Source organism: Mycobacterium gordonae (assembly GCF_002101675.1).
GTDB lineage: Bacteria > Actinomycetota > Actinomycetes > Mycobacteriales > Mycobacteriaceae > Mycobacterium > Mycobacterium gordonae.
Map to the genome: position 1 here is coordinate 1 of NZ_LQOY01000005.1, position 57,671 is coordinate 57,671.

Annotated in this window: 48 protein-coding genes and 1 tRNA gene (1 of these 49 running past the window's edge); 24 read left to right on the forward strand and 25 right to left on the reverse strand. The window is 67.0% G+C overall.

Features of this window, described 5'->3' with window-relative positions; translation table 11 throughout:
* Positions 1-181: 181 nt before the first annotated feature.
* The 3 genes from pyk to AWC08_RS00275 are packed head-to-tail and all read left to right on the forward strand — an operon-like array spanning position 182 to position 5,270.
* Positions 182-1,600: a pyruvate kinase gene (gene pyk / locus AWC08_RS00265; protein ID WP_065133468.1), complete on the forward strand. Its 1,419-nt coding sequence runs from the start codon at positions 182-184 to the stop codon at positions 1,598-1,600.
* Between the two features lie 4 nt (positions 1,601-1,604).
* Positions 1,605-2,471, forward strand: coding sequence for an acyl-CoA thioesterase II (locus AWC08_RS00270; RefSeq protein WP_083271385.1), 867 nt, complete (start codon positions 1,605-1,607; stop codon positions 2,469-2,471).
* Positions 2,472-2,474: 3 nt separating this feature from the next.
* The gene (locus tag AWC08_RS00275; RefSeq protein WP_082986269.1) at positions 2,475-5,270 is read left to right on the forward strand and encodes a TIR domain-containing protein; all 2,796 of its coding nucleotides are present in this window, start codon (positions 2,475-2,477) and stop codon (positions 5,268-5,270) included.
* Here the strand turns inward: AWC08_RS00275 and AWC08_RS00280 are convergent.
* The 10 genes from AWC08_RS00280 to AWC08_RS00325 form a co-directional block, all read right to left on the reverse strand.
* Positions 5,267-5,761: an MTB12 family secreted protein gene (locus tag AWC08_RS00280; RefSeq protein ID WP_065133465.1), complete on the reverse strand. Its 495-nt coding sequence runs from the start codon at positions 5,759-5,761 to the stop codon at positions 5,267-5,269. The genes AWC08_RS00275 and AWC08_RS00280 overlap by 4 nt on opposite strands.
* A gap of 45 nt (positions 5,762-5,806) precedes the next feature.
* Complete coding sequence (cydC, locus tag AWC08_RS00285) at positions 5,807-7,450, reverse strand: thiol reductant ABC exporter subunit CydC (RefSeq protein WP_065133464.1); 1,644 nt, start codon at positions 7,448-7,450, stop codon at positions 5,807-5,809.
* Positions 7,437-9,050 (reverse strand): thiol reductant ABC exporter subunit CydD, encoded by a 1,614-nt coding sequence (gene cydD / locus AWC08_RS00290; RefSeq protein ID WP_069435179.1) that lies wholly within the window; start codon positions 9,048-9,050, stop codon positions 7,437-7,439. Before cydD ends, cydC begins: the two co-directional genes overlap by 14 nt.
* A gap of 56 nt (positions 9,051-9,106) precedes the next feature.
* Complete coding sequence (gene cydB / locus AWC08_RS00295) at positions 9,107-10,147, reverse strand: cytochrome d ubiquinol oxidase subunit II (RefSeq protein WP_065133463.1); 1,041 nt, start codon at positions 10,145-10,147, stop codon at positions 9,107-9,109.
* A gap of 20 nt (positions 10,148-10,167) precedes the next feature.
* On the reverse strand, positions 10,168-11,637 hold the full coding sequence (locus AWC08_RS00300; protein WP_065133462.1) for a cytochrome ubiquinol oxidase subunit I: 1,470 nt from the start codon (positions 11,635-11,637) through the stop codon (positions 10,168-10,170).
* A gap of 97 nt (positions 11,638-11,734) precedes the next feature.
* A complete protein-coding gene (locus tag AWC08_RS00305) occupies positions 11,735-12,304 on the reverse strand; it encodes an HdeD family acid-resistance protein (protein WP_085087269.1) in 570 nt (189 codons plus the stop codon).
* A 49-nt stretch (positions 12,305-12,353) separates the two neighbouring features.
* Complete coding sequence (locus AWC08_RS00310) at positions 12,354-13,685, reverse strand: adenylate/guanylate cyclase domain-containing protein (RefSeq protein WP_069434403.1); 1,332 nt, start codon at positions 13,683-13,685, stop codon at positions 12,354-12,356.
* 233 nt (positions 13,686-13,918) lie between these two features.
* Positions 13,919-14,125 (reverse strand): hypothetical protein, encoded by a 207-nt coding sequence (locus tag AWC08_RS00315; protein ID WP_069434404.1) that lies wholly within the window; start codon positions 14,123-14,125, stop codon positions 13,919-13,921.
* Positions 14,126-14,359: 234 nt separating this feature from the next.
* The gene (locus AWC08_RS00320) at positions 14,360-14,968 is read right to left on the reverse strand and encodes a TetR/AcrR family transcriptional regulator (protein ID WP_069434405.1); all 609 of its coding nucleotides are present in this window, start codon (positions 14,966-14,968) and stop codon (positions 14,360-14,362) included.
* Between the two features lie 646 nt (positions 14,969-15,614).
* Positions 15,615-15,691: transfer RNA gene (locus AWC08_RS00325), tRNA-Leu, on the reverse strand.
* Positions 15,692-15,763: 72 nt separating this feature from the next.
* On the opposite strand from AWC08_RS00325, the gene AWC08_RS00330 reads away from it, so the two are divergent.
* Positions 15,764-16,381: an ANTAR domain-containing response regulator gene (locus AWC08_RS00330; RefSeq protein WP_065133470.1), complete on the forward strand. Its 618-nt coding sequence runs from the start codon at positions 15,764-15,766 to the stop codon at positions 16,379-16,381.
* Positions 16,382-17,005: 624 nt separating this feature from the next.
* On the opposite strand, the gene AWC08_RS00335 is transcribed toward AWC08_RS00330, so the two are convergent.
* Positions 17,006-18,214, reverse strand: a complete 1,209-nt coding sequence (locus tag AWC08_RS00335) for a lipid-transfer protein (protein ID WP_172835118.1) — start codon at positions 18,212-18,214, stop codon at positions 17,006-17,008.
* On the reverse strand, positions 18,205-18,648 hold the full coding sequence (locus tag AWC08_RS00340; RefSeq protein WP_065133458.1) for a Zn-ribbon domain-containing OB-fold protein: 444 nt from the start codon (positions 18,646-18,648) through the stop codon (positions 18,205-18,207). Before AWC08_RS00340 ends, AWC08_RS00335 begins: the two co-directional genes overlap by 10 nt.
* A gap of 139 nt (positions 18,649-18,787) precedes the next feature.
* Here AWC08_RS00340 and AWC08_RS00345 point away from each other — a divergent pair, with 139 nt between their 5' ends.
* From AWC08_RS00345 to AWC08_RS00355, 3 genes are all read left to right on the forward strand, one after another.
* Positions 18,788-19,075, forward strand: a complete 288-nt coding sequence (locus AWC08_RS00345) for a putative quinol monooxygenase (RefSeq protein WP_069434411.1) — start codon at positions 18,788-18,790, stop codon at positions 19,073-19,075.
* A 97-nt stretch (positions 19,076-19,172) separates the two neighbouring features.
* Entirely contained in the window at positions 19,173-21,839 is a 2,667-nt protein-coding gene (polA, locus tag AWC08_RS00350) for a DNA polymerase I (protein WP_069434412.1), read from the forward strand.
* Positions 21,840-21,867: 28 nt separating this feature from the next.
* Entirely contained in the window at positions 21,868-22,821 is a 954-nt protein-coding gene (locus tag AWC08_RS00355) for a lysophospholipid acyltransferase family protein (RefSeq protein ID WP_069434406.1), read from the forward strand.
* A 15-nt stretch (positions 22,822-22,836) separates the two neighbouring features.
* Here AWC08_RS00355 and AWC08_RS00360 read toward each other — a convergent pair whose 3' ends face one another.
* On the reverse strand, positions 22,837-23,544 hold the full coding sequence (locus tag AWC08_RS00360; RefSeq protein WP_069434407.1) for a hemerythrin domain-containing protein: 708 nt from the start codon (positions 23,542-23,544) through the stop codon (positions 22,837-22,839).
* A gap of 240 nt (positions 23,545-23,784) precedes the next feature.
* On the opposite strand from AWC08_RS00360, the gene rpsA reads away from it, so the two are divergent.
* From rpsA to AWC08_RS00375, 3 genes are read left to right on the forward strand one after another with little or no spacing between them, the layout of a single operon-like run.
* Positions 23,785-25,230, forward strand: coding sequence for a 30S ribosomal protein S1 (gene rpsA, locus AWC08_RS00365; protein ID WP_065137016.1), 1,446 nt, complete (start codon positions 23,785-23,787; stop codon positions 25,228-25,230).
* 9 nt (positions 25,231-25,239) lie between these two features.
* Positions 25,240-26,454 (forward strand): dephospho-CoA kinase, encoded by a 1,215-nt coding sequence (coaE, locus tag AWC08_RS00370; protein WP_069434408.1) that lies wholly within the window; start codon positions 25,240-25,242, stop codon positions 26,452-26,454.
* A gap of 5 nt (positions 26,455-26,459) precedes the next feature.
* The gene (locus tag AWC08_RS00375; RefSeq protein ID WP_069434413.1) at positions 26,460-27,416 is read left to right on the forward strand and encodes a DUF2889 domain-containing protein; all 957 of its coding nucleotides are present in this window, start codon (positions 26,460-26,462) and stop codon (positions 27,414-27,416) included.
* Here the strand turns inward: AWC08_RS00375 and AWC08_RS39350 are convergent.
* Positions 27,402-28,070, reverse strand: coding sequence for a TetR/AcrR family transcriptional regulator (locus AWC08_RS39350; RefSeq protein WP_065137018.1), 669 nt, complete (start codon positions 28,068-28,070; stop codon positions 27,402-27,404). The genes AWC08_RS00375 and AWC08_RS39350 overlap by 15 nt on opposite strands.
* A gap of 57 nt (positions 28,071-28,127) precedes the next feature.
* On the opposite strand from AWC08_RS39350, the gene AWC08_RS39355 reads away from it, so the two are divergent.
* Positions 28,128-28,574: a hypothetical protein gene (locus AWC08_RS39355; RefSeq protein WP_065137048.1), complete on the forward strand. Its 447-nt coding sequence runs from the start codon at positions 28,128-28,130 to the stop codon at positions 28,572-28,574.
* Here AWC08_RS39355 and AWC08_RS00390 read toward each other — a convergent pair.
* From AWC08_RS00390 to AWC08_RS00400, 3 genes are all read right to left on the reverse strand, one after another.
* Positions 28,569-29,045, reverse strand: a complete 477-nt coding sequence (locus AWC08_RS00390) for a DNA polymerase ligase N-terminal domain-containing protein (RefSeq protein ID WP_065137019.1) — start codon at positions 29,043-29,045, stop codon at positions 28,569-28,571. The genes AWC08_RS39355 and AWC08_RS00390 overlap by 6 nt on opposite strands.
* A 59-nt stretch (positions 29,046-29,104) precedes the next feature.
* Complete coding sequence (locus tag AWC08_RS00395) at positions 29,105-29,545, reverse strand: ribonuclease FAU-1 family protein (RefSeq protein ID WP_065137020.1); 441 nt, start codon at positions 29,543-29,545, stop codon at positions 29,105-29,107.
* Positions 29,546-29,620: 75 nt separating this feature from the next.
* Positions 29,621-32,149, reverse strand: a complete 2,529-nt coding sequence (locus AWC08_RS00400; RefSeq protein WP_178132165.1) for an FHA domain-containing protein — start codon at positions 32,147-32,149, stop codon at positions 29,621-29,623.
* Positions 32,150-32,307: 158 nt separating this feature from the next.
* On the opposite strand from AWC08_RS00400, the gene AWC08_RS00405 reads away from it, so the two are divergent.
* The 4 genes from AWC08_RS00405 to AWC08_RS00420 are packed head-to-tail and all read left to right on the forward strand — an operon-like array spanning position 32,308 to position 39,366.
* Positions 32,308-34,287: a serine/threonine-protein kinase gene (locus tag AWC08_RS00405; RefSeq protein WP_069434410.1), complete on the forward strand. Its 1,980-nt coding sequence runs from the start codon at positions 32,308-32,310 to the stop codon at positions 34,285-34,287.
* A 57-nt stretch (positions 34,288-34,344) separates the two neighbouring features.
* Positions 34,345-36,501 carry an excinuclease ABC subunit UvrB gene (gene uvrB / locus AWC08_RS00410; protein ID WP_065137049.1) on the forward strand — a complete coding sequence of 719 codons (2,157 nt, stop codon included), beginning with the start codon at positions 34,345-34,347 and terminating at the stop codon, positions 36,499-36,501.
* On the forward strand, positions 36,498-37,931 hold the full coding sequence (locus tag AWC08_RS00415) for an MFS transporter (RefSeq protein WP_065137023.1): 1,434 nt from the start codon (positions 36,498-36,500) through the stop codon (positions 37,929-37,931). The genes uvrB and AWC08_RS00415 overlap by 4 nt, the downstream gene beginning before the upstream one ends.
* A 28-nt stretch (positions 37,932-37,959) precedes the next feature.
* The gene (locus tag AWC08_RS00420) at positions 37,960-39,366 is read left to right on the forward strand and encodes an MFS transporter (protein ID WP_065137024.1); all 1,407 of its coding nucleotides are present in this window, start codon (positions 37,960-37,962) and stop codon (positions 39,364-39,366) included.
* Here AWC08_RS00420 and AWC08_RS00425 read toward each other — a convergent pair.
* Positions 39,355-40,926 (reverse strand): mannosyltransferase, encoded by a 1,572-nt coding sequence (locus tag AWC08_RS00425; protein ID WP_069434159.1) that lies wholly within the window; start codon positions 40,924-40,926, stop codon positions 39,355-39,357. The two genes, AWC08_RS00420 and AWC08_RS00425, sit on opposite strands and share 12 nt — an antisense overlap.
* Before the next feature lie 123 nt (positions 40,927-41,049).
* On the opposite strand from AWC08_RS00425, the gene AWC08_RS00430 reads away from it, so the two are divergent.
* Entirely contained in the window at positions 41,050-41,490 is a 441-nt protein-coding gene (locus AWC08_RS00430; RefSeq protein ID WP_065137026.1) for a universal stress protein, read from the forward strand.
* A 10-nt stretch (positions 41,491-41,500) separates the two neighbouring features.
* Here AWC08_RS00430 and AWC08_RS00435 read toward each other — a convergent pair whose 3' ends face one another.
* The gene (locus AWC08_RS00435) at positions 41,501-42,184 is read right to left on the reverse strand and encodes an MBL fold metallo-hydrolase (protein WP_065137027.1); all 684 of its coding nucleotides are present in this window, start codon (positions 42,182-42,184) and stop codon (positions 41,501-41,503) included.
* 127 nt (positions 42,185-42,311) lie between these two features.
* On the opposite strand from AWC08_RS00435, the gene uvrA reads away from it, so the two are divergent.
* From uvrA to AWC08_RS00460, 5 genes are all read left to right on the forward strand, one after another.
* The gene (gene uvrA / locus AWC08_RS00440) at positions 42,312-45,221 is read left to right on the forward strand and encodes an excinuclease ABC subunit UvrA (protein WP_065137028.1); all 2,910 of its coding nucleotides are present in this window, start codon (positions 42,312-42,314) and stop codon (positions 45,219-45,221) included.
* A 32-nt stretch (positions 45,222-45,253) separates the two neighbouring features.
* On the forward strand, positions 45,254-45,544 hold the full coding sequence (locus AWC08_RS00445; protein ID WP_065137029.1) for a hypothetical protein: 291 nt from the start codon (positions 45,254-45,256) through the stop codon (positions 45,542-45,544).
* A gap of 5 nt (positions 45,545-45,549) precedes the next feature.
* Positions 45,550-47,436 (forward strand): alpha/beta hydrolase, encoded by a 1,887-nt coding sequence (locus AWC08_RS00450; RefSeq protein WP_232007935.1) that lies wholly within the window; start codon positions 45,550-45,552, stop codon positions 47,434-47,436.
* Between the two features lie 97 nt (positions 47,437-47,533).
* Positions 47,534-48,013, forward strand: a complete 480-nt coding sequence (locus AWC08_RS00455; RefSeq protein WP_069434160.1) for an LppA family lipoprotein — start codon at positions 47,534-47,536, stop codon at positions 48,011-48,013.
* Positions 48,010-48,396 (forward strand): YbaB/EbfC family nucleoid-associated protein, encoded by a 387-nt coding sequence (locus AWC08_RS00460; RefSeq protein WP_082986740.1) that lies wholly within the window; start codon positions 48,010-48,012, stop codon positions 48,394-48,396. Before AWC08_RS00455 ends, AWC08_RS00460 begins: the two co-directional genes overlap by 4 nt.
* 1 nt (position 48,397) lies before the next feature.
* On the opposite strand, the gene AWC08_RS00465 is transcribed toward AWC08_RS00460, so the two are convergent.
* From AWC08_RS00465 to lysX, 6 genes are read right to left on the reverse strand one after another with little or no spacing between them, the layout of a single operon-like run.
* Positions 48,398-49,270: a DMT family transporter gene (locus tag AWC08_RS00465; protein WP_069434161.1), complete on the reverse strand. Its 873-nt coding sequence runs from the start codon at positions 49,268-49,270 to the stop codon at positions 48,398-48,400.
* A 34-nt stretch (positions 49,271-49,304) separates the two neighbouring features.
* Complete coding sequence (locus AWC08_RS00470) at positions 49,305-50,486, reverse strand: winged helix DNA-binding domain-containing protein (RefSeq protein ID WP_069434162.1); 1,182 nt, start codon at positions 50,484-50,486, stop codon at positions 49,305-49,307.
* Between the two features lie 34 nt (positions 50,487-50,520).
* Positions 50,521-50,751, reverse strand: coding sequence for a hypothetical protein (locus AWC08_RS00475; protein ID WP_065137051.1), 231 nt, complete (start codon positions 50,749-50,751; stop codon positions 50,521-50,523).
* Positions 50,752-50,761: 10 nt separating this feature from the next.
* Positions 50,762-51,199, reverse strand: a complete 438-nt coding sequence (locus tag AWC08_RS00480) for a DUF6653 family protein (RefSeq protein WP_172835268.1) — start codon at positions 51,197-51,199, stop codon at positions 50,762-50,764.
* A 3-nt stretch (positions 51,200-51,202) separates the two neighbouring features.
* Complete coding sequence (locus AWC08_RS00485) at positions 51,203-52,711, reverse strand: alpha/beta hydrolase (RefSeq protein ID WP_083271218.1); 1,509 nt, start codon at positions 52,709-52,711, stop codon at positions 51,203-51,205.
* Between the two features lie 58 nt (positions 52,712-52,769).
* The gene (lysX, locus tag AWC08_RS00490; RefSeq protein ID WP_178132166.1) at positions 52,770-56,153 is read right to left on the reverse strand and encodes a bifunctional lysylphosphatidylglycerol synthetase/lysine--tRNA ligase LysX; all 3,384 of its coding nucleotides are present in this window, start codon (positions 56,151-56,153) and stop codon (positions 52,770-52,772) included.
* Between the two features lie 383 nt (positions 56,154-56,536).
* On the opposite strand from lysX, the gene infC reads away from it, so the two are divergent.
* From infC to rplT, 3 genes are all read left to right on the forward strand, one after another.
* Positions 56,537-57,127: a translation initiation factor IF-3 gene (infC, locus tag AWC08_RS00495; RefSeq protein WP_082986745.1), complete on the forward strand. Its 591-nt coding sequence runs from the start codon at positions 56,537-56,539 to the stop codon at positions 57,125-57,127.
* 53 nt (positions 57,128-57,180) lie between these two features.
* Positions 57,181-57,375 (forward strand): 50S ribosomal protein L35, encoded by a 195-nt coding sequence (gene rpmI / locus AWC08_RS00500; RefSeq protein WP_055579168.1) that lies wholly within the window; start codon positions 57,181-57,183, stop codon positions 57,373-57,375.
* 80 nt (positions 57,376-57,455) lie between these two features.
* Positions 57,456-57,671: the 5' portion of a 50S ribosomal protein L20 gene (gene rplT / locus AWC08_RS00505; RefSeq protein WP_065137036.1), read on the forward strand. 174 nt of this gene lie beyond the right edge of the window; only the first 216 of its 390 coding nucleotides appear in the window; its start codon is at positions 57,456-57,458; its stop codon lies off the right edge, out of view.

Consider the following 57,671-nt stretch of genomic DNA (forward strand, 5'->3'; position numbering starts at 1 on the left):
GACACCCCCGCCCAACGCTTAGCAGCCCTGCTCGATCAAGCCGCCTAACCGCGTTGCACTAACCACTTGACATTGAGGCGCCGAACATGAAGCTGGCTGCACGCTCGAGGCGCCGGGCCGCCACGCGCGTCAAACCTTCCAGTCACGCTGATGCCATTGAGCGCGACTATGCTTTGTCGTCGTGACTAGACGCGGAAAGATCGTCTGCACCCTAGGGCCGGCCACCCCCACCGACGAGTTGGTCCGTGAACTCGTTGAAGCCGGAATGGACGTCGCCCGAATGAACTTCAGCCACGGCGACTATGCGGATCACGAAGCCGCGTACAACCGTGTCCGCCGCGCGTCCAACGACACTGGCCGCGCCGTCGGCATCCTGTGCGATCTGCAAGGCCCCAAACTCAGGCTGGGGCGTTTCGCCGACGGGCCCACCTACTGGGCCGACGGCGAAACCGTCCGGATCACCGTCGCTGACTGCGCCGGCAACCACGACCGGGTCTCGACCACCTACAAGCGCTTGGCCGAAGACGCCACGCCCGGTGACCGGGTGCTCGTCGACGACGGCAAGGTCGGACTCATCGTCGACCGCGTCGAAGGCGACGACGTGGTGTGCAAGGTCGTCGAAGGCGGCCCCGTCAGCAACAACAAAGGGATCTCGCTGCCGGGGATGAACGTGTCCGCCCCGGCGCTGTCCGAAAAGGACATTCAGGACCTGACGTTCGCACTCGAGTTGGGCGTCGACATGGTGGCGCTTTCCTTCGTGCGCTCGCCCTCCGACGTCGAGCTGGTGCACGAAGTGATGGACCGGGTCGGCCGGCGGGTACCGGTGATCGCCAAGCTGGAGAAGCCCGAAGCGATCGACAACCTTGAGGCCATCGTGCTGGCGTTCGACGCGGTGATGGTGGCCCGCGGTGACCTCGGTGTCGAGCTGCCGCTCGAAGAAGTGCCGCTGGTGCAGAAGCGCGCCATCCAGATGGCACGCGAGAACGCCAAGCCGGTCATCGTGGCAACCCAGATGCTCGACTCGATGATCGAGAATTCCCGGCCCACCCGGGCCGAGGCCTCCGACGTCGCCAACGCCGTGCTCGACGGCGCCGACGCGCTGATGTTGTCCGGCGAAACCTCTGTCGGCAAGTACCCGCTGCAGGCGGTTAAGACCATGTCGCGCATCGTCTGCGCGGTCGAGGAGAATTCGACCGCCGCGCCGCCGCTGACGCACGTGCCGCGCACCAAGCGAGGCGTGATCTCCTACGCCGCGCGGGACATCGGCGAGCGCCTGGACGCCAAGGCGCTGGTGGCGTTCACCCAGTCCGGCGACACGGTCCGGCGGCTGGCCCGCCTGCACACGCCGCTGCCGTTGCTGGCGTTCACCGACCTGCCGGAGGTGCGCAGCCAGCTGGCTATGACGTGGGGCACCGAGACCTTCATCGTTCCGCACATGAAGTCCACCGACGGCATGATCCGTGAGGTGGACAAGTCGCTGCTCGAGCTAGGGCGCTACAAGCGTGGCGACCTGGTGGTCATCGTCGCCGGGGCGCCTCCCGGCACGGTGGGCTCGACCAACCTGATTCACGTGCACCGCATTGGCGAGGACGACGTCTAACCGCGTGTCTGACTTCGACGAGTTGTTGGCGGTGCTGGACCTTGACGGTGTCGGCGACGACCGATTCGTCGGATCTCACCCCAGTAAGAACCCCATGCGTACGTTTGGCGGTCAGCTGGTGGCGCAGTCGTTCATCGCAAGCACCCGCACGCTGATCCGCGCCAACCTGCCGCCGAGCGCCCTGTCGGTGCACTTCATCAACGGCGGCGACACGCACAAGGACATCGAATTCCACGTCGTGCGGCTGCGCGACGAGCGGCGCTTCGCCAACCGGCGCGTCGATGCGGTACAGGACGGCACGTTGCTGTGCACGGTGATGGTCTCCTACATGTCCGGTGGGCGGGGTCTTGAGCACGGCGTCAAGCCGCCGGCGGTCGCCGAACCGGAATCGGTACCCCCCCTCGGCGAGCTCTTGCGCGGATATGAGAAAAGGCTCCCGCACTTCGTGAACGCGCTGCAGCCCGTCGACTGGCGCTACACCAACGACCCGTCCTGGGTCATGCGCGACAAGGGCGAAACCCTTGCCTACAACCGGGTTTGGCTCAAAGCATCGGGCGCAATGCCCGATGATCCGGTGCTGCACACCGCGGCGATGTTGTACTCCTCGGACACCACCGTGTTGGACTCGGTGATTACCACCCACGGCCTGTCGTGGGGGTACGACCGCATCTTCGCCGCCTCGGCCAATCACACGGTCTGGTTTCACCGCCAGGTCAATTTCGACGACTGGGTGCTGTACTCCACCTCGTCGCCGGTCGCCGCCGACTCGCGCGGACTGGGCACCGGGCATTTTTTTGATCGCTCCGGACAGGCCATTGCAACCGTCGCACAGGAGGGCGTGTTGAAGTACTTCCCTGCACCGAGCAGATAACCTGTGCCGCCGCCTCCGGCCCCCGCGTCACGTGCGCGTGACTATGACGCCTTTCTGTCGTACACGCGCCATGACCGTCGGGCGGCAGCGGGGATTCAGCAGGGTATGCACCGTATCGGACGGCGACTGGGGCAGCTGCGGGCGCTGCGGGTGTTCCGCGACGACACGGATCTGACGGTCAGCCCGGACCTGTGGGGCAAGATCACCGACGCCCTGGACCGGTCCCGATTTCTGGTCGCGGTGCTGTCGGACAAGGCGGCCGAATCGTATTGGGTCAACCGGGAAGTCAGCTACTGGCTCGAGCGCGGCGGCCGCGACCGGCTGCTGCTGGTACTCGCCGGTGGCCGGCTGCACTGGGATGCCGAACACCAGCGGTTCGATCCCGCAACGTCGAGCGCCGCGGTGCCGGTGCTGACCGAACCGGGCGTGTTGCCGGCAGAGCCGTTCTTCATCGACGTCAGCGATAACGCCCCGTGGAATCCGCATGCGGCGACGCTGCGGGAGAAGATCACCGCTTTGGCCGCGCCGATTCACGGCGTGCCCAAAGATCAACTGGCCAGTGACGATCTGCGTGAACGGCAACGGTTTCGCCGGTTACGGGCCGCCGCGATCGCTGGCATGGCGGTGTTGACGGTGGTTGCCGTGGTCGCTGCGGTGTTCGCGGTCGTCCAGCAACGGGAGGCGGTGCACCAGCGCCAGCAGGCCGTCCATCAGCGCGATCAGGCGGTGGCGCTGAAGTTGACTTCCCAGGCGCAGACGATGCTGGCCGGGATCGCGCCCGGCGGTGACGTGCGGGCCATCCAGCAGATCCTCGCCGCCCCGGTGATCGCGCCGGCCACCGAACTGGGCGCCCTGCTCGACACTCTGGTCGCACGGCGCAGCACGCTGAAGATCTTCCCGCTGGCTCCGTCCTCCGGGGTGATGGCGCTCAGCCCGGACGGACGTCGCATCGTCTCCGCCAGCGACAACACATTGCGGTTGTGGGACGCCGCGAACGGAGCACCCGTCGGCGCGCCCCTGGTCGGCCACACCGAAGCGGTGTCGAGCGTGGCGTTCACGCCCGACGGCAGCCGGATCGTCTCCGGCGGTCGCGACGACACGGTGCGGATCTGGGATGCCGTGACCGGCGCGCCGGTCGGGGTGCCGCTGACCGGGCACACCGACGCCGTGTCCGGCGTCGCCGTGAGTCCCGACGGGCGCCGCATCGTGTCCGGCAGCTGGGACAAGACGGTGCGGCTGTGGGACGCGGGCACCGGCGCACCGATCGGCGCGGCACTGCTCGGCCACACCGACCAGGTCACGTCGGTGGCGTTCAGCCCGGATGGGCGCCACGTCGCTTCCGGCAGCGCCGACAACACGGCACGGTTGTGGAGCGTCGCGACCGGGCCCGCAGCTGCCCCGCCGCTGACCGGCCACACCGACGACGTGGTCGACGTGGCCTTCGGCGCCGACGGCCGCCGCATTGCGACGGCGAGCTGGGACGGCACCGTTCGGTTGTGGGACGCCGGCACCGGCGCACCGGTCGGCGCGCCACTGACCGGGCACACCGACCAGGTGCTCAGTGTGTCGTTCAGTCCGGACGGACAACGCATCGTCTCCGGCAGCGCCGACGACACCCTGCGCTTGTGGGACGCCGCCACCGGCGCCGCGATCGGCGCGCCGCTGAGTGGGCACAGCGGTCCGGTTTTCGACGCCGAGTACAGCCCCGACGGGCGTCGTATCGTCTCCGGCAGCACCGACGACACCGGGCGCTGGTGGGACGCCGTGCCCGATGCGCCGCTCGGTCTGGCGCTCACCGGTCATAGCAACGGCGTGGAGAGTGTGGCATTCAGCCCGGACGGACGTCGTATCGTCTCCGCCAGCATCGACGGCACGCTGCGGCTGTGGGACGCCGGCAGCGGGGCGGGGATCGGTGCACCCCTGCTCGGACACACCAACAAGGTGACCGGCGTGGCGTTCAGCCCGGACGGCACGCGCATCGTCTCCGGCAGCGACGACGGCACGCTGCGGCTGTGGGACGGCGCCACCGGCGCTCCGATCGGTGCACCGTTGACCGGCCACACCAGCGCCGTGACCAGCGTGGCGTTCAGCCCCGACGGGCGGCACATCGCCTCCGGTAGCACCGACAAGACACTGCGGTTGTGGGATGTCGCCACCGGTGCCCCGGTCGGCAACCCGCTGACCGGTCACACCGGCTTCGTGGAGGCCGTCGCGTTCAGTCCGGACGGTCGGCGCATCGTCTCGGCCAGCTGGGACAAGACGTTGCGCCTGTGGGACGCGCAGACCGGCGCGCCCGTGGGGGAACAGCTGACCGGACATACCGCGCCGGTGCGCGCCGTGGCCTTCAGCCCGGACGGGGCGCGCATCGTCAGCGCCAGCTGGGACAAGACGCTTCGCCTGTGGAACGCGGTCACGGGCGCATCGATCGGTGCGCCGCTGACCGGTCACACCGCGGTGGTGCGTGCGGTGGCCTACAGCCGCGACGGGCGCCACATCGTCTCCGGCAGCGCCGATCACACGGTCCGGTTGTGGGACCCCGGCACCGGTGCGGCGGTGGGTGCGCCGCTGACCGGTCACACCGCCGTTGTCACCAGTGTGGCGTTCAGCCCCGACGGACGCCGCGTGGTGTCGGGCAGCCAGGATCAGACGCTGCGGGTGTGGCCTGGGCCTAACGCATGGTCGGAGTTGTTGTGCGACAAGATCACTGGGAACATGAGCCATCGTCAGTGGCGGGACTGGGTCTCTCCGGACATCGACTACCGCACCGTGTGCCCGGAGCTTCCGGTAGCACCGGATTAGCTTCTGGCCGCGCCGGTTTCCTCCAGCAACGTTACGGCGGAAGCTCGGGAGATCTTCCAGCCGCCCTGGTTGACGAACGTCAGGTTCTGGGTCACCGGGTTCAGCTTGGGGCCGGAGATCGTGACGTCAGCCGAAACCGTGTTGGCGCCGGTGGACAGGATGTTGGTCACGGTGGCCTTCAACGGCAATTCGCCATGTGCGACAGCTTGTTTCAGCCGGGCATCGGCCAGATGGGCCTCCATGGGGCTGATGCCGCCCTCGACCAGATGGCTCTTGTCCGAGAACGGGACGGTGGTGTCCTGCAAGGCGTTGAGTAGGTCGAATAGTTGGCCAGCAGTGGGCAAGTCGGCTGCCGGATCGAGCGGCAGGGGCGCCGCGAACACGACGGGTCGGACATCGGAGGCTGACGGGACAGAGGGCCCTAAGCCGACCACTCCGGCAGCCGCCGCGGCGATCGCCACGACGCCTACCGTGAAACGTTTCGCTGGCACGCCCCGATACTAATCCCGCGGTGTGTCGCTGACTCACGCTACAGTTCATGCCGCGCCGGCGACAGCTGTGACGGGGCAATCGACGTCAGCCGGAAGGTGATGAGTCGCCACCACCACCGTTCTGGTGGCCGGCATCAGTTCGGTATCTCCGGACAACAACGCACGCAGGATCCGGTCGGCGTCGGCCGCGTCGAGGTGTTCGGTGGGTTCGTCGAGCAGCACGATCGACGCGGGGGAGAGCAGCGCTCGGGCCAGCAACATCCGCCTGCGCTGGCCGGCCGAGACTGCCTGCGCCCCAGCGGTCAGCACGGTGGACAGACCGTCGGGCAGGCCCGACAGCCAACCGTCCAGGCCGACAGCGGTCAGGGCCGCTAGGAGCTCGTCGTCGTCGCAGTCACCGCGGGCCACCAGCAGGTTGTCCCGGACGGTGGTGGCGAAGATATGGGCGTCCTCGGCGAAGAAGCCGACCGCGCGCCGTAATTCGTCTTCGGCGATCCGTTGCAGGTCGATGCCGTCCAGCGTCACCTGTCCCTGCGCGGGCGGTAACAGCCCAGCCAGCGTCATCAGCAGAGTCGTCTTGCCGGAGCCGCTGGGACCGGTCACAGCCAGCCGCGCGCCCGGTGGCAGGTCGATCGCGACGTGCAGCGTGGGCGCGCCCGGGTGGCCGACGCTCGCGTGAGCGGATAACCGACCCAAATGCCTTGCCGGAGTCAGCTTTTGTGTGCCGGTCGGGGCGACCGGCGGGACCAGCTCCAGTAGGCGGCGCGCCGAAATGCGGGACCTGGTCAATTGGACCGCCGCGCCCGGAAGAGTGCCGGTCGCTTCGAAAGCCGACAGCGGCAACAGCATCAGCACGGCCAGCGTCGTCGGAGCCGCGGCGGGCGCCATCGCGAGTGCGGCCACCACGGCGCCGATCACGCTGACGCCGATCGCCGCCGTCGGCACGGCCTCGGCAATCGCGGCCGGCCTGGCGGCGGCGTCTAGTGCTGTGCCCCAGGCCCGTTGCTGTCGCCGCGATTCGGCGATGACGTTCGGCAGTACACCCGCGACCTTGAGTTCCGGCGCGTGCTCGAGCGCCAGCATCGCCGCGCTGTCCCGCTCGGAATGGCGTTGGCGGGCAACGGCTTCCTGAGTGGATGCGGCTCGCCCGGCCAACCAGGGCGCGACCACGCCCGCCAGCAGAAGACAGATCGCGAGCACGACGGCTGCCGGCAGTGAGATCATCGCGACGACCACTACGGCGGCCAGCGACAGCACCGCCGCGACACCGATCGGCACCAGCGCCCGCACCAGCACGTCGGCCAGCGCGTCGACGTCTGCGCCCACCCGGGCCACCAACTCTCCGCTGGGCAGGCGCACGGCGCCCGCGACCGGCCCGGTGGCCAGCCGGTGATAGATCTGCGCGCGGGCCGTGCCGGCGGCCCGTAAGGCCGCGTCGTGGGTGACCAGCCGTTCGCAGTAGCGCAGCACGCCACGTGAGATCGCGAAGGTGCGCACGGCGACGACCGCAACGGACAGGTCGAGCACGGGCGGCATCTGGGAGGCCCGCGTGATCAGCCACGCCGACACTCCCGCCAGCGCGAGCGCGCTGCCCAGCGCCAGCACTCCCAGCGCCACGGCGGCGATAAGGCGGGGGAGTCGGGGACGCAACAGATCCGCGGTGAACAGGAGGGGATTAGACCGGTGCATAACGCGCCTCACTCGCGGCGACCACCTCGACGACCCGGTCGCCGATCGCGACCACCGGCGCGCGGTGCCCGACAACCACCACCGTCGCTCCGGCGCGGGCGCGCGCGACAATCGCCGCGAGCACCCGTTGCTCGGTGTCGGTGTCCAGGTGGGCAGTGGGTTCGTCGAGCAACAACACGGGCGCCGGCGACCCGAGCGCCCGGGCCAGGCCCAACCGCTGCCGCTGTCCGAGCGACAGCCCCACCCCGCCGCGGCCCAGTTCGGTGTCCAGCCCGGCCGGCAACTCAGCCAACACTGTGTCGAACCCCGCTGCGCTGCAGGCACTCTCGAGATCGTCGAGGACGCCGAACAGCTGCAAGTTTTCGCGGACGGTGCCCGGGACCAGCGCCGGGCGCTGGGCCAGCCACGAGATCTGACGCCACCACTGAGTGGGTTCCAGCTCACCGATGGAGATCCCGTTGACAGTGATAAGGCCTGAAGACGGTGGCGTGAGGCCGGCGATCACCTGCAACGTAGTGGTCTTGCCCACGCCGTTGTGGCCCGTCAGCACGGTCACCTCGCCCGGTTCGACGACCGCGCTCAGATCGTGCGGTGAGTAGCCGTCCCGCCCGGCCACGCAGAGGTTCTCGATACGGATCTGCGCGCCGCGCGCGGTCACCGCTCGCTGACCCGATTGCGGTGACTCAGGGTCGCCGATGAGAGCGAAGGCCTTGTCGGCTGCGGCCCTGCCGTCCTGGGCCGCGTGATACTCCACACCGATGCGTCGCAGCGGCCAGTACACGTCCGGGGCCAGCAACAGCACGGTCAGGCCTACGCTCAGGCTCATCTCGCCGAACACCAGGCGCAGGCCGATGCCGACCGCCACCAGGGCCACACCCAGGGTTGCGAGCAATTCGAGCACCAGCGCCGACAGGAACGCGATCCGCAGGGTGGCCATGGTCGAACGGCGATGGGCGGCACTGAGTTCGTCGATGCGACGTTCGGGGCCGGACGCGCGGCCCAGGGCGCGGAGCGTGGGAATGCCGGCGACCAGATCCAGCAGGCGGGACTGCAGTGTGGTCATGGCAGCCAGCGAGGATGCCGATCGCTGTGCCGTGGCCAAGCCGATGAGCACCATGAAAATCGGGATCAGGGGCAGCGTGATCACCACGATCAGCGTGGATTTCAGGTCGTAGCATGCGATCACCGCCACGGTGGCCGGCGTCAGAATGGCGGCCGACAGCAGGGTGGGCAGATAGCCGGTGAAATAGGGACGCAGACCGTCCAGTCCACGGGTGACCACGACCGCGGCGGCGTCACGCTGAAGCGCCAATTCGCTGGGCTGGCGGTCGGTTACCGCGGTCAGTACCCGACCGCCAAGCTCGGCGATGACCGCGCTGGCCCCCCGCTGCCCCAGCCGTGCCTGCAGCCAGTGGATGAGCGCGCGAAACATCCACAGCGTCAACAGGATCGACAACGGGCCGACCCAGCTGTGCAGGCTACGCGCCGACGGATTCGTCGCCACCCGCGCGACGACGGACCCGAGGATGATCGCCGAAACTATTGCACAGCCACTGATCACCACTGCGCAGGCCACCTCGGCGGCCAGGTAACGGCGCAGCGCGTCCGACGCCCGCCACAACCGCGGGTCCAGCGGTGCCCGAGAGCCTCTCTCGCTCAGGACGGGCGCCTGGTCAGACCGATCGACGGCGGTATTCCGTCGGCCGAAATGCGTTGCCGGAAGACCCAATACGTCCATCCCTGATAGGCCACCGTCAACGGCGTCATGATCGCGGCGACCCACGTCATGATCTTGAGTGTGTAGGGCGTCGACGAGGCGTTGTAGATGGTGACGTTCCACTGGCTGTTCAGCGTCGAGGGCACCAGGTTGGGGAACAGCGCGCCGAACAACAGCACCACAACGCTGGCGACCACCAGCAGGGCACACAGGAAGGCCCAGCCGTCGGAGGCTTGCCGCCACGCCAGCAGCACCGCCGCCAGCTGGGCCAGGACTGCCACGCCCAGCACGGCCCAGGTCCAGTCCTTGCCGTAGGCCAGTTGCGTCCAAACCCCAAAGCCCGCAACCAAGGCGGTGGCAGGCAGGGAGAACCAGCGGGCGAACCGGTGAGCGTCATCGCGGATGCCGCCGGCGGTCTTCAGTGCGACGAACAACGCGCCGTAGAACAGGAACAGCGCGGCGGTGGCCACGCCGCCCAGCAGCGTGTAGGGGTTGAGCACATCGCCGATCGCGAGGTTGACCTGGCCGTCGGCGTCCACCGGTAGGCCACGCACCAGGATTGCGAACGCCGTGCCCCACAGGATCGCGGGCAGCCACGATCCAATCGCGATGCCGAAGTCGGCCCAGCCCCGCCACTTGGTGTCGTCGACCTTGCCGCGCCACTCGATCGACACGATGCGCAAGATCATGCCGAACAGGATCGCCAGCAGCGGCAGGTACAGCGTCGAGAACACGGTGGCGTACCAGCCGGGAAACGCCGCGAACATCGCTGCGCCGCCAGTGATCAGCCAGACCTCGTTGCCATCCCACACCGGGCCGATGGTGTTGAGCGCGGCACGCCGGTGAGCTTCCCGGTCGCCCTTACTGACGCGGGCAAGAGGTTCCATCAGCATGCCCACCCCGAAGTCGAACCCTTCGAGGACGAAGAAGCCTAGGAACAGCGCCGCGATGAGGCCGAACCACAACTGTTGAAGGTTCACGTGTCAGCTCCTTTGCGGCTCTAGTAGGCGAAGGACAGGGTTTTGACCTGCTCTTGGTCGGAGTCCTGGTCCTCCGGCGGCGGTGCGGCCGGTTCGGCGTCGTGTTCCTGCGGCCCTTCGACGATGTAGCGCTTGAGCAGCCAGAACCAGATGACCGCCAGGACGGCGTAGACCAGAGTGAAGGTGGCTAGCGAGGTGACGACCATGGCGGGGGTGTTGTGTGAGACGCCGGCCGCGACGGTCAGGTGAACGTTCTGATCTCCGGTGGGATTCGGGGCCACAATCCAAGGCTGACGGCCCATTTCGGTGAACACCCAGCCGGCGATGTTGGCCAGGAACGGCGTAGGAATGGTCAGCAGCGCGAACCAGGCGAACCAGCGCTGGTTGGGGATGCGCCCACCCCGGGTGAGCCACAGCGCAAGCAAGGCGAACAACACCGGGATCGCCAGCAGCCCGATCATCACGCGGAACGACCAGTAGGTGACAAACAGGTTGGGGCGGTAGTCATTTGGCCCGAACCGCTGTTCGTAGTTCTTCTGGATGTCGCGCACGCCCTGCAGCGTGACGCCCTCGGTCTTGCCTTCTGCGAGGAACGGCAACACATAGGGCACCTCGATGACCCGGGTCAGGGCGTCGCAGTTGTTCTGCCGCCCGACCGTGAGGATGGAGAAGTCCGGATCGGTTTGGGTGTCGCACAACGATTCTGCGGACGCCATCTTCATCGGCTGCTGCTGGAACATCAGCTTGCCCTGGTGGTCGCCGGTGAAGAACAGCCCGACGGTGGCCAGCAACACCACCCAGCAGCCCAGCGCGGTCGCGGGTCGGTACATCGCCCGGGTGCCAGGGTCCACGGTGGTGGTCTGCGACCGCACCAGCCACCACGCGCTGACGGCGGCGACGAATGTGCCGGCCGTCAGCAACGCACCGGTGACGGTGTGACTGAACGCCGTCAGCCCGGTGTTGTTGGTGAGCAGCGCCACGATGCTGTTCAGCTCGGCGCGCTTGGTCTGCGGGTTGTAATGAACGCCGACCGGGTGCTGCATGAACGAGTTCGCCGAGATGATGAAGAACGCGGACACATTCACCGAGATCGCCACGATCCAGATGCAGGCCAGGTGCAGCAGGCGGGGCAACCGGCTCCAGCCGAAGATCCACAGACCCAGGAACGTCGATTCGAAGAAGAACGCGAGCAGGCCTTCCATGGCCAGCGGCGCGCCGAAGACGTCGCCGACGAACCGCGAGTATTCGCTCCAGTTCATCCCGAACTGGAATTCCTGCACGATCCCGGTGGCTACGCCGATGGCGAAGTTGATCAGGAAGAGCTTGCCGAAGAACTTGGTCAGCCGGTACCAGGCGACGTTGCCGGTGGCCATCCAGGCCGTCTGCATGATCGCCAGCAGCGGGGCCAAGCCGATGGTGAGCGGCACGAAGAGGAAGTGGTAGACGGTCGTAATGCCGAACTGCCACCGCGAAATATCCACGACGTTCATCTGTTAACTCCCGAGGGGCGGGGGATAGTCCAACAGCTACGACACAGTGTAGTAGTTGTGGTTGGCCATCGCTGACGTGAGGGATTGGACGGGCTGGTTACCTGAGGTTTTGGGAGGCCTTACGGATCCCGAAGGCGGACACGATCTCGAATACGCCGATGACGATGCACCAGACGCCGACGACCAGTGCGAGGGTGATGATCGAATCGAACGGTGAAGCCATCACCACGATTCCGGCGAGCAGGCTGATGATGCCGATGAAAATCTGCCAGCCGCGACCGGGCAGAGCCGGATCGCTGATGGCCGATACGGTGGTCGCGACACCGCGGAAGATGAAGCCGACGCCGATCCAGATGGCCAGCAATAGCACGGCATTACCGAAATGCCGGAACGCCAGGACGGCCAGAATCAGTGATGCGGCGCCGCTGATAAACAGCAGGATGCGGCTGCCCGCCGACACGTGCAGCGCGAACGCGAAGGCCACCTGCGCGGCGCCCGTGATCAGGAGGTAGACACCGAACGCGATTGCGGCCACCAGAACGGACATACCCGGCCACGCCACGATCAGGACGCCTACGGCCAATGACAAAACGCCCGATATCAGCGTGGTCTTCCAGAGATGTGGCAGCAAACTCGGAGGAGGCAACGTCGCGGAACTGTTTTCCATGCGCACCAGTGTGGCGCATGTGGTGGTCCCGGGATAGGGGCTTTTGACCTCAGACGTGCGCGGCGCGTGGATCTTCGGCGCGCACGTCGCCGGGCTCTTCCGGCACCTTGCGGCCGACCAGATACCAGGTGCGCATCACGCCTTTGCCCTTGACGTCGATATAGCCGCGTTCGCGCAGCACAAAATCATCCTTCAAGTGCTGATAGACCTCGTCAGGCACCTGGATCTGCCCGACGGAGTCGGTCGATTCCATGCGGGAGGCGACATTGACGGCGTCGCCCCAGACGTCGTAGAAGAAGCGGCGGGACCCAACGACACCGGCCACCACCGGGCCGGTCGCCAAACCGACCCGCAGTGGAACCGCGCGTCCGTGCGGGTCCTTCAGTGCGGCAGCGACGTCCGCCATATCCAGGGCGAAGTCGGCCAGTGCCTGGACGTGGTCGGGCCGGGGGCGGGGTACGCCGCTGACCACCATGTAGGAGTCACCACTGACCTTGATCTTCTCCAGCCCGTGCTTGTCGACCAGTTCGTCGAAGGCGCTGTAGAGGCGGTCCAGGAACCGGACCAGGTCGGCCGGTGGGGTGCTGCTGGCGCGCTCGGTGAACCCGACGATGTCGGCGAAGAGCACCGAGGCTTCGTCGTACTTGTCGGCGATGACGCGTCGCTCCGGCTCTTTGAGGCGTTCGGCGATGCTGGCGGGCAGCATGTTGGCCAGCAGTGCTTCGGAGCGCTCGTACTGGTCTTCCATCGCCGCCTCGGCACGGGCGGTGTCGCGCAGTGCGAACCAGACCGTCACCACCACCACGACGCAGGCGGACAGGGTGGTGATGACGAAGCCCGTCGTTTGTGCCCACGGCGGCTGCAAGCCCGTGTCGCGAGGAATGACCAGCTCGGCGGTGATGACCAGAGCCGCAGAAATAGTGGCCAGGATGCCCGCCAACACGATGTGCTCGATGCCCAGCACCAAGACCACCAGGCAGGCGCCGACCAGGAAGAAAAGCTCAGCGCCCGATCCGGTGCCGACTTCCCAGCAACTCGCGAACACCGTGATGTTGGCAGTGAGAATGAACGTCAGCGGCGCCACCAGCTCGCCGAAGCGGTGCAACATGGGAACGATCGCGAATATCAGCATGCCGGCGATATTGATCCAGAGGACTTCCCACAGCCACGAGCCCATGAAGAACTGGACGGCGATGAAGCTGGCGCTGATCATGACGGACAGCCAGGCGGCGATGTTCAGGATGCGGGCCCGGCGCGCCGCGCTGGCGGCGTAGTGCTGCCGTGGGTCGCGGCTCGGCGAGCGGACGGCGGCGACACAATCTGGACGGCGCTGGTCGCCGTCCGCGCCGGCCGATCGAACACCGCATTTCTTAGCGGCCACGGATAGAGCCTAACTGTTGACCTCAACAAACGAGGGATTCTGTCGTCCGCTATTCCATCGGAGTCAACAAGCCGAGCAGCATCGGCATTCCTGCCAAACCCGATACGGTGGCGGGTCAGGCGTTGGTGGCTCGCCGGCCGGCGGTTCGAGCATCAGGATCGCGCGGTCGAAAGCGCAGCCTCATCGTCGGCGCGCGGCTCGATGCCTTCGGTCATCCGCCGAGATAACGCCCGTCAGGAGTCCGGTCGGCGGACCGACAAAAATCCGCTGGTGTCCAGCAGCCGCCCGTCAACGAGGACGACGACCCACCGCCGACGTGCGTGGGCGATACGGGTGTCGCCGACGGAGGCCGCATACCCCGCGCCTTCGGCGAAGTCCTCGATTACCACTCCATCGCTCTCGCCGTCGCGGCCGGAAATAACGCAAAATACGTGCCCCACGGAGGACTCAGAGTTAGTCCGTGACTAGGCAATCTCCTGCGATTTTGCCGGTGGCGAATGCTCCGGCACGCCATACCTTCCGCATCACCACGCTGACGGGGTTTTTCGTCTGTCTTGAGACAATTCTTTGTCAGCTGAAACAAGTTTTTGCTAAGCGCTCCTATCGGGCATGCGGGAACGCTGTCGCGAACGATCTCACCGGGGGCCGAGGCCGTTGCCATGCAAATCAGGGAATTACGACGACGTCCCCTCCGCAATAGGAACCATCATCTTGGCGAGATCAGCTGCCACGTCCCGGTTGGCCTCAGGTGGCATCGAGATGTAGCTCAGGCAGAGCCGGACTATCGCTCGGTATGCGACTTTCGCCTCGTCGTCGCTGCCCGCTGGCCAGGTCTGGGCACAAGTAGTCGCCAGGCGGCTCGACGCTCGGTTGATGATGGGCGCGCTGTCGGTGGTGACGAGTTGCAGCAGATCGGGTTTGGCGGCACCGGCCAACAACGACTTCACTAGCGGGTCGGCCGACGTCGCGGCAAAGAAGGCCTCGAAGGCCTGCAGCATCGACTGGTGAACGCTGCCATCGTCAGCGTCCAGGGCGGCTTTGGCGGTGTCGACCAATTGGTCGGCCAGTCGCAGGGCGTAACCCTGCGCCAGGCCTTGGCGGGAGCCGAACTCGTTGTAGATGGTCTGACGGCTGATGCCGGCGGCGCGCGCCACGTCGGAGAGCGTTATTGCGGACCAGTCGCGAGTCAGGAGCAGTTCGCGCAACGCGTCGAGGATCAGATCGTGCAGCGAGGGGACGCTTCGGCACGCTAATGCGGCGCGCGCATCCGCCAGTCCCGTCACCGTGGCGCGCCGATGCCGCGCGTGCTCGGCAACCCGTCTGGGCCTGCGTTCGGCCGGACGCCGCAGCCGGCGACAACGTGCTTACTTTTTCGCGTGCTGAGCTCCGCTTCGCACGCGAATTTCAACATTTCCATCGATGTTCGCCTCCTTTTCGAGGGGATATCTGCGTCGGCACCGCCGAAAACTGCGTGGAATGATCGATCGGACATCGTGCCGCAACGCTGGACTTGTCTGAGAGAGCGTCGTCAATTCGATGTTCAGCCAATGTCATGTAGCGATTGCGGTTTCACGTGTACCCCGACGCCCGGCACTATTACGCTAACAGAATGGTGCGACTCGGGGCTTATTCACCGGAATGAAGCGCGAATTATGTCTGAAATACCGCAACTCTGTGCCCATTGAGACTTGCCCGTCTAATACTCGACAAGATAGTTGCAGTGGACGTCCAGAGTTCAATCTGGCGGGATCTCTCGGCGGTCTTGTCAAGCTCGGGGACCGCGTGCTGACCGAAGACTCGGTCTCGGCCGATGACTGCGGCACCGCTCAACCCGCAGCTTCGGGCCCGTGAGCCCGTCGACCGAGGGGGTAGCCGCTTTGAATTGCTCTCGGCAATAAGGGAGCGGACTCACCTGGGTGAGTCGCCTGCTGGTGCCCTCGGTGAGATTCGAACTCACACTGGACGGGTTTTGAATCCGTTTCCTCTGCCAGTTGGGATACGAGGGCTGGCGCCGGACTCCTACCTTAGAGGACACCCCCAGCATCACCGCGCACAGCCGTCACGTCACAATGTCCGTCATGACCGGCCCCACCACTGACGCCGACGCCGCTCCGCCGCCGCGCCGGGTCCTAATCGCGGAAGACGAAGCACTGATCCGCATGGACCTGGCTGAGATGCTGCGAGAGGAGGGGTACGACATCGTCGGCGAGGCTGGCGATGGGCAGGAAGCGGTCGAGTTGGCCGAGCAGCACAAACCCGACCTCGTGATCATGGATGTAAAGATGCCCCGGCGTGACGGCATCGACGCCGCGGCCGAAATCGCTAGCAAGCGCATCGCGCCCATCGTGGTCCTGACGGCATTCAGCCAACGCGATCTCGTCGAGCGTGCCCGCGACGCCGGCGCGATGGCATACCTGGTCAAGCCGTTCACCGCCAGCGACCTGGTTCCGGCCATCGAGTTGGCGGTCAGCCGGTTCAGTGAGCTCACCGCGCTGGAGCGGGAGGTCGAGACGCTGTCAGATCGGCTGGAGACCCGCAAGCTGGTCGAGCGCGCCAAGGGTCTGCTTCAGGTCAAGCAGGGCATGACCGAGCCGGAAGCATTCAAGTGGATCCAGCGGGCCGCCATGGACCGGCGGACGTCGATGAAGCGCGTCGCCGAGGTCGTGCTGGAGACGCTGGACACGCCCAAAGAGTAGGCGCTCGGACGTCCTTTCCTTCGCCCTTGCGCGTGCGCCCGCGTGTTGCCGCGGACACGCAGTTAACGGTGGCATTTGGGGACGCTCGCGCCCAGCGGAGGCCCTAACTGTCGCGAGGGCCCGCGTGTTGCCGCGGACACGCAGTTAACGGTGGCATTTGGGGACGCTCGCGCCCAGCGGAGGCCCTAACTGTCGCGAGGGCCCGCGTTTTGCCGCGGACACGCCGTTAACGGTGGCATTTGGGGACGCTCGCGCCCAGCGGAGGCCCTAACTGTCGCGAGGGCCCGCGTTTTGCCGCGGACACGCCGTTAACGGTGGCATTTGGGGACGCTCGCGCCCAGCGGAGGCCCTAACTGTCGCGAGGGCCCGCGTGTTGCCCCGGACACGCCGTTAACAGTGGCATTTTGGGGACGCTCGCGCCGGTGCGGCTGCGCTAACTGTCTGAACTGTCGCGGGGGCCCGCGTGTTGCCGCGGACACGCCGTTAACGGTGGCATTTTGGGGACGCTCGCGCCCAGCGGAGGCCCTAACTGTCGCGAGGGCCCGCGTGTTGCCGCGGACACGCCGTTAACGGTGGCATTTGCGGACGCTCGCACCCAGCGGAGCGGCCCGGGCTGAGAAGGCCTCAGCGGGCGACGATCACCGACGAGCCGTGGCCGAACAGCCCCTGGTTCGCGGTCACGCCGACGCGCGCACCCTCGACCTGCCGGCCTGTCGCCTGACCACGCAACTGCCACGTCAACTCGCAGACCTGGGCGATCGCCTGGGCGGGAATGGCCTCGCCGAAGCATGCCAGCCCGCCGGACGGGTTGACCGGAACGCGGCCACCGATCGTCGTCGCCCCGGAGCGCAGCAGCGACTCCGCCTCGCCCTTGGGGCACAGGCCCAAGTGCTCGTACCAGTCGAGCTCCAGCGCGGTGGACAGGTCGTACACCTCGGCGAGGCTGACGTCCTCGGGACCAATACCGGCCTCGGCGTAGGCGGCATCGAGGATCTGGTCCTTGAAGACCCGCTCGGGCGCGGGCACCACGGCCGTGGAATCCGTTGCGATATCCGGCAATTCGGGCAGGTGCTGGGGGTACTGCGGAGTCACCGTGCTGACCGCGCGCACCGACGGCACACCCTCGAGCGAGCCCAAGTGCTTGCGGGCGAACTCGGCGCTGGCGACGATCAGCGCGGCGGCGCCGTCGGACGTGGCGCAGATGTCGAGCTGACGCAGCGGGTCGGAGACCACGGGGCTGGCCAGCACGTCCTCGACCGAAGATTCTTTGCGGTAGCGGGCATTCGGGTTCTGCAGGCCGTGCTGGGAGTTCTTGACCTTGACCTGCGCGAAATCCTCGGACGTCGCTCCGTACAAGTCCATCCGGCGGCGCGCGAGCAACGCGAAGTACACCGGGTTCATCGCACCGATCAGGTGGAACCGCTGCCAGTCGGGATCGTTTTTGCGTTCTCCGCCCACCGGCGCGAATGCGCCCTTGGGGGTGGTGTCCGCCCCGATCACCAGCGCGACGTCGCAAAAGCCGGCCAGGATGTGCGCGCGGGCACTTTGCAGCGCCTGCGAGCCGCTGGCGCACGCGGCGTAGCTGGAGCTCACCGGCACCCCGTTCCAGCCGAGTTTCTGCGCGAACGTCGACCCGGCAATAAAACCTGGGTAGCCGTTCCTTATCGTGTCGGCCCCGGCGACCAACTGGATCTGTCGCCAGTCAAGTCCGGCCTCGGCCAGCGCGGCGCGGGCCGCGACGACGCCATACTCGGTGAAGTCGCGTCCCCATTTGCCCCACGGGTGCATGCCCGCGCCGAGGATGTACAGCGGTTCGGGAGCACTCATGAGCAGACCTTCCACGCGTGCACGATGCGTTCGACGCCGTCGGCGTCGGTGAACAGGGTCATGGTGGCCAATTCCATCTCCATGCCGACCTTCAAGTCGGCCGCGAGCGTGCCCTCAATTGCCTTGCCCAGCACGATGATTCCCTCGTCGGCCAGTTCGACGGCGGCAATGGCGAACGGCTCGAAGGGGTCCGCGGCGGGATAGGGCGCCGGCGGTGGGTAACGGTTTTCGGTGTAGCTCCACAGCTTCCCGCGCCGCGACAGGGGGACCGACTCCAATGCGTCGCTGTCGCAGCCCGGGTTCGGGCAGTTGTTCTCGCGCGGCGGAAACACATACGTGCCGCACAAGGGGCACTTGCTGCCGATCAGATGTGGCTGTCCGGCGTCATCGGTGGCGAACCACCCCTCGATCGCGGGTTCTTGGCTGGTGACCTCTGGCACCAGGTCAGATTACTCAACGACGGCCGGAAAACTGAAACGTGTTCCAGTTCGCTGGCCAGAGCGCGCCAGTCGCCCGATGAAATCGCTGGAGGCGAGCGGTCAAACCCGTGATGACAATAAGCACACGAAGGAGCATCTGATGGTGATTGTCGCCGGATTTATCATCGTGGACCCGTTGCGACGCCACGGCTACCTGGCCAGTTGTGCAGAAGTGGTGCGACAAGCAAGGCGTGCACCGGGTTGTCTGGACTTCGCGATCACCCCGGACCCGCTCGACCCGGGACGGGTCGACATCTTCGAACGCTGGGCGTCGCAGCAGGCGGTCGAGGCGTTCCGCGGCAACGGACCCGGGAATGAACAACAAGACGCGATAGTTTCCGGGGCGGTGTACGAGTACGACGCTGTCGCTGAGCGGCGGCTGCTGTGATGTCGGCGGCGGTGCCTACAGTAGTGCCGTGAGCCCAGCACGGACCGCCGCCGGCACCGCGAATCCCGCAGCCACCGCCAACGACAAGCCCACGCTGATGCTGCTGGACGGCAATTCGCTGGCGTTCCGCGCGTTTTACGCACTGCCCGCGGAGAACTTCAAAACCCGGGGCGGGCTGACCACCAACGCCGTATACGGCTTCACCGCCATGCTGATCAACCTGCTGCGTGACGAGGCCCCGACGCATATCGCCGCGGCGTTCGACGTGTCCCGCCAGACGTTCCGCTCGGAGCGCTATCCCGAGTACAAGGCCAACCGGTCTTCGACGCCCGACGAGTTCCACGGGCAGATCGACATCACCAAAGAAGTGCTCAACGCCCTGGGCATCACCGTGTTGGCCGAGGCCGGCTTCGAGGCCGACGACATCATCGCCACGCTCGCCACTCAGGCCGAAAACGAGGGCTACCGGGTATTGGTGGTCACCGGCGATCGGGACTCGCTGCAGTTGGTCAGCGACGACGTCACAGTGCTCTACCCGCGCAAGGGTGTCAGCGAGCTCACCCGCTTCACCCCGGACGCCGTCGTCGAGAAGTATGGGCTGACACCCGCGCAGTACCCCGACTTCGCCGCCCTGCGGGGGGACCCCAGCGACAACCTGCCCGGCATTCCCGGGGTGGGGGAGAAGACGGCCTCGAAGTGGATCATCGAATACGGATCGCTGCAGGGGCTGGTCGACAACGTCGAATCGGTGCGCGGAAAAGTCGGAGACGCCCTGCGGGCGCATGTGGCCAACGTCGTCTTGAACCGGGAACTCACCGAGCTGGTCAAAGACGTGCCGCTGGCCCAGACCCCGGACACGCTGCGGCTGCAGCCCTGGGATCGTGACCACATTCACCGGCTGTTCGACGATCTCGAGTTCCGCGTGCTGCGCGACCGGCTGTTCGACACGCTGGCGGCCGTCGAACCCGAAGTCGACGAGGGCTTCGACGTGCGCGGCGGCGCCCTGCAACCCGGCACCGTCGGCCAGTGGTTGGCCGACCACGTCAGCGACGGCCGTCGGTCCGGCCTGACAGTGGTCGGCACCCACCAGCCGCACGACGGCGACGCCACCGCCCTGGCCATCGCCGCCGCCGACGGCGACGGCGCATACGTCGACACCGCCACCCTGACACCGGAAGACGACGCCGCGCTGGCAGCCTGGCTGGCCGATCCCGACAAGCCCAAGGCCCTGCACGAAGCCAAGCAGGCCATTCACGACCTGCGCGGCCGCGGGTGGTCGCTGGACGGGGTCACCTCCGACACCGCACTGGCCGCCTACCTGGTGCGGCCCGGACAACGCAGCTTCACCCTCGACGATCTCTCACTGCGTTATCTGCGCCGCGAGTTGCGTGCCGAAACCACTGAACAGCAACAACTTTCGCTTCTGGATGATGACGATGGCAGCGACGAACAGGCCGCGCAGACCGCCATCTTGCGGGCCCGGGCCGTCATCGACCTCGCCGACGCGCTGGACGCCGAACTGGAGCGCATCGACTCCACTGCGCTGCTGGGCGACATGGAGTTGCCGGTGCAGCGGGTGCTGGCCGGGATGGAGAGCGTGGGCATCGCCGTCGACCTGAGCATGCTCGGCGCCTTGCAGAGTCAGTTCGCCGACCAGATCCGCGACGCCGCCGAGGCGGCATACGCCGTGATCGGTAAGCAGATCAACCTGGGTTCGCCCAAGCAGCTGCAGGTGGTGCTCTTCGACGAACTCGGCATGCCCAAGACCAAGCGCACCAAGACCGGCTACACCACCGACGCCGACGCTCTGCAGTCACTGTTCGACAAGACCGGCCACCCTTTCCTGCAGCACCTGCTGACCCACCGCGACGTCACCCGCCTCAAGATCACCGTCGACGGGTTGCTGCAGGCGGTCGGCGCAGATGGCCGGATTCATACGACGTTCAACCAGACGATCGCCGCAACCGGCCGACTCTCGTCCACCGAACCCAACCTGCAGAACATCCCGATCCGCACGGACGCCGGACGGCAGATCCGCGACGCGTTCGTCGTGGGTAAGGGCGAGTACGCCGAGCTGATGACCGCCGACTACAGCCAGATCGAGATGCGGATCATGGCTCACCTGTCCCGCGACGAGGGTCTGATCGAGGCTTTTAACACCGGCGAGGACCTGCACTCGTTCGTCGCCTCGCGGGCGTTCGGGGTGCCGATCGAGGAGGTCACCGGCGAACTGCGGCGCCGGGTCAAGGCGATGTCCTACGGCCTCGCGTACGGGCTGAGCGCCTACGGGCTGTCCGCCCAGCTCAAGATCTCCACCGAGGAAGCCAAAGAGCAGATGGATCAGTACTTCGCGCGGTTCGGCGGGGTGCGTGACTACCTGTTGGCCGTCGTCGAACAGGCCCGCAAGGACGGCTACACCTCCACGGTGCTGGGCCGGCGGCGCTACCTACCTGAACTGGACAGCAGCAACCGCCAGGTGCGCGAGGCCGCCGAACGCGCGGCGCTCAACGCGCCGATCCAGGGCAGCGCCGCCGACATCATCAAGGTGGCGATGATCGAGGTGGACAAGGCAATCACCGCCAGCGGGCTGGCGTCGCGTATGTTGCTGCAGGTCCACGACGAATTGTTGTTCGAGGTGGCGCCTGGCGAGCGCGACGAACTCGAGAAGCTGGTCCGCGACAAGATGGGCGGGGCTTATCCGCTCGACGTGCCGCTGGAGGTGTCGGTGGGCTACGGCCGCAGCTGGGACGCGGCCGCCCATTAATCCCGGCTCGCGAACTTAGACTGCTGAGGTGTCGGATGTCGCTGAGCGCCGCCCGCTTCTGCGCTTTCCGCTCATGGTGGCGTCGAAAGTGTTCGCCCTCTTGCCCGCCCCGGTGGCCGACGCGTTCCTCGCCGTGGTGGCGCGGCTCGTGTACTGGCGCGGACGTGCCCAGCATCTGAACGTCCTGCAAGATTTCCGCGACAACGTCGACCCGACCGCGCAGTTCTCCACCCGCAAATGGCAGCCGGTCCGGGCGATGTACCGGGCATTGGTCCGCAACGCCAACGATGCCATCTGGTTTCTGGCCGCACCGCATTCCGCCGCGCGGCGCCGCTTCCGCATCGCCGACCCGTCGCCGCTGCATGCCGCTCTCGATGCCGGCCGCTCCGCAGGGGTCGGCGCCATCGTCGCCTTCCCACACCTCGGCTCCTACGCGGCGCTGCCGATTGTGCTCGCGCTGAACGGGTTGCCGACCACGGTTGTGGCCAACCGGCAGCGCGCCTTGATGCAGTGGGTGATCACCCGCGGCGCCCAGAAGGCCGGGCTGGAGCTGATCGTGGTCGACCGCACCGGGGGAGTCAGCATCACCGCGGCAATGGCCGATGCGATCCGGCGTGGCCGCATCGTTGCGATCGCCGGCGACTATTTCCGGGCCCGCGAGGGCGGCGGCAACGGCATTGAGGTCGATCTGGCGGGTATCAAGCGCCCGATCGGCCCGGGACCGGCGCTGCTGGCGCTGCGCACCGGTGCCCTGATCGTCCCGGGCGCGGTGTTCCAGCACAAACACGAGCGCGAACCCGTGTTCGGCCAGCCCATCCCTGCCGATGTGCCGCTCAGCGGGGACGATCAGAATGTGCGCGACGCGGTGCAGGAGACCTCGCAGCGGGTCGCCGACGCGCTCGCGCTCTTCATCGAACGTGAGCCACAGCAGTGGCTGATGCCCGGTGGGCTGGTATCGGATTCGGTGGGGCGTCGACGGTAGCGAGCGAGCGACGGATCAATAGCGCCGGGTGCTGGGATCTTCCCCGCGGGTGAGCGCGGGCAGGCGTTCGATTCGTCCGGCTAGCCGGGCCATCGTGTTGCTCGTTCTTTCTGCCATGCGGTTGAGCCGCCCGGTCGGCCTGCGGCTGAGGCGGTCGAGCCGATCTCGGCTGCGGTCCACGACGGTCAGCGGCAGGCCGGCAAGAGCGTTACCGGGCGGGCGCCGCGCCACGACCGGGTGCGGCCGGGTGGGTGCGCACCGTCGCACCGCTGCCCACGCCCAACCGAGGAGCACCAACGCCCGTCGTGACACACCGCGCTGCAGCATCGGCAGCAGTCGGTCTTCCTCGTCGCGCACATCCTCGCGTAGCAGCCGCACCAGGCGCTGCCACAGCTCGCGGTGCTCTGCAGTGTCCGGCGGGAGCGTCTCCAACCGCGCGAATAGCTCGTTGATCTGCTGGTGCTCACGCTCGATCTCCAGCGTGAGCCGCTCACCCTCGGGTACCCAGCGGCGGATCGCGGGCCACAGCACCGACTCCTCGGCGAACGCGTGCGGAAACACCAGCCGGAACAGCCGGGTCAACAGCTCCTGGCGCCGGTGGCCGCGGGACGCGTCGGTCGCATTGATCAGCCGATCCAGTTCGATGTGGTCGCGTTGCTGCCGCACGAGGACACTGTGTGGTCCGCCGAGTTCGGCGACGCTCTGGGTTGCCAGTGAAGTCATCTGCCAGCGGTTCCCGACGACAACCGCGCTAAACGAGAACGCGTCGACGGGTCTACTCATCCCCGGGTGTGCGGCCCAGCGGGCAGCCCGGTAGTCTGATCGGGATTTCGACCGAGTTTGTCCAGCGTGTATGCCGTCGAGTAGCCTCGACAGGTACCCGTTTGCGCTCGATCGCGGGTCACCTCAACAACGCAAGTCCCAAGTCCCTACGATGAACCCTGTCCGGAGCAACCCAACAATATGCCGAGTCCCACCGTCACCTCGCCGCAAGTAGCCGTCAACGACATTGGCACCAGCGAGGACTTTCTCGCCGCAATAGACAAAACGATCAAGTACTTCAACGATGGCGACATCGTCGAGGGAACCATCGTCAAAGTGGACCGGGACGAGGTGCTCCTCGACATCGGCTACAAGACCGAAGGGGTCATCCCCGCCCGCGAGCTCTCCATCAAGCACGACGTCGACCCCAACGAGGTCGTTTCCGTCGGTGACGAGGTCGAGGCCCTGGTTCTCACCAAAGAGGACAAAGAGGGCCGGCTCATCCTCTCCAAGAAGCGTGCGCAGTACGAGCGCGCCTGGGGCACCATCGAGGAGCTCAAGGAGAAGGACGAGGCCGTCAAGGGCACCGTCATCGAGGTGGTCAAGGGTGGCCTGATCCTCGACATCGGCCTGCGCGGCTTCCTGCCCGCGTCGCTGGTCGAGATGCGCCGCGTGCGTGATCTGCAGCCTTACATCGGCAAAGAGATCGAAGCCAAGATCATCGAGCTGGACAAGAACCGCAACAACGTGGTCCTGTCGCGACGCGCGTGGCTGGAACAGACCCAGTCCGAGGTGCGCAGCGAGTTCTTGAACCAGCTGCAGAAAGGCACCATCCGCAAGGGTGTCGTCTCCTCCATCGTCAACTTCGGCGCCTTCGTCGACCTGGGCGGGGTGGACGGCCTGGTGCACGTCTCCGAGCTGTCCTGGAAGCACATCGACCACCCGTCCGAGGTGGTGCAGGTGGGCGACGAGGTCACCGTCGAGGTGCTCGACGTCGACATGGACCGCGAGCGGGTTTCGTTGTCGCTGAAGGCGACTCAGGAAGACCCGTGGCGCCACTTCGCCCGCACCCACGCGATCGGGCAGATCGTGCCGGGCAAGGTCACCAAGCTGGTGCCCTTCGGTGCGTTCGTTCGAGTCGAGGAGGGCATCGAGGGCTTGGTGCATATCTCCGAGCTGGCCGAGCGCCACGTGGAGGTGCCCGACCAGGTGGTCGCCGTCGGCGACGACGCGATGGTCAAGGTCATCGACATCGACCTGGAGCGTCGCCGGATCTCCTTGTCGCTCAAGCAGGCCAACGAGGACTACACCGAAGAGTTCGACCCCGCCAAGTACGGCATGGCCGACAGCTACGACGAGCAGGGCAACTACATCTTCCCCGAGGGCTTCGACGCCGAAACCAACGAGTGGATGGAAGGCTTCGACGCTCAGCGCAACGAGTGGGAGGCCCGCTACGCCGAGGCCGAGCGCCGGCACAAGATGCACACCACGCAGATGGAGAAGTTCGCTGCGGCGGAGGCGGCCGACCACGGTGGCGGCGGTCAGTCGTCGTCGAGTAGCAGCTCCTCGGAGAAGTCGGCGGGTGGGTCGCTGGCCAGCGACGCCCAACTGGCGGCTCTGCGGGAAAAGCTCGCCGGCAGCGCTTAATTCGCGCGGATGCTGCGCATCGGACTGACCGGCGGCATCGGTGCCGGGAAGTCGGCGCTGTCGAAGACGTTCTCGGAGTGCGGTGGCATCATCGTCGACGGTGATGTCATCGCCCGGGAAGTTGTCGAGCCCGGCACCGAAGGACTCAAGTCGCTGGTCGACGTCTTCGGTGCGGACATCCTGCGTCCTGACGGGGCCCTGGATCGGCCGGCCTTGGCGGCCAAGGCTTTTGCCGATGAGGAAGAGCGCAAGAAGCTCAACGGCATCGTGCACCCGCTGGTCGCCAAACGCCGCGCGGAGATCATCGAAGCCGTGGCCGAGGATTCCGTCGTAGTGGAAGACATTCCGCTGCTGGTGGAATCGGGGATGGCGCCGCTGTTTCCGCTCGTCGTCATCGTGCACGCCGACGTCGAATTGCGGGTACGGCGCCTGGTCGACCAGCGCGGCATGAAAGAGGAAGACGCCCGGGCGCGCATCGCCGCGCAGGCCACCGACGAGCAGCGCCGTGCCGTGGCCGATATCTGGCTGGACAATTCGGGCAGCCAGGACGATCTGGTGCTACGCGCCCGGGACGTGTGGCACAACCGCATACTTCCGTTCGCGCACAACCTCACTGAGCGGCAGTGGGCGGCTGCCCCGGCGCGGCTGGCCGCGGCCGATCCGACCTGGCCGGATCAGGCCCGCCGCATCGTCAACCGGTTGAAGACCGCAGGGGGCCACCGGGTGTTGCGGGTGGACCACATCGGGTCCACGGCGATACCCGATTTCGACGCCAAAGACGTCATCGACATCCAAGTGACAGTCGAATCTCTGGATGTGGCAGACGAACTCGTCGAGCCGTTGCTGGCCGCCGGATATCCCCGCCTCGAGCACATCACCGTCGACACCGCCAAGGCCGATGCCCGCAGTACGGTGCCGGGCTTCGACCATAGCGACGATTCAGCGTTGTGGCACAAGCGGATTCACGCCTCGGCCGATCCCGGCCGGCCCACCAACGTGCACGTTCGGGTGGCCGGCTGGCCCAATCAACAGTTCGCGCTGCTCTTCGTCGACTGGCTGAAAGCCAATCCCGCCGCGCGTGAGGACTATTCGGCGGTCAAGCGGGCGGCAGAGGCGCATGGTGGTGGCGACACCACGCGCTACGTCACCGCGAAGGAGCCGTGGTTCCTCGACGCCTACCGGCGCGCCTGGGAGTGGGCGGACGCCACCGGCTGGAAGCCTTAGTCGCCGTGCCGTTCGTCACGGACATTCTCGGGCCGCGGCGGCCCGTCGCCGGGCAGGCGTCGCCGCTGGTGGCGGGCCGACGACGACGCACCAGCACCATTGACACGCATCCGCACGAGGCCGGGGGGTCCGTCGTCGATCTCAGGGCCCGCGACGCGGACGGCCATGGTGTGCTGGGCGAGGTGCGCATCAGTGCGCGTCTGTCAGACAACGTGGTCGCCGAGATCTCCGCAACGCCGTCGGCCCGAGGGTTGGATCAGCTCCGAGGGTGTCGCGTCGGCCGTGGGTTCCGGTCGACGGTCGAGAGGCTGTATCCCGAGGAAGTTCAGCGGTCCAGCCTGCTGCACCTGCTGCTCGACGACTGGGTCGGGGCGGCGCTGGTGTCCGGCTACGCGACTCAGCACGCGGCGATCGTCCAGGGCATCGAGGAGAAGATGCCGCCCGGCGTCGCCGACCGCATGGCCGGGATCTGCGCGGGATTCGCGCCGCAGGCGTCGTTGATCCGGTACACCCGTCAACACGACGTCATTCCCACGGGCCGCGGCCCGGTAGCGCCACCGCTGGACGGCCTGCACGAGGTCCACGCCCTCCGGGCGCAGGGGATGCGCAGGTTCCGCCGCCTCGATGTGTGGCCGGGGGACGACGGTGCGGCCCAGTTCGATGCCCACTTCCGCGACTCGCATATGGACGACGACCTCGTCGAGACGATCGTGCACGAGGACACCGTGGCAGGCAGGGTTGATACCGCGACGTGGACCATCACCTCGGTCAGCGCCGAAGTGCGAGTGCTGCCCTGGCAGGAATGCCCCGGAGCCATCGCTAGCGCGGCGCGCATCGAAGGCATGGGGCTCGCCGAGTTACGCGACCGCGTCCGCGGTGAATTCGTCGGGACCAGCACTTGCACGCATCTCAATGACACCTTGCGCGCGATCGCCGATCTGGACGCTTTACTCGACCGGTGATGAGCGGGCGCCCGGCTGTCGCAGATACGCCATGAGCAGGGCGACGATCTCGACTTCGACATCTTGAAACTCGGCCGGATCCGGTGCCGTGACGAGGCGGTGCACCAGCGAGTCGATGGTCGCCACGACGACGTGTGCGGTCAGCCGGCCGGCTCGGATGTCGGGGTGGCGATCGAGCAGCCGAGCGGCTGCGTCCACGTTGAACCGCTCCATTTCGCGCACCCGGGCCAGGAACGCCGGCGCCCGCGGGGCTTCGTCGAACAGCACCCGGTGCAGCCGAGGGTTGTCACGGTGATTGTCGATGGCCGCACGCACGAACAGTCGGAGCGTGTCGTCCAGTCGCTCCGGCATGCCCGCGGCCAGACGTTCATTCAGCAGGCGGGAGCCCGCGTCCACGTGCGCGTCCATCAACGCCCGCAACACGGCGTCCTTGTTGGGGAAGTACTGATACAGCGATCCGATCGACAGGCCCGCTCGTTCGGCGATGCGGTTGGTGGTCCCGGCGGCATATCCGTGCTCGGCGAAAACATGAGCAGCCGCGTCGAGGATGCGTTGCCAGGTTTCCGTGGCCCGCTCCTGTTTGGGCTGCTTGCGCTGCCGAAATCGGTCCGTCGGGGTGATCGTCTGTCTCCGGGGGTGAAAGCGAGTAGTCAGGTGGCCGTAGCCGCTGCAAAATTAGGTTACCCTAACTACTGTTTGAAGGAGATGGTCGTGCGCACCGTGCACGTCGAGACCGTATTGCCCACGAGTGCCGATCATGTATGGTCGGCAATGCTCGCACCGGCTACGTTCCTCTACGTCTGCAGAGGCCTGTTCGGATTTCCCGCGCTGGCCGGCCGGACCGAACCATTGCGGCAGGGCGAACGTGGTACGGGATGGCTGATGGCTTGCCATGTGATACCGGCCTACCGGCACACCATCGAGGTCGTCGACGTCGACGAAGCCAGCGGAACAATCCGCACCCGGGAACACGGCGGAGTCCTGAAAGCATGGAACCACACTCTTCATGTCGAAGCGCTGCAAGAGAATTCGTGTCGTTACAGCGACACCGTCGACATCGACGCCGGAGTTTTCACCGGTGCAGTCGTGGTGATCGCGAACGGGCTTTTCAGGTATCGCCAGCGGCGCTGGCACAAACTGGTGCGGCGCGCGTCATGAGTAGCTGTGCGCGTGCTCCTCAGGGCGTCTGACCAACAGCCACGTTTCTTCTTCGCCCTCCCGGATCCGCGTCATAGCGTAGCGGCCGCGCAGTTTGTCGCCGCGCAAGTGGAACGAGACGTGGCCGCACGCGAGCCCTTTCGCCATGTCGTGGCGAGTTCCGTTGGCATACGTGCCGTGATCCCAGACCACGACACCGTCGGGTCCACGTCGGCCTTGGGGGACGATTCCCTCGAACGTCGCATACTCCAGCGGATGGTCTTCGGTGCGCCGGGCCATCCGCTGATCAGTGGGGCCGATCGCTGGGCCGTCACTGATCTTCCACGACACCAGAACTCCGTCGATCTCCAGACGAAAGTCGTAGTGATCGCTGTGAGCCAATTGATGCTGAACGACGAAGCACGGGCGGTCAGTCGGAATGCGTCGCTGTCGTCGGTGCCGGCCACCCGACCCATACCTGCTCAAAAACATGGGTCCTGGGGTACCCGGGTGCTGACCGGGAAAACTGTTGAACCGATTACATTTTCGCGTTAATCGTCGCGCCAGCGGAGGGTTATTCCTTCGCCCGCCAGCCAATGCGTCAGGTCATACCCGTTGCGCGCCAACCCGTCAATGGCTGTCACGGCGCGCCGGATCGCCAGCTCAGCCACATCCTGGCTCAGCAATCCTTGGTGCACGGCGTCCAATAGCTCGTCGACGTCCGCTAATTCCGCACCGCTCCCGGTGCGGACCTCGATATCCAGGTAATGGTCCTCCGAACGCCACACCGTCTCACCCGGGACGTATTCCCCGATGTCGAGGTAGTGGTCATGGTCGCGTTCGTGACCTGGGTTGAAGTGAAACACCGTCGCGCGCAGACCCAGTGACGGCAGCAGCCATGATTGCAGGTAGTGGAACTGGTCGCGGCCCGGCGTGGGCCGGGCTAGGTAAAGCCCCCAAGGATGCACGGCGTACTCGTCCACCGCCCGCACGATGCCCTTGGGGTCGGTGTTGGTGCGGGCGGCCAGGTCGAATGTCTCGTGCTTCGGTGGGTGGATGACGTCACCTTACCTGCGAAGCCGCAGTTTCCACCGCACGAAGCAGGCATAGAACACCGACAAGGCGGCCAGCGTGCCCATGTCAAGTAACCAGATTTTGGACGTGTGCTGCCAGAACCTGTCCTGGGGGAGCAGCGAGCCGGGCACCAAAGCCCGCACGTCTACCGTCGACGCGGCGGCGGCGTAACCCCACCGGGCCGGTACCACTGTGGAAACCTGTTCCAGCACAATCCGATTGGTTACCGGCACCATTCCGCCGCACAACACCAGCTGTGCCATGATCGACACCACGAACAACGGCATGATCTGCTCGGTGGAACGGACCACGGCCGAAATGCCCAAGCCCAGTACTGCCGACGCCACGCAGGTGGCCGCGACCGTGAAAAATAACTCGAACGTGGCCGCCACGGTTCCGTGTCCGAGCACCAAGCCACCGCGGGTGGGTGGGCCTTTCCCCGCGACGACGATGGCGGTGGCGACCGCCGCCTGAGCGACGGCGAACACGCAGAACACCGCCGCCTTGGCCACTAGGTACGCCGTGGTCGACAAACCCACCGCCTGTTCGCGCTGGAAGATCGCCCGCTCGCCGACCAGGTCGCGGATCGTCAGAGCAGTGCCCATGAACGCCGCGGCCAGCAGCAGCAGGTTCAATATCTGCGCGGATTCGTCCGGAGTGCCGCCATGCTCGCCGACCACGCGGAATCCGTTCGAGCCCGGCACCGTCAGCGACAATGCGCCGAGAATAAACGGCAACAGCGCCAGGAACACGAAGGAGGCGCGGTCGGCGACCACCAACCGAACCTGGCGCCGGGCGACGGTCGAGATCTGCCGCCGCACGCTGGTGTGCACCGGTTCCCCGAGGTCCGCGGGTACAGACTCGGGACCCGGTCGATCCAGAGACCGGCTGCGTTCCAGGAACCGGCGGTTAGCTGCGGCCGGATCGGCGCCCACCTGACCGAAGATCTTGGCCCAATTGGTGGTGCCCATGGCGTCACCAATCTGGTCGGGCGGACCGCAATACGCGGTCTTGCCGCCCGGCGCCACCAGCAGCAGCTGATCGCAGATGTCCAGGTACGACAACATGTGGGTGACCACGATCACCACCCGGCCAGCGTCTGCCAACTGGCGCAACATCGTCATGACCTGGTGGTCGAGGGCCGGGTCCAGACCCGAGGTGGGCTCATCGAGAATCAGCAGTGACGGGCCGGTGAGTAGTTCCAGTGCAACGGACGCCCGTTTGCGCTGGCCACCGGACAGCTTGTCCACCCGCGTATCGGCGTGTTTGGTCAGATCGAGTTCGTCGAGAACCTGAGCCACCACCCGGGCACGGTCGGATTTGCTGGTGTCCGGCGGCAGCCGCAACTCGGCCGCGTATCCGAGCGCCTGGTGCACGGTCAGCTGGCGGTGCACCACGTCGTCCTGGGGGACCATCCCGATCCGGCTGCGCAGCGACGCGTATTCGCCGTGCACGTCATGACCTTCAAAGCTGACGGAGCCCTTACTGGGGCGGGCGTACCCGGCGATCAGGCGTGCCAACGTGCTCTTACCGGCGCCTGACCCGCCGATGACGGCGGTCAGCGTTCCGGGCCGGGCGGTCAGTGAGATGCCGTCGAGCAGCTGTTTGCCGTTGTCGACTGTGTAATTCACCCCGCGTACCTCGAGACCGCCGGTGCGGGTTGCCCTTTCGTCTCGCGGGACGAGTGTGCCGTCGCTGAACTGCAGGTCGACGTTGCCGATGGTGACCACGTCACCCTGGGACAGGATCGCCGAGCCCACCCGGGTTCCGTTGACGAAAGTTCCGTTGACGCTGCGATCTTGGATCTCGGTGCCCAGCGGTGTCGTACGCAGGGTGGCGTGCTGGCGGCTGGCCAGTACGTCGGACACGACGATGTCGTTGTCGTTGGCCCGGCCGATGCTGATCACACCGGTCGATTTCGGTGCCCCCGCGATGCCTGCCGATCGGGGTGACAGGATCCTGACCATTCGCGTGGCCAGGCCGGATACGTCGGCGGACTTGGCGTCGATCACCGTGAGATCGGCGAGCGGCGGTCCGGCGTTGACGGTGGTGATTTCCTCCGGTGGTAACGGCGGCGCGGCCGGCCGCCTAGGCGGTGGGACCGGGCGCCCGTTCGGCTGCGGCCGCGCCGCGCCCACCGACCACGCCTGGGTGGGCGGACCGCTGTCGTGCCGCACCTGGAATGTGCTGTGCGGCCGGCCGGCTGGGCCCCGCTGCCGACCGATCTCGAAGGTCAACCGCGGCCCGGCGGGATTACCGACGTTGATGCTCTGACCGTCGTGAATATCGACGACGGGCATCCGGTAACCGTTGACGTAGGTACCGTTCAGCGAGCCGTTGTCGATCGCCAGCCAACGGCCCTGATCGAAGCGCAGGATCAGATGCGCGCGGGAGATGCGCGGGTCCGGGATGCGCAGATCGGCGTGCAGATCGCGCCCGACGACCACCTCATAGCCTGGGGCAAAAGAACAATGGGACCCGTCGTGCCGAATCGTCAATGACGGCGGGGCTGGTCGACTCACCGTACCCAGATTAGCCCGCCATCGCGTTGCTGGTTGTGTCCCAGCTGTGACGTTCCTATGTGTCGCGAGCGGTCATACATAGCTGCTTCATAGCTTGCATCCCGTCCTGCGCCAATGCTTTTCATGCATCATGCCAATGGAGGAGGGGAATTTTGCGGATGGAAGAACGACTGGGCGCCACCCGGCGTCTCAGGTCTGGGCTCCAGGCCGGCCGAGGCCTCGTGACAACCGTCACGCGCCGTCGGCGACACGACCCTGCCCGGGGTTCCGCATCCGGTTCCGCGCCCAGCTCCCCGTTGCGACCGGCAATGGCCCGCGGTGCGCCGTTCGCCGGCTACACCATCCTGCGGCAGCTGGGCGCCGGCGGGATGGCCGAGGTCTACCTCGCGCTGCATCCGCGGCTCCCGCGCCGCGACGTGATCAAGGTGCTTGCCGAAGGGGTCACCGCGGACACCGAATTCCGCGAAAGATTCAACCGCGAAGCCGATCTCGCGGCGACGTTATGGCACCCGCACATCGTCGGCGTGCACGACCGCGGCGAATTCCAGGGGCAGCTCTGGATTTCCATGGATTACGTCGAAGGCACCGACGCATCCCGCTTGGTGAAAGAGGCGCACCCGCAAGGAATGCCGATCGGCGAGGTATGCGCGATACTGGACGCCGTTGCCGGAGCGTTGGATTACGCCCACGACCGCGGACTGCTGCACCGCGATGTCAAGCCCGCCAACATCCTGCTCACCCACCCCGACGTGGACCCGCACAGCCAGGAGCGCCGAATTCTGTTGGCGGATTTCGGCGTTGCCCGCCACCTCGCGGACATCAGTGGAATCACTCAGACCAATGTGGCGGTCGGAACCGTCGCCTACGCGGCGCCCGAACAGTTGGCGGGGGCCAACATCGACCGGAGGGCGGACCAATACGCCCTAGCTGCCACGGCATTTCACCTTCTCACCGGGGCTCCGCCGTTCCGCAACCCGAATTCGGTCGCCGTCATCAGCCAGCATCTGCACGACGAGCCGCCCCGGCTCAGTGACCACCGTCCGGATCTGGCCCATTTGGACGCCGTGTTCGCCAGAGCGCTGGCGAAGAAACCGGGCGACCGGTTCGAGCGGTGCCGGCTGTTCGCCGCCGCGGTCCATGCGGGCTCGGATGAGGGCGCCCAGGCAAGCCCACCCGGGAGCGATCGGGGTGCGGTCGCAGGGCGGAAGGTTCCGCCGCGCGTCCGGATGGCGGCCGCCCTGCTCTGTGCCGTGCTGATCGCGGTAGCGGCGACCTGGTCGACGCTGTACAGCTTCCAGACCGACCTGTCTCAGCCCAACCCGTCACTGGCCGCCCGACCCGCTGCTCCGGCACCGCCCGCGGCACTGGCCGCACCGTCCGGCCGGGTGCTGGACGGCACCTATCGGCTCGACCTTGACCGGGCCAAGCGCACCACGAACGGCACCCCGATCCGCCACGACGGCGGCACTACCTACTGGTGGGCCTTCCGCTCTGCATGCACCACCAGCGGGTGTGGCGCCACCGGAGTTCGGCTGGACGACGCCACCCACCAATTCCCCGACACCACCGGCGGCGGTCAGAACAACACCCTGCGGTTTGTCGCGGGCTACTGGCAGGGCGCGCCGCAACAGCTGCGGGTGGGGTGCCGACAGGCCAATCAGGCGGCGGACGGTACCACCCAGCAGGAGACCGTCGCGCTGTCGGTGGCCCCACAGGCTGACGGCACCCTGCGTGGCGTGCAGACCGAGACCGTCGGCAGCAACGAGTGCGGTGCGCAGGGCGCGGTCCTGCGGGTCCCCGTGGTGGCGACCCGGGTCGGTGATGTGCCGGCCAACGTGGTTCTCGGCGATCCAGCCAAGGTGGTCGGTGCGAACGCCGTTCCGGCAACCCCGCCGATGCCGCCCGTGCTGGGCGGAGTCTGCAGCGACGTGGACAAGCTCGGTTATGACCAGACCAGCAACGAGCAGGTCGTCTGCGAGGGCAACACCTGGGAGAAAGCGCCGATCACAACGGGTGTGCACGCCGCCGGGAGCACCTGCGACCGGCCGGATATCCCGGTGTTCGCGGTGTCGGCGTCGAACGACGGTTACCTCATCGAATGCGACCCGGTAACCCGGATGTGGACCCGTCACCGCTGAGCCGGGCGCTTAGTCGCACCCGGTGGCTTGTCGGTGGTGCCGACTACCCTGGCGATCATGGCTTTCGCCACTGAACACCCAGTAGTCGCCCACTCCGAATACCGCGCCGTGGACGAGGTCGTGCGCTCCGGTGCCCGGTTCGAGGTCGTCAGCCCGCACCAACCCGCCGGGGACCAGCCCGCCGCCATTGACGAGCTGGAGCGCCGGATCAAGTCGGGGGAGCGGGACGTGGTGCTGCTCGGTGCCACCGGCACCGGGAAGTCGGCGACCACGGCCTGGCTGATCGAACGGCTGCAGCGCCCCACCCTGGTGATGGCGCCGAACAAGACGCTGGCCGCCCAGCTGGCCAACGAACTGCGAGAGATGTTGCCGCACAACGCAGTCGAGTACTTCGTCTCGTACTACGACTATTACCAGCCCGAGGCGTACATCGCGCAGACCGACACCTACATCGAAAAAGACAGCTCGATCAACGACGACGTCGAGCGGTTGCGGCACTCGGCGACCTCGAGCCTGCTGTCGCGCCGGGACGTGGTGGTGGTGGCGTCGGTGTCGTGCATCTACGGCCTGGGCACGCCGCAGTCCTACCTGGACCGCTCGGTTGAACTGCAGGTCGGAATGGAAGTGCCGCGCGATGGGCTGCTGCGGCTGCTGGTCGACGTCCAGTACACCCGCAACGACCTGTCGTTCACCCGCGGCTCGTTCCGGGTGCGCGGCGACACCGTAGAGATCATCCCGTCGTACGAAGAGCTGGCCGTGCGCATCGAATTCTTCGGTGACGAGGTGGAGGCGCTGTACTACCTGCACCCGCTCACCGGCGACGTGGTCCGCCAGGTCGACTCGCTTCGCATCTTCCCGGCCACCCACTATGTGGCCGGTCCCGAACGGATGGCAGTGGCCATCTCGACCATCGAGCAGGAGCTGGCCGAGCGGCTCGCCGAGCTGGAGGGGCAGGGCAAGCTGCTGGAAGCTCAGCGGCTGCGGATGCGCACCAACTACGACATCGAGATGATGCGGCAGGTCGGGTTCTGCTCGGGCATCGAGAACTATTCGCGCCATATCGACGGTCGCGGTCCCGGGTCGCCTCCGGCCACGCTGCTGGATTACTTCCCCGAGGACTTCTTGATGGTCATCGACGAATCGCACGTCACCGTGCCGCAGATCGGCGGCATGTACGAGGGCGACATGTCGCGCAAACGCAACCTGGTCGAATACGGGTTCCGGCTGCCGTCGGCGGTCGACAACCGCCCTCTGACCTGGGAGGAGTTCGCCGACCGGATCGGGCAGACGGTGTACCTGTCCGCCACGCCGGGACCCTACGAGCTCAGCCAGACCGGCGGCGAGTTCGTCGAGCAGGTGATCCGCCCGACCGGCCTGGTGGATCCCAAGGTTGTGGTCAAGCCGACCAAGGGGCAGATCGACGACCTCATCGGAGAGATCCGCAAACGCACCGAACGGGACGAGCGGGTCCTGGTCACCACCCTCACCAAGAAGATGGCCGAGGACCTCACCGACTACCTGCTGGAGATGGGCATTCGGGTCCGTTACCTGCACTCCGAGGTCGACACGCTGCGCCGGGTCGAGCTGCTGCGCCAACTGAGGCTGGGCGAGTACGACGTGCTGGTCGGGATCAACCTGCTTCGCGAGGGCCTGGACCTGCCGGAGGTGTCGTTGGTGTCGATCCTCGACGCCGACAAGGAGGGGTTCCTGCGCTCGGTGCGCAGCCTCATCCAGACCATCGGCCGGGCGGCCCGCAATGTCTCTGGCGAAGTGCACATGTACGCGGACAAGATCACCGATTCGATGAAAGAGGCGATTGACGAGACCGAACGCCGACGCGCCAAGCAGATCGCCTACAACGAGGCCAATGGCATCGACCCGCAGCCGCTGCGGAAAAAGATCGCCGACATCCTCGACCAGGTCTACCGGGAGGCCGACGACACCGAGGTCGGGATCGGCGGGTCCGGGCGCAACGCATCCCGTGGCCGGCGCGCGCCGGGCGAAGCCGGCCGGGCGGTCAGCGCCGGCGTGTTCGAAGGCCGCGACACCTCCGCGATGCCGCGCGCCGAGTTGGCGGACCTGATCAAGGACCTCACCGCGCAGATGATGGCGGCCGCGCGCGACCTGCAGTTCGAGCTCGCCGCCCGGTTCCGCGACGAGATCGCCGACCTCAAGAAGGAGCTGCGCGGGATGGACGCCGCCGGTCTGAAGTGACGCAGCCGACGAGCGGGACCGGGAGCTGGCGTGAGCTGCTCGGCAGGCATCTGGGCACTTCGACAGTGCTGGCCGGCGGCGTGGCGATGTATGCCACCAACGAGTTCTTGACCGTAAGCCTGTTGCCCTCCACGATCGCCGAGATCGGCGGCGACCGCCTCTACGCGTGGGTGGTCACCTTGTACCTAGTCGGGTCGGTGGTCGCGGCCACCACCGTCAACTCGCTATTGCGCCGCTTCGGGGCGCGCTTGTCGTTTCTGCTGGGACTGGCCGTGTTCGGGCTGGCCAGCGTCGCCTGTGCGGCGGCACCGACGATGCAGGTGCTGATCGCCGGCCGCACCCTGCAGGGGGTCGCCGGGGGCACCCTGGCCGGGCTCGGTTACGCGCTGATCAATGCCGCGCTACCGCGCGAACTGTGGACGCGCGGCTCGGCATTGGTCTCGGCGATGTGGGGTGTCGCGACGGTGCTCGGGCCGGCGATGGGTGGGCTGTTCGCCCAATTCGGACTGTGGCGTTGGGCATTCGGCGCAATGGCCATTCTGGCGGCACTGCTGGCGATTCTGGTTCCCGCGGTACTGGCGGCGACACCTGCACCCGCCCACAAACCGGCGGCGCCCCCTCTTCGGGTACCGGTCGGGTCGTTGCTGCTGGTCGGGGCGGCAGCGCTGGCGGTCAGCGCCGCGCAGCTGCCCCGCCACGCGGTGGCCATCGCAGCGCTTCTCGCGGTGGCGGTAGCGCTGCTGGTGGCGTTCGTGCTGGTCGATCGGCGCAGCCGCGCAACCGTGTTGCCGCCCAGCGTGTTCGGCGCCGGACCGCTGAAATGGATATACCTGACTCTCGCCGTGCTGATGATGGCCGTGATGGTGGACACCTACGTGCCGTTGTTCGGCCAGCGGTTGGGGCACCTGACTCCGGTGGCGGCCGGATTCCTCGGCGCCACGCTTGCGGTCGGCTGGACGGTCAGCGAAATCGTCAGCGCGTCGCTGAGCAAACCGCGGGTGATCGACCGCGTCGTCCTGGTCGCGCCGCTGCTGATGGCCGCCGGGCTGGCGTTCGGTGCCGTCACCCAGCGCGCGGACGCGTCGCTCGGTCTTATTGCGGTGTGGGCGGTGGCCTTGCTGATCGCCGGCACCGGCATCGGGATGGCGTGGCCGCATCTGTCGGCGCGTGCCATGGACTGCGTCGACGATCCGTCCGAGAGCGGTGCGGCGGCCGCGGCTATCAACACCGTGCAGCTGATCTCGGCGGCATTCGGCGCGGGCGTGGCGGGCGTAGTGGTGAACTCCGCCAGCGGCGGTGAGCTGATGGAGGCCCGCTGGCTGTATGCGGTCTTCACCGTCTTGGCGGCGCTCGGAGTGCTGGCGTCCTATCGGGCGACTCGCGGCGCTCGACGGCCGGCGCCGCCATCGGCGGCTGAATTGCGGCCGTAGGGCACCGGACCTTCTATACGGTGGAGCAGTGACGGAGGCGGTCAGCGAGACCGGCAGCTGGCGTGAGCTGTTCAGGCAGCACCTGGGTACCTGCACCGTGTTGGCCGGCGGCGTTGCGCTGTATGCCACCAACGAGTTCCTCACCGTCAGCATGCTTCCGAGCATCGTCGCCGACATCGGTGGCGATCGGCTGTTCTCCTGGGCCACGACGCTGTATCTGATCGGTTCGGTGGTCGCGGCCACCACCGTCAATCCGATGTTGCTGCGGGTCGGAGCGCGATTGTCATATCTGATGGGGCTCACCGTGTTCGGGCTCGCCGGGCTGGTCTCGGCGCTGGCTCCCAGGATGGAAGTCCTGGTGGCGGGGCGCATGCTGCAGGGGGTGGCCGGTGGCTTGCTGGCAGGTTTGGGGTACGCGCTGATCAACACCGCCCTACCGCGTCCGCTGTGGACGCGCGGCTCGGCTCTGGTGTCGACGATGTGGGGCGTCGCAACACTGATCGGACCGACCGCGGGCGGATTCTTCGCCCAGTTCGGACTGTGGCGGTGGGCGTTCGTGGCGATGGGTCTGGCGGCCGGGCTGATGGCCGCGCTGGTGGTGAAGGTAGTCACTGCGCGAGGGCCAGGTTCCGAGGATGAGAAGCCGACCCGCGCGGTGCCCATCTGGTCGCTGCTGTTGATGGGGGCCGCCGCTCTTGCCGTCAGCGTCGCTGCCCTTCCGCACTACCTGGTGCAGACCCTGGGGCTGCTGGCCGCCGCGGTGCTCCTGGTCGTCGTGTTCCTCATCGTCGACTGGCGGATGCACGTTGCGGTGTTGCCGCGCAGTGTATTCGGCCCCGGGCCGTTGAAGTGGATTTACCTGACGATGGCCGTGCAGATGGTCGCGGCGATGGCCAACACCTACGTGCCGCTGTTCGGTCAGCAGCTTGCGGACCTGAGTCCGGTGGAGGCCGGCTTTCTCGGCGCGGCCCTGGCCACCGGATGGACGATCGGCGAGATCGCCAGTGCGTCGCTGACCAATCGCCAGGTGATCGGCCATGTCGTTGCGGCCGCGCCGCTGGTGATGGCGACAGGTCTGGCCCTAGGCGCGGCGACCCAGCGCCCCTACGCGCCGCTCGGCATTGTGGCGGTCTGGGCGCTGGCCCTGTTGATCACCGGGGCGGGTATCGGGATGGCGTGGCCGCACCTGGCGGTCCGGGCCATGACGGCGGTCGACGATCCGGCCGAAAGCAGCGCGGCGGCGGCCGCGATCAACATCATTCAGCTCAGCTCCGGGGCCTTCGGCGCGGGCCTGGCCGGTGTCGTGGTCAATACCGCGCCGGGCGGAGAAGTAACGTCCGCGCGCTGGTTGTTCTCGGTGTTCACCGGGCTGGCCGCGCTCGGCTTCATCGCCTCCTACCAGGCGACTCATCGCGACCGGCGGTCAGCGGCTTGACTTGACGACCTGGGAGTAGTGGAACTGCCAGCGCTCCACGATGTGGAAGCCGAGATAGCTGGGGAACAGGTATACCGGTGCCCGCCCAAACGCCGTTCCAGGCGACAACGCTTGCCCCACTTGATGATCCGGCAGGGACTTGTCCCGGTTGGTGATCGTCCACAGGGTGGGACATTTGTTGATCTTCGCCGTCGTCAGCCACACCGCGACGTGACCGTCCCACAACGCACCGACCTTGGGCCCGTAGAAACCGCGCTCGACGTCGATCAGCGACCGGAACGCCGCGGGTCTGCTCGCGAGCAGCGCCCGGATCGGGCCCGGCCGCCACGGCACCGTGTTGTCGACCAGCAGACAATCGCCGGGGGCGGCGTGGGCGCTGATGACATCGGCGACCTGGCTGTAGTCCCAGCCTTCCTTGGCGTACGGCCCGCGCTGGGTGAAGTAGTAGTTGGGGAATGCGGCGACGGCCAGGACCACCACCAGTCCGGCCACCTGCCAGCGCCGGCGGGCGATCGCGACTATGCAGATCGCGAGGACGACGGCCGCGCCGGGAGCGGTGAAGATCAGGTAGCGCGGATAGTAGATCGGTTCGCTGACGGCCGAATAGATCAGGACAGCAGCAGTCGGAATCACCACCCACAGGGCGCTGACCAGCAATAGCCGGCCCGCGCCCGCTTCGGCGCGAGCCTTGCCGGCCAGGCGCAGTGCCGCGGCGGCCAGGACCAGAACGCCCGAGAGGATTGCGAACGGGACGCTGTGGTCGAAGTACTGCCGGTGCACGACGTCCAGGAACAGGTTCCGACTGAGTCCGTTGATCCATCCGACCTGCCACACCTGTTTGTGAGCAAACAGCATGAACGGCGTCATGGCCCCGAGAGCAACCACCGACGCCACGCTCAACCAGATGGCCGGCCACTTGCGCGCCCCGCGCGGCGAGAGCAGCGGCAGGATCGCGCCGTAGACCGCTACCAACAGCACCATGTTGACGTTGACCAGAATCGCCACCATCAACAGCAGTGCGTAGGACACCCAGAGCCGCGCCCGATTGCGGCGCACCGCGGCAACCACCAGCACCGTCAGCCACGCCGCGACCGCCACCACCAGCGCCGACGAGCGGGCTTCGATGCCCGCCCAGGTTATCCGCGGGAGGATTGCGAAGACGGCACCCGCGCACACCGCCGTCGTGCGTCCGCAGAACTGCTTGGCGAAAACCACCACGCCCGCCGCTGCGGCGCCGACGGCCAGCGCGCTGGGAACCCGTGACCAGAACTCCGTCGCCGGAAAGATTGCGAACCAGCCGTGCATCAACAGGTAGTACAAGCCGTGCACGGCGTCGATGTGGCCGAGCAGCTTCCACAGCTCCGGCAGGGTGCGGCTGGCCGAGGCCGTGATGGTCGCGCCCTCGTCGAACCACAGCGACGGCCGGCCTGCCCAGGCCCCGCTGATGACCGCGGTCAGGACAGCGATAACCCAGGGGTCGAGCAGATGCCCCCTTGGGTGTGCCGCGGGCGCCGGATCGGCGTCGTCAGCGACAGGATTTTCCACGATCGACACAGACATGATTGTTTTCAACTTTAAGTGCAGAGCAGGTCCCGGCGTGACCCGCGCCGCAAACCTCTCCCGTCCGGGTCCAGCAACGCGATAGGGTCTTGGGTTGGCGGACACCGACACCTGGGAGGGTAAATGAGCGCCTATCAAACCGTGGTCGTAGGGACTGACGGCTCGGATTCGTCGCTGCGCGCGGTCGACAGGGCAGCCGCGATCGCGGGGGCGGACGCCAAATTGATCATCGCGTCGGCGTACTTGCCGCAACACGAGGACGCTCGCGCCGTCGACGCGCTGAAGAGCGAAAGCTACAAGGTCACCGGCACCGGCCCGATCTACGAGATCCTGCACGACGCCAAGGAGCGGGCGCACAACGCCGGCGCCAAGAACGTCGAGGAGCGTGCGATCGAGGGTGCTCCGGTGGACGCTCTGGTGCAACTGGCCGAGTCGGAGAAAGCCGACCTGCTGGTGGTCGGCAATGTCGGTCTGAGCACCATTGCGGGCCGGCTGCTGGGTTCGGTACCGGCCAACGTCTCCCGCAAGGCCAAGGTCGACGTCCTCATCGTGCACACGACGTAGAGCCTGGGCTTCACCAGCCGCGTTCGCGCCACTCCTGGATATGCGGGCGTTCGGCGCCGAGGACGGTGTCATCGCCGTGGCCGGGGTAGATCACGGTGGAGTCGTCGTACACGTCGAACACCCGGGTGGTGACGTCGTCGAGCAGTTGCTCGAAGTCCCCGGGCTGCCAGGTCTTTCCGACACCACCCGGGAACAGGCAGTCGCCGGTGAACAGGTGGGTCACGCCGCCGGTTGCGGGTCCGTCCAAGGCCAGCGCGACCGATCCCGGGGTATGTCCCCGGAGATGGATGACGTCGAACGTCAGCTCACCGATCCGCACCGTGTCGCCGTTGGCCAGCAAACGATCGGGCCGGACCGGAAGGGGCTCGGCGTCGATCTCGTGAGCGGCCGTCGGCGCACCGGTGGCCTCGGCGACGGCTTCCAAGGCCTGCCAGTGGTCGAAGTGTTGGTGGCTGGTCAGAATCAGCGATAACGTCGGCGCGTACCGTCGTATCAGGTCGATCAGCACGTCGGCGTCGTTTGCGGCGTCGATCAGCAGGGTTTCTCCGGTCGCGGAACAGGTGACCAGGTAAGCGTTGTTGTCCATGGGGCCCACCGAGGCCTTGACGATCGTCGCTCCGGGCAGCGTGCGCCGGGCCGCCGTGCCCGGTTCGACGTGTCCGGTGTAGTCGTCGCTGAGCTGGGAAGCGGTCATACCCCTGCACGCTACTTGGTGACGGCTGGCTGGGGAGCTTGTCGGTGGGGCGACCTAGCATGGAATGCGGCCCGCGCTCTGGCTGTTCATGACCAGGGCGACACGAGTTTCAGCTGAAAGGGGCAGCGTGGCTGACCGCCTCATCGTCAAGGGCGCACGCGAGCACAATTTGCGTAGCGTCGACCTTGACCTACCCCGGGATGCCTTGATCGTCTTCACCGGGCTGTCCGGGTCGGGCAAGTCCTCGCTGGCGTTCGACACGATTTTTGCCGAAGGGCAGCGGCGCTACGTGGAATCGCTGTCGGCCTACGCCCGGCAGTTCCTGGGACAGATGGACAAGCCGGACGTCGACTTCATCGAAGGACTGTCGCCGGCGGTGTCCATCGACCAGAAGTCGACCAACCGCAACCCGCGCTCGACGGTCGGCACGATCACCGAGGTGTACGACTACCTGCGCCTGTTGTACGCGCGCGCCGGCACGCCGCACTGCCCGACCTGTGGCGAGCGGATCGCGCGTCAGACGCCCCAGCAAATCGTCGACCAGGTGCTGGCCATGGAGGAGGGCATCCGGTTCCTGGTCCTGGCCCCGGTGGTGCGAACCCGCAAGGGGGAGTTCGCCGACCTGTTCGACAAGCTCAACGCCCAGGGCTACAGCCGGGTGCGGGTCGACGGTGTGGTGCACCCGCTGACCGACCCACCGAAACTGAAAAAGCAGGAGAAGCACGACATCGAGGTGGTGGTGGACCGCCTCACCGTCAAAGCCAGCGCCAAGCAGCGGCTCACCGACTCGGTCGAGACGGCTCTGAATCTGGCCGACGGCATCGTCGTGCTGGAATTCCCCGACGAGGAACGGCATGACCAGCCGGGACATTCACGTGAGCAGCGGTTTTCCGAGAAGCTCGCCTGCCCGAACGGGCACGCGCTGGCCGTCGACGACCTGGAACCGCGGTCCTTCTCCTTCAACTCGCCCTACGGCGCCTGCCCCGAGTGCGTTGGCCTGGGCATCCACAAGGAGGTCGATCCGGACCTGGTGGTGCCCGACCCGGACCTCACCCTGGCCGAGGGCGCGGTAGCGCCCTGGTCGTCCGGCCACACCGCCGAGTACTTCACCCGGATGATGGCCGGCCTCGGCGACGCGCTTGGGTTCGACGTCGACACCCCGTGGCGCAAGCTGCCGGCCAGAGCGCGCAAGGCGATTCTCGAGGGCGCCGACCAACAGGTGCACGTGCGGTACCGCAACCGCTACGGGCGTACCCGGTCGTATTACGCGGAGTTCGAAGGCGTACTGGCGTTCCTGCAGCGCAAGATGGCTCAAACCGAATCCGAGCAGATGAAGGAGCGTTACGAGGGCTTCATGCGGGACATTCCGTGCCCGGAGTGTGAGGGCACGCGGCTCAAGCCGGAGATCCTGGCGGTGATGCTGACCGCGGGGGAGTACGGCCCGAAGTCCATCGCCGAAGTCTGTGAGCTCTCGATCGCCGATTGCTCGGATTTTCTGAATGCGCTCACCCTGGGCACCCGCGAGGCGGCGATCGCCGGGCAGGTGCTCAAGGAGATCCAATCGCGGTTGGGATTCCTGCTCGACGTCGGCCTGGAGTACCTGTCGCTGTCGCGGGCGGCCGCCACGCTGTCCGGGGGAGAGGCGCAACGCATTCGCCTGGCCACCCAGATCGGCTCCGGCCTCGTCGGTGTGCTTTACGTGCTCGACGAGCCGTCCATCGGGCTGCACCAGCGAGACAACCGTCGGCTCATCGAAACCCTCACGAGGCTCAGGGATCTGGGCAACACCCTGATCGTCGTCGAACACGACGAGGACACCATCGAGCACGCCGACTGGATCGTCGACATCGGCCCCAGGGCCGGCGAACACGGCGGCCTCATCGTGCACAGCGGTCCCTACAGCGAGCTACTGACCAATCCAGACTCGATCACCGGCGCCTATCTGTCCGGACGGGAAAGCATCGAGATGCCCGCGCTGCGGCGGCCGACCGACCGCAAGCGCCAGATCACCGTCGTGGGGGCCCGCGAACACAACCTGCGTGGCATCGACGTGTCGTTCCCGCTCGGGGTCCTGACGTCGGTGACCGGCGTATCCGGCTCCGGCAAATCCACCTTGGTGAACGACATCCTGGCCGCGGTGCTGGCCAACCGTCTCAACGGTGCGCGACAGGTGCCCGGCCGGCACACCCGCGTCACCGGCCTGGACCATCTGGACAAGCTGGTCCGGGTCGACCAGTCGCCGATCGGCCGGACCCCGCGATCCAACCCGGCCACCTACACCGGCGTCTTCGACAAGATCCGCACGCTGTTCGCCGCCACCACCGAAGCGAAAGTGCGCGGCTACCAACCGGGCCGGTTCTCGTTCAACGTCAAGGGCGGCCGCTGCGAGGCCTGTACCGGCGACGGCACCATCAAGATCGAGATGAACTTCCTGCCCGATGTATACGTGCCGTGCGAGGTCTGTCAGGGCGCCCGCTACAACCGGGAAACCCTGGAGGTGCACTACAAAGGCAAGACCATCTCCGAGGTGCTGGACATGTCGATCGAGGAGGCGGCGGAGTTCTTCGAGCCGATCAGCGGGATCCACCGCTACCTGCGGACACTGGTCGACGTCGGCCTGGGTTACGTGCGACTCGGGCAACCCGCCCCGACGCTGTCCGGTGGCGAGGCCCAACGGGTGAAGTTGGCGTCCGAACTGCAGAAGCGCTCGACCGGCCGGACGATCTACATTCTCGACGAGCCCACCACCGGCCTGCATTTCGACGACATCCGCAAGCTGCTGAAGGTGATCAACGGCCTGGTCGACAAAGGCAACACGGTCATCGTGATCGAGCACAACCTGGACGTCATCAAGACCTCGGACTGGATCGTGGACATGGGGCCCGAAGGCGGCGCCGGCGGCGGAACCGTTGTCGCGCAAGGGACTCCGGAGGATGTGGCCGCCGTGCCGGAAAGTTACACCGGCAAGTTCCTGGCCGAGGTGGTGGCACGGCCGACGGCGCGGTCGAACACCAAGCGACGCAAAGTCAGCGCGTAATACGTCGGCGCAACGCCGGTAAAATCCGCTGGGTGGGCGATCTGTTCCAAGTCGATCTGGATAACTTGCACAGGCTCGGCACCACCTTGGCCGGTCACGCAGACGCAATCGGCGCGCTGAAGATCACCGCGGTGGTCGACATGCCGGGCTCGCCGGTTCAAGAGGCTGCCGTGCAGGTCAGCGACGCCGTCGCCAAGGGTTTCGGTGTGATCGGCGCCGGTGTGCGCCGGATGGCCGAATCGTCGACGAACGCGGCGACCACTTACGAGGCGGTCGATCGGGGGTTCGCCGACCAGCGACGCCAATACAGCGGTGATCGCTAGCCGCGGTGACCACGATCAGTCACGTGCGCGGTTGCACACCGGAGTCGATGACGGCCTTCGCGAGGGACCTGGGCGCGCAGAGCAACGCGTTCAACGCGCGGGTGGACCAGATGGACCGCGACGTGGACACCGCAATGGACAGTTGGAAGGGCGAAGCCGCGAGCGCTACCTCGGTGCGCGCGATGTCGGAAAAGTTGGCCGCCAACCACATCGGCTCGGCGGTGGTCACGCTGGCGGACACGTTCAACACCTACGGCGCACGGCTGGGTGGGTACCGCAGCGCGCTGCTGAGCATCGTCGACGGCGACATCCCCGCTGCGGGAATGACGGTGGACGACCAAGGCAACGTCACGGCACCCCAGGTGCCCGGCGCCAGGGCGGGTGACCTGTTGGCGTACCTGTTGCAAGCCCAACTCGACAGCCAGGCAGCTGATTTCCAGGCTCGCGTCAAAGAGCTCCTGACCCAGTTCGCGGACGGGGAAACGCAAGCAGCGCAAGCAATTTCGTCCGGATTGCAGGAGCTGACCGGTTACCGGCAGCACCCCGACGGCGCGCCGGTCCGCCCGCAACTGCAAGCCATCCTGGACGGCGGGGCGCAGCCGCCCAAGGACACGAAGCAGTTCCACGATCTCTGGGAGAGCCTGACTCCTGCCGAGAAGGACGCGCTGTACCGGCACGACCGTTACATCGGCAACCGTGACGGCATGCCCGCCGTCGATCGGGACTACTACAACCGGGAAACCCTGGGCGACGAGTTGACCAGGGCCCGTTCCGCCGCCGCGCAGGCCGACGCGCTGCGCGCGCAGCACCCCGACTGGGCGGTCGGCAACAACCTTCCCGCACCCAACAAGCCGGGGGCGATCTTCGACGACCGCCTTGCCTACGAGGCATGGAAGAGCCGATACGACGCCGCGCTGAACGGTACGAGAAGCTTGCCGGATCTGCAGGCCGTGGACAAAGCCGTCGGCGGCAAACCCGACCGCAAGCTGCTGCTGCTGGACACCCAGACCGGACGCCAGGCCCATGCCGTCGTCGCGGTCGGTGACCCTGACACCGCCACCCACGTCTCGGTGACCGCCCCCGGACTCAATACCACTGTCCATGGCGCGATCACGGGTATGAGCGAAGAGGCCACCAACATGCGGTTGGAAGCCCTGCGGCAGCTGCAGAGCACACCCGGTCACGCCCACGAGACGGTATCGGCCATTGCCTGGATCGGTTACGACGCACCGCAAATCCCCGGACTGGACGACAGCGGCAGGTCGCTGGCGGGTGCCTGGGGGGTCAGCCATGACGATCTGGCTCGGACCGGCGCATGCAGTCTGGCTGCTTTCTACGACGGGATCGGGGCCGCGCATGACGGCGGCCCGGCACATCTGACCGCGATAGGGCACTCGTACGGCTCGCTGACCACCGGACTGGCCCTGCAGCAGCCCGGTAGCCACGGCGTCAGCGATGCGCTCTTCTACGGTTCGCCCGGCATCGAGGCCGCCACTCCGCAGCAGCTGCAACTACAGCCCGGACACGTCTACGCGATGGAAACCCCGGACGATCCGATCCAGCTCACCTACGACGCCCCACCGTTCGTTCACGCCGGCGCCCCGCTGCTCCCATACCCATTCAACGTCGTCGCCGAGGGCGGGCTGTCCGTTCTCGACGCGTCCGGCGCAGGCCAGTTCGGGCCCAACCCGGCAACCAATCCAGAATTCACCCGGCTGGCCACCGGACCAGCCAGCGTGCCGGACGGCCGCGGCGGCGCGATCAACCTCGACGGCGCTCACGGGCACAGTGACTATCCTCGCCAGGGCAGCAACAACCTGCCCCGCACCACGGGGTACAACATCGCCGCCGTCGTGGCAGGCCTGGCAGACCAGGCGATCCCGGGAAGCTGACATGACCCTTTCAGCCAAGAAGCCCCTCAGTCGGAGCGGCAACGCAATACTCCGGGCCGCGACCCTCGCTGCCCTTCTCGCGGTGACAGGATGCCACGTGGACAAACCCTACGAACCCACACCACCGTCGGTTGCGGGGCAGGCCCTCCAGCAACTTAAGGCCCTGCCGTCACTCGAAGACACCACGGCGCAGGTGCAAGCCGCGATGGACGAAATCACCGCGGCCGCAAGCACAATGATCCCCTCCATCAAGTGGGAGACCCTGCACGAGGGAACCACCGGAAACTGTGAGCACCCCTATGAGCAAACGGACGGGCAACGGTACTTCCTGCCGGACCGCGTCGCCGAGAACATCGCGGTATCCGAGGCGAGCTGGGCCGCCATCGTCCAGGTAGCGAAGGACTCTGCAGCCAAGATCGGCGCCGTCGACGTCCAGGTCATGAAAGATGAGCCGGCAAATCACGACGTGTGGTTTTCCGGGCCGACCGGGATCTTCATCAAGATGGCCTACCGGGGCAACTTGGTGGTTTCGGGCTACACCGGATGCCGGTTACCGCGCGAGAAGAAGGCCGGGTGACCGTGGCCGGAGGTGATGACTTCGAGGAACTCGGTCTGAAAGTGCGGCGCGCCCAGTCGTCCTTGCAGCAGGTCCGGGGTGTCGGCACGGTCGACGGCATCCGAGTGGTCGTCGACGCCGAGAACCGGCTGCTGTCGGTGACAGCCCCCGACGAAGACGCCATTCTGGCGGCCTACCGCGCCGCGGTGGACGACCTGCGGCCCAAGGTCGAAGAAGCGATGCGCGAAGTCCGGTCCGATCCGCGGGTGGGAGCGATGTCGGCATTCATCGAGGCCAACTCGGCCCGGCTGGACGCCGAGCGGGCGCGCGGTATGGAAGCGGCCGAGCAGGACGACGACGCCTACTACGAAGAACGGTATCGGCGCGGCTGGCGTGATCGCTGAGTCAGCGGCGCAGCGCCGCCTCCTGCGTCTGGGCGCCTTCTCCGCGCGCCAGGGCGATCGTGGCCGCCAGCATCGCCGCAATCGCCACCGGCAGCGCGACCGCGCCGACACCGTGCACCGTCAGATTTTCGCCGAGCACCACAATGCCCAGCATCACCGCCACCAGCGGCTCACCGACCAGCATGATCGGCACGGACGCCTGTAGCGCCCCGGCCCGAAACGCCCACTGCTGCAGCACCGTCGCCGCCACCGCCAGGGCGACAAGAACGTACGGCGCGGGCACGGCGAGCAGAGCGTGCCATCCGCCCACCGCATAACGGTGGGTGCAGGTCTTGGTCAGCACGGCGATCATCCCCAGCAGCAGGGCCACCGCCACACCCAGCCAGGTGGCGCGGACTCTGTCCGCGCTGTGACGGGCCCCCAGCACCGCGAGGGCCACCGGCACCGCCGCCGCGGGGGCCAGCGTCCAAGCCGGCGTCGGCGGCCGGTAGTGGCCCTCTCGCGGCTGCCCCACCAGCACGAACACCGCAAGCGCGGCCGTCAGCAGCGTCGCCCAGGCCCACTCCGAGCCCGGTACGCGGTGGCCCGATCGCACCGCGCTCAGCGGCAGCACGAACAGCAACGAGGAGACCAGCATCGGCTGCACCAAGAGCAGCGACCCGTGTGCCAGGGCCATGGCCTGAAACCCGTAGGCAGCGATGGCGGCGGCCGTGCCCGCCCACCACAACCGGTCGCGCAGCACCGCCACGGCGCCGGCGGATCCGCTGTCGACCGCCTGCAGGGCGGCCTGCCGAACGACGATGCCCACCGCGGCGACAAACGATGCCAGCAGCGCCGAGCCGATCGCGACACCGTGGGACGTCAGCCAATTCATGGCGCACGCATACCCGGTATAGGGCGCTTCGATGTCACGTGCGCCGCCCCGCCTTCGACAGCGGTGACGGGAAGCGCGCGCTGATCCGGACCCCGTTCAGCCATTCGGTGAGTTGGTCGGCTTGCTGCTGCAGGCACTGCCGCGCGTCGGCGCCGGGATCTTCCAGCAGCTGCAGCCGCACGCGGGCGTCTTGCTTGTCGTCAGGGTCCTGACACCAGCCTCCGACTACGCGTCCGTTCCACCACGCCGTGGGTCCGGCGTTGCCGTTGCTGTCGAAGACTTCCCCGCGATGCGCACCCAGATACCAATCCCGGTCAGACCAGCCCATCGTGGTGGGGTCCAGCCCCGGTAGCAGCGCGCCCCACGGACCCACCTCCGGTTCCACGCCAAGGTCGTTGGCCAGCGCGTAGCCGGGGCTGCCGTGCAGATCCACCTCGACCGCGCCGAGGGTGGCCAGCGCGGCCCGCACCGCCGTCAACGTGGTGCCGAACCACCACTTGATGTCGTTGACCGTCGCGGGGCCGAACGTCTGCAACCAGCGGCGGATCAACTCGGCCCGCGCGGCGGCTTCCGGTATCGGGTCGCCGTTCTGCCCGAGCCAGTCCGCGGTGGCGCTCCACCGGGGCCGCGAGGCGGTCCAGTTCCCGTCGTTCGGGCCGCGCACGATGTCGCCGCCCGCCGACAGCACCGTCAACACCCGCGGGGCGACCGGAACCGAACCGCCCCAACGCTTTCCGGGTGCCGGATCGTAGCTGCCGGCCAATTCCGGCAGGGCGTTGCGAAGTTCGGTGCTGCTGGCCGGGCCATGCTCAGCTAGGTGGCGCACCACCGCGGCGCGCGCCTGGTCCAGCCAGCGCTCGCCGTCGGTGGTCACCCCGGCCTTGTGCAGGTCAGCGACGAGCCGGCGACGCTCGGTGTCGGCTACCTGACCGCTGGCCGCCGACTGCACCAATGGGAGGTCATCGGAGTTCACCACCCACAGTGTCCTGCGCATCGCCAAGTGTTTGACGGCAGAACGCTTTTCGTACAGCACCCGGTCCAGGTCGGTGGTGCGGAAGCCGCGGCACCGCGCCCGCAGCGACAGGTACGGAGTGGCGGGATCGGTGGCGTGCAGTCCGACCAGCCCGGCGGTGACCCGGGACACCGAGCCGGCGTGGCACAGGAAATGCCTGCGCGCCAAGCGATTTCGGCGCTCTTCGACGCTGAACTTACGCATGGCTCACCGCCGGGCTCGCAACTTCGGCACGGCGTCAGTCATCGGTGCGCATGGACTCCCGGATCTTGGCCAGGCGCTCGGCAGCAGCCCGCTGGCGCTCCTCGTACTGTTCCTCGACTGACCTGCCTTCGGCGGTTTCGGCTGCGAGTTCTTCGGCACCTTGAGCCGCGCCGAAGCGCGACTCGATCTTCTCGCGTACCGAGTCGAACGTCGGCACGCCCGAGTCGTCGTATCCCGGGTCGGGGGTGGGTGGTTGGTCGGGCATGCCCGACACGTTACTGCTGCGCGTGAGGGAAAGGTTCCCGGCGCTCGAGGTAGCGCACCATCTGCTGCCAGTAGACCATCGTCAGCGCCATCTGTGCCGCCACGGCGATCACCGCCGGACGCAGTCGGCGGCGCCGAGCGGCAAGCACCCCGGCCGCTGCCGCCACGGAGGTCACCCCGCTGACCAACATCGCGGCGTCGCGCGGGCGGCGGGTGATCCACAGTTCTTCACCCAGCATCGCCCGCGTCGCCCAGGCGCGGTGGTGGTGCGGTTTTCCGAACACGAACGGGTTGATCGCCAGCCACACCCCGAGTAGCACCGCATGGCCCGGCCGTCGGGTCCAGATCGGGACCAGGGTCAGGGGCGTGCTCGCCCAGCGGGTCCAGGCGCTCCACGGGTTGCAGTGCCGCGCGAAAATGGCGCGACGGACCCGGGCAACCGTCAACACCGGTTACCGTCCGGCCGCGACGACTTGCGCATTCGACGGCCCGCTGGGCGCCGGGGAAGAGGCGGTTCCCGGTAGTGGTATCCGCGGCACCCCGGGTGTGCCCAGCCGGCCGGCCAGCCAGGGCAGCGCGGTCGCGAAAACCTGGTCGGCGAATGGCCAGTCGTGCTTGCCTGGTTGCGGGACCACCGCGCAGTCGATGTCGTAGGAGCGGCCGAGTGCGCACAGGGCGTTGGCGGCCGCGGTCTGGTTACTGGGGTTGAGTGCGGCGTCGCGACCGGCCAGTTGCATGGTGGGCGTGTCGGCGATCGGCAGTTCACGGTGTGACGGGATCGCGAACCATCCCGCAACGCCGGTGTAGGGCCCGTGCCGGGTGATCACCGTGCTCGGGTCGAAATCGGCAAAGGCCTCGGCGTTGCCGCCGAAGAGCCTGGATATGGTCTCCTGCTTGTCTCCGGCATTGGGATACAGGTCACCCGCGACGTCGACGAACGAGCTGAACATGCCCGGATGCATGACGGTCAGGTCAACCGCGCAGGTTCCGCCCATCGACCAGCCCACGATGCCCCAATTGGCCTGCTGCGAGCTGCTCCCGAAGCGTGAAATCATGAACGGCACAACATCTTTGGTCAGGTGGTCGGCGGCGTTGCCGCGTCGGCCGTTGACGCACTCGGTGTCGTTGTTGAATGCGCCGCCAGAGTCCACGAACACCAGTACCGGAGCATTGCCGTCATGCGCGGCGGCGAACGCATCGGCGGTGCGCACCGCGTTGCCCGCCCGCGCCCAGTCAGCGGGAGTGTTGAACTGACCGCCGATCATCATGACGGTCGGCAGCCGCGGCGGCGGGGCACTCGCGAACCAGGCCGGCGGCAGGTAAACCAGCTCACCGCGATGCTTGAAATGCGATGCATCCGAAGGGATTACGACCGGCACGACGCTGCCGTGCGCCGGGCGGACGCCCTTGCCTGCCATCGCGGCGACGGTCGCCGGATCGGTCTGGTCGGGTAGGGGCCCGGACGACAGCTGACCCCAGGCGGCCTGCACCGTCGGGAAATAGCCGACCCACATATTCAGCGTCAGCGCGGTGCTGAGCAGGCACAGCGGCACCGACAGCAGCGCGATGCCACGGCGCCACCACTGCGCGCTGCGCCAGCCGAGCAGCAGCACCGTTACAGCCGACCCGGCCAATCCGGCCCAGGCCCACAACGCATCCGGGGCCGGTTCGGTGGAGATCCGGCTGACGTACGCGCGCGTCGCGAAAGCCGCTGCCCCTCCGGCCAGTGCGGCCAGCGGCAGCCAGCGCAGCCGCCAGGACCGGGTCCGCCAGCCGATGGCGAGCAGCAGCACCACGCCGGTCACGACCTGAACGGTGAGCGGCACCCAGCCGTGCATCAGGGAGGTGTGGCTAAAAGCCTGGGTGGAGAGCCTGTGAGCGGACGCCGCGGTGGCCAGGTGAGCGGGCGTCGACGCGGTCACGGGTTCATTCTTGTTCGCCGGGGTTCCATCCGGGCCCATGTTTGCGGAGTTTTTCCTGTGCGTTAACTGAGCCCGGGCGTGTCAGCTAAGCCCCGGCCTAGTGCGGTTTGGCGAGCGGGAACGGCAAAGTCTCACGGATGCTGCGGCCGGTGATCAACATGACGACGCGGTCGACGCCCATGCCCAGCCCGCCGGTGGGGGGCATCGCGTACTCCATGGCCTGCAGGAAATCTTCGTCGAGCTCCATCGCTTCAGGGTCGCCGCCGGCGGCCAGCAGGGACTGCTCCTCCAGGCGGCGCCGCTGCTCCACCGGGTCGGTGAGCTCGCTGTAGGCGGTGCCCAGCTCGACCCCCCAGGCCACCAGATCCCAGCGCTCGGCCACACCGCGCTTGCTGCGATGTGGCCTGGTCAGCGGTGATACCGAGGTGGGGAAATCGGTGTAGAACGTCGGGTGTTCGGTACGGTCCTCGACGAGGTGCTCGTACAGTTCCAGCACCACCGCGCCGGCGTCCCAGTAGCCGCGGTAGGGAATGCGTGCGGCGTCGCACAGCTTGCGCAGCGTCTGCAGTTCGGTGTCGGCGTCGATGTGCTCGCCGAGGGCTTCGGAGACGGCGTCGTGGACCGTCTTCACCGGCCACACGCCGGAGATGTCGACGGGCTCCAGGCCCGACCGGTGGCTAATCGAATCATCCTGAGTTCTGGGCCGCATCGCGATCTGGGCACCATTGGCGGCCTCGGCGGCATTCTGGATCAGCTCGCGGCAGCCCTCGATCCACACCGTGTAGTCGGCGTGCGCCTGGTAGGCCTCCAGCAGCGTGAACTCGGGGTTGTGGCTGAAGTCGACCCCCTCGTTGCGGAAGGCCCGGCCGAGTTCGAATACGCGCTCCACACCACCGACACAGAGCCGCTTCAGGTAGAGCTCCGGGGCGATCCGCAGGAACAGGTCCATGGCATAGGCGTTGATGTGGGTCACGAACGGGCGCGCGGTGGCACCCCCATGGATCTGCTGCAGGATGGGCGTCTCGACCTCGATGAATCCCTTGGCGAACAAGGTCTCGCGGATCGAGCGCAACGCGCTGCTGCGGGCGGTGATCAGGTCACGCGATTCGGCGTTGACCGCCAGGTCGACGTACCGGGAGCGCACCCGGGCTTCGGGGTCGGTGAGTCCCTTCCACTTGTTGGGCAGTGGGCGCAGGCATTTGCCGATCAACCGCCAGTGGGTGACGATCAGCGAACGGGTGCCCTTGTCGCTGAAGCCCATGTGGCCGGTCGTCTCCACCAGGTCACCGAGGTCGATCGCTGCGTTGAAGTCCGCCGCCCGGCCTTGCTCGAGACGTGAATTGTCCAACAGCAGTTGCATTTCGCCTGACCAGTCGCGCAGCTGGGCGAACAACACGCCACCGTAGTTGCGTACCCGCAGGATGCGTCCGGCCACCGACACCGGCGACCCGTCTTCGGCCGCGAGCGCCTGCGTGATGGTGTGACTGGGCGGTTCGCCGACCGGATAGGCGTCAACGCCCTCGTCGTGCAGCTTTTCCAGTTTGGCGAGCCGGACTCGTACCTGCTCGGGTTGACGGCGCCGCGTGTCGTCTGCCGACGGCAGATCTGCCACCTGAAGTCCGCTGACGTCGGGTGCCGTGCCGTCGGGGTGCAACAGCCCGCTGTCCACCAGCGGTTTCGGCACGGCCGGGTGGTGACCGGTGTGTGCCTTCTCGCGCCGGGTGAAGGGCAAGGTGAGAAAGCCCTCGGCGAAGGCCGAGGCGACGCCCACCTTGGGGATCAGCCGGGCGTCGTCGTAACAGGCGAAGCGCGGCACCCATTCGGGTTGGTACTTCATGTTGGAGCGGTACAGCGTCTCGATCTGCCACCAGCGGGAGAAGAAGATCAAAAGTCCCCGCCACAGCCTGGCAACCGGGCCCGCTCCCAATTGCTCGCCCTGTTCGAACGCTGAGCGGAACATTGCGAAGTTCAGCGAAATTCGGTTGATGCCAAGGCTGTCAGCGTGCAGCGCGAGTTCACTGACCATCAGCTCGATGGTGCCGTTGGGGGACTCTCGAGAACGGCGCATCACATCCAGCGAGACACCGGTGTTCCCCCAGGGCACCAGCGACAGCATCGCCACCACCTGGTTGCCGGGGTCGATCGCCTCCACCAACAAGCAATCGCCGTCGGCCGGGTCACCCAGGCGGCCCAGCGCCATCGAGAAACCCCGCTCGGTTTCGGTGTCGCGCCAGGCGTCCGCCCGCTCGACGGTCTGCGCCATCTCGTCCGGGGAGATGTCGCGATGCCGACGAATCCGCACCGTCAGTCCGGCCCGTCGCGCCCGGGTCACGGCCTGGCGCACCCCTCGCATCTCCGGGCCGGACAACTTGAATTCGGCCGGCCGCAGGATGGCCTCGTCGCCCAGCACCAGTGCGTTCAGGCCTGCTTCCCGGTATACCCGTGCCCCTTCCGAACTGGCCCCCATCACTCCCGGTGACCAGCCGTAGGTCTGGCACAGGCTCATCCAGGCCGTCACTGCCTGCGGCCACGCCCTCGGGTCGCCGATCGGGTCGCCGCTGGCCAGGCAGACTCCGAGTTCGACGCGATAGGCAATCGCGGCCCGTCCGCTGGGGGCGAAGATCACCGACTTGTCGCGCCGGGTGGCGAAATAGGCCAGCGAGTCGTTCTTACCCCAGAGCTCCACCAGACCGCGGATCGCGGACTCGTCCTCACCGGTCAGGGCGTTGTCGGCGCGCTGGGACAGGAACAAGACGACGGTGGCAGCGATCAGGGCCAATGCGCCGAACAGCCCAAAAATCGCGTTGAGGAAGACGTGCGGGCGGCCGGTGAACAGCTCCGGATCGGCGAAGCCGAACCCGATGACCCGGTTGGCAACATACGGCAGCCGGTCGGGTGCCGCCAGGGTGCCGGGGAACATCTCCACCAGTCCCCAGGACAGCAGAATTCCGATGGCGCCCCCGACCAACAGCACACCCGTCGCCCGGAACAGCGCGCCGCGGCGGACCTTGGCCCAGAACTCCCGATAACCGAGTACCAGCAGGACGATGGTCACGACGTGGAAAGCGAAACCGAGGTTCTCGCCGAACGCCTCGGCCGGTGTGTTGCCGCCGGCGGCGATATCGGCGGCGTTGATCACTGCGGCCACGACCATGTTGCCCAACAGCAAGACCCACGCAATGCGCTTGCGCGCCGTCAGCGCCGCGGCCAGCAGGGCCAGGACGAACGACCAGGCGAAGCTGGTGTCCGGAAAGTTGAACAGATAGTGGTTGATGAATTCGCGTGGCTCGTGGATGAGCCACCGGATCAGCGGCGAAACGCTTGCCAGCAGCGACACGGTCGCGATGACGCCGACGGTCCACCCGGCTGCCGCGGGCAGCCAGTGATACCGGGAAGTCGGCCTGCGCGTCGGGCGCGGCTTAGTGAGTGTCACAGACCGCGAGGATATTCCCTTAAGCCGGGAAATTCCTGGCTTGGCCATGCTTGGCCGCCCACACGCCAAGACCGGCTTGGTATGTGGATGCCGGAGTGCGGCATTCGGCGGGTTGGCGAGCCCACCCGTTGTGCCTGCTAGACTGATCGCTGCGACCATCCCGGCCTTAGGCCAGGGACAGTGAAGAGGAGTCCCACTCCCACCGGTTGCCACGAGGTACCTCAAGGCAATTCGGTCCGGTCACGGGCATCGACAAAGGTGCCCGTTCTGTGCGTTGCGCAGGCGGTTTGGCCAGGCCAAGCCGTGATCGGTCGGCAATGGGCCCTGCTTGTGCAGGGCTTTTTTGCTGATGGTTGGTGTGCTCCCACCGCTGTTTCCGGCCCGGTTCGCGTTTGTGCCGCACTGGAATAGAAGCCAACGAGGGAGGCCCCATCAGCACTGAGACCCGCGTCAACGAGCGCATTCGCGTGCCTGAAGTTCGATTGATCGGCCCTGGGGGAGAGCAGGTAGGCATTGTGCGTATCGAAGACGCACTCCGCGTTGCCGCGGACGCCGATCTCGACCTTGTCGAAGTTGCTCCCAATGCCAGGCCGCCGGTCTGCAAGATCATGGACTACGGCAAGTACAAGTACGAGGCGGCGCAGAAGGCGCGTGAATCCCGCAGGAATCAGCAGCAGACCGTCGTCAAGGAACAGAAGCTGCGGCCCAAGATCGACGACCACGACTACGAGACGAAGAAGGGCCACGTGGTCCGCTTCCTCGAAGCGGGGTCGAAGGTCAAGGTCACCATCATGTTCCGGGGACGCGAGCAGTCACGGCCGGAGCTGGGCTACCGACTGCTTCAGCGTCTTGGCGCCGACGTCGCCGAATACGGATTCGTCGAAACGTCGGCCAAACAGGACGGGCGCAACATGACGATGGTGCTGGCACCGCACCGTGGCGCGAAGACTCGCGCCAGGGCGCAGCATCCGGGGAGTGCGGCGGGGCCGGCCGACTCGGCCGGTGACGCCCAACCGTCCTAGCAACAACTCGCAGCACCACCAGACAGCTCACCGAACAGGAAAACCGAGGAAACATGCCCAAGGCCAAGACCCACAGCGGGGCTTCGAAGCGGTTCCGGCGCACCGGTACCGGCAAGATCGTCCGCCAGAAAGCCAATCGCCGGCACCTGCTCGAGCACAAGGCGACCAAGCGCACCCGGCGCCTCGACGGCCGGACCGTGGTGTCGGCCAACGACACCAAGCGGGTCAACTCGCTGCTCAACGGCTAGCACCGCATCCCCCACGAAACCCCTGTCGAGAGCGGGCTTCGGCAGCCCCCGACCGATTTTGAACGAGAGTAGGAACCCCCATGGCACGCGTGAAGCGGGCGGTCAACGCCCACAAGAAGCGGCGCAGCGTCCTGAAAGCTTCGAAGGGCTATCGCGGTCAGCGATCCCGCCTCTACCGCAAAGCCAAAGAGCAGCAGCTGCATTCGCTGAATTACGCCTACCGCGACCGTCGCGCCCGCAAGGGCGAGTTCCGTAAGTTGTGGATCTCGCGGATCAACGCCGCCGCGCGTGCCAAC

What these genes read in the sequence shown, in the direction of transcription:
- cydC (WP_065133464.1), bottom strand. Translation starts at nt 7,450, where the DNA reads ATGCACCGGTCTAATCCCCTCCTGTTCACCGCGGATCTGTTGCGTCCC.
- AWC08_RS00300 (WP_065133462.1), bottom strand. Translation starts at nt 11,637, where the DNA reads ATGAACGTCGTGGATATTTCGCGGTGGCAGTTCGGCATTACGACCGTC.
- AWC08_RS00305 (WP_085087269.1), bottom strand. Translation starts at nt 12,304, where the DNA reads ATGGAAAACAGTTCCGCGACGTTGCCTCCTCCGAGTTTGCTGCCACAT.
- AWC08_RS00330 (WP_065133470.1), top strand. Translation starts at nt 15,764, where the DNA reads ATGACCGGCCCCACCACTGACGCCGACGCCGCTCCGCCGCCGCGCCGG.
- AWC08_RS00345 (WP_069434411.1), top strand. Translation starts at nt 18,788, where the DNA reads ATGGTGATTGTCGCCGGATTTATCATCGTGGACCCGTTGCGACGCCAC.
- polA (WP_069434412.1), top strand. Translation starts at nt 19,173, where the DNA reads ATGCTGCTGGACGGCAATTCGCTGGCGTTCCGCGCGTTTTACGCACTG.
- AWC08_RS00360 (WP_069434407.1), bottom strand. Translation starts at nt 23,544, where the DNA reads ATGACTTCACTGGCAACCCAGAGCGTCGCCGAACTCGGCGGACCACAC.
- rpsA (WP_065137016.1), top strand. Translation starts at nt 23,785, where the DNA reads ATGCCGAGTCCCACCGTCACCTCGCCGCAAGTAGCCGTCAACGACATT.
- coaE (WP_069434408.1), top strand. Translation starts at nt 25,240, where the DNA reads ATGCTGCGCATCGGACTGACCGGCGGCATCGGTGCCGGGAAGTCGGCG.
- AWC08_RS00390 (WP_065137019.1), bottom strand. Translation starts at nt 29,045, where the DNA reads ATGTTTTTGAGCAGGTATGGGTCGGGTGGCCGGCACCGACGACAGCGA.
- AWC08_RS00405 (WP_069434410.1), top strand. Translation starts at nt 32,308, where the DNA reads ATGGAAGAACGACTGGGCGCCACCCGGCGTCTCAGGTCTGGGCTCCAG.
- uvrB (WP_065137049.1), top strand. Translation starts at nt 34,345, where the DNA reads ATGGCTTTCGCCACTGAACACCCAGTAGTCGCCCACTCCGAATACCGC.
- AWC08_RS00425 (WP_069434159.1), bottom strand. Translation starts at nt 40,926, where the DNA reads ATGTCTGTGTCGATCGTGGAAAATCCTGTCGCTGACGACGCCGATCCG.
- AWC08_RS00430 (WP_065137026.1), top strand. Translation starts at nt 41,050, where the DNA reads ATGAGCGCCTATCAAACCGTGGTCGTAGGGACTGACGGCTCGGATTCG.
- AWC08_RS00435 (WP_065137027.1), bottom strand. Translation starts at nt 42,184, where the DNA reads ATGACCGCTTCCCAGCTCAGCGACGACTACACCGGACACGTCGAACCG.
- AWC08_RS00465 (WP_069434161.1), bottom strand. Translation starts at nt 49,270, where the DNA reads ATGAATTGGCTGACGTCCCACGGTGTCGCGATCGGCTCGGCGCTGCTG.
- AWC08_RS00470 (WP_069434162.1), bottom strand. Translation starts at nt 50,486, where the DNA reads ATGCGTAAGTTCAGCGTCGAAGAGCGCCGAAATCGCTTGGCGCGCAGG.
- AWC08_RS00475 (WP_065137051.1), bottom strand. Translation starts at nt 50,751, where the DNA reads ATGCCCGACCAACCACCCACCCCCGACCCGGGATACGACGACTCGGGC.
- AWC08_RS00485 (WP_083271218.1), bottom strand. Translation starts at nt 52,711, where the DNA reads ATGGGCCCGGATGGAACCCCGGCGAACAAGAATGAACCCGTGACCGCG.
- lysX (WP_178132166.1), bottom strand. Translation starts at nt 56,153, where the DNA reads ATGGCCAAGCCAGGAATTTCCCGGCTTAAGGGAATATCCTCGCGGTCT.
- rpmI (WP_055579168.1), top strand. Translation starts at nt 57,181, where the DNA reads ATGCCCAAGGCCAAGACCCACAGCGGGGCTTCGAAGCGGTTCCGGCGC.